The 57,671-nt window shown below is 40.7% G+C and carries 51 protein-coding genes, 4 tRNA genes, 1 pseudogene and 1 riboswitch (1 of these 57 running past the window's edge); of the genes and pseudogenes, 44 read left to right on the forward strand and 12 right to left on the reverse strand.

Annotation, left to right across the window (positions count from 1 at the left end; genetic code table 11):
- Positions 1-384: 384 nt before the first annotated feature.
- The 8 genes from ACFQWC_RS18460 to dnaA all read right to left on the reverse strand — a co-directional run bounded on the left by ACFQWC_RS18460 (position 385) and on the right by dnaA (position 10,758).
- The gene (locus ACFQWC_RS18460; RefSeq protein WP_299745614.1) at positions 385-1,467 is read right to left on the reverse strand and encodes an HD-GYP domain-containing protein; all 1,083 of its coding nucleotides are present in this window, start codon (positions 1,465-1,467) and stop codon (positions 385-387) included.
- Positions 1,468-1,602: 135 nt separating this feature from the next.
- Positions 1,603-4,146, reverse strand: a complete 2,544-nt coding sequence (gene gyrA, locus ACFQWC_RS18465; RefSeq protein WP_299745612.1) for a DNA gyrase subunit A — start codon at positions 4,144-4,146, stop codon at positions 1,603-1,605.
- Positions 4,147-4,254: 108 nt separating this feature from the next.
- Positions 4,255-6,180 carry a DNA topoisomerase (ATP-hydrolyzing) subunit B gene (gyrB, locus tag ACFQWC_RS18470; RefSeq protein ID WP_299745633.1) on the reverse strand — a complete coding sequence of 642 codons (1,926 nt, stop codon included), beginning with the start codon at positions 6,178-6,180 and terminating at the stop codon, positions 4,255-4,257.
- A gap of 48 nt (positions 6,181-6,228) precedes the next feature.
- The gene (gene remB, locus ACFQWC_RS18475) at positions 6,229-6,483 is read right to left on the reverse strand and encodes an extracellular matrix regulator RemB (RefSeq protein ID WP_113969423.1); all 255 of its coding nucleotides are present in this window, start codon (positions 6,481-6,483) and stop codon (positions 6,229-6,231) included.
- 9 nt (positions 6,484-6,492) lie between these two features.
- Positions 6,493-7,611 (reverse strand): DNA replication/repair protein RecF, encoded by a 1,119-nt coding sequence (recF, locus tag ACFQWC_RS18480; RefSeq protein WP_044340281.1) that lies wholly within the window; start codon positions 7,609-7,611, stop codon positions 6,493-6,495.
- Positions 7,612-7,628: 17 nt separating this feature from the next.
- Positions 7,629-7,847: a S4 domain-containing protein YaaA gene (gene yaaA, locus ACFQWC_RS18485; protein WP_044340280.1), complete on the reverse strand. Its 219-nt coding sequence runs from the start codon at positions 7,845-7,847 to the stop codon at positions 7,629-7,631.
- A 221-nt stretch (positions 7,848-8,068) separates the two neighbouring features.
- On the reverse strand, positions 8,069-9,205 hold the full coding sequence (dnaN, locus tag ACFQWC_RS18490) for a DNA polymerase III subunit beta (RefSeq protein ID WP_044340279.1): 1,137 nt from the start codon (positions 9,203-9,205) through the stop codon (positions 8,069-8,071).
- A gap of 206 nt (positions 9,206-9,411) precedes the next feature.
- Positions 9,412-10,758, reverse strand: coding sequence for a chromosomal replication initiator protein DnaA (gene dnaA / locus ACFQWC_RS18495; RefSeq protein ID WP_299745599.1), 1,347 nt, complete (start codon positions 10,756-10,758; stop codon positions 9,412-9,414).
- Positions 10,759-11,511: 753 nt separating this feature from the next.
- Here dnaA and rpmH point away from each other — a divergent pair.
- From rpmH to ACFQWC_RS18550, 11 genes are all read left to right on the forward strand, one after another.
- Entirely contained in the window at positions 11,512-11,646 is a 135-nt protein-coding gene (rpmH, locus tag ACFQWC_RS18500) for a 50S ribosomal protein L34 (RefSeq protein WP_034764748.1), read from the forward strand.
- Positions 11,647-11,812: 166 nt separating this feature from the next.
- Complete coding sequence (gene rnpA, locus ACFQWC_RS18505) at positions 11,813-12,187, forward strand: ribonuclease P protein component (protein ID WP_299745595.1); 375 nt, start codon at positions 11,813-11,815, stop codon at positions 12,185-12,187.
- 135 nt (positions 12,188-12,322) lie between these two features.
- Positions 12,323-13,111, forward strand: a complete 789-nt coding sequence (spoIIIJ, locus tag ACFQWC_RS18510) for a YidC family membrane integrase SpoIIIJ (protein WP_299745592.1) — start codon at positions 12,323-12,325, stop codon at positions 13,109-13,111.
- Positions 13,108-13,725, forward strand: a complete 618-nt coding sequence (jag, locus tag ACFQWC_RS18515; RefSeq protein WP_299745589.1) for an RNA-binding cell elongation regulator Jag/EloR — start codon at positions 13,108-13,110, stop codon at positions 13,723-13,725. Before spoIIIJ ends, jag begins: the two co-directional genes overlap by 4 nt.
- A 384-nt stretch (positions 13,726-14,109) precedes the next feature.
- Positions 14,110-15,495 carry a tRNA uridine-5-carboxymethylaminomethyl(34) synthesis GTPase MnmE gene (mnmE, locus tag ACFQWC_RS18520; protein WP_299745586.1) on the forward strand — a complete coding sequence of 462 codons (1,386 nt, stop codon included), beginning with the start codon at positions 14,110-14,112 and terminating at the stop codon, positions 15,493-15,495.
- Between the two features lie 59 nt (positions 15,496-15,554).
- Positions 15,555-17,447, forward strand: coding sequence for a tRNA uridine-5-carboxymethylaminomethyl(34) synthesis enzyme MnmG (mnmG, locus tag ACFQWC_RS18525; protein ID WP_299745584.1), 1,893 nt, complete (start codon positions 15,555-15,557; stop codon positions 17,445-17,447).
- A 21-nt stretch (positions 17,448-17,468) separates the two neighbouring features.
- Positions 17,469-18,185, forward strand: a complete 717-nt coding sequence (rsmG, locus tag ACFQWC_RS18530) for a 16S rRNA (guanine(527)-N(7))-methyltransferase RsmG (RefSeq protein ID WP_044340272.1) — start codon at positions 17,469-17,471, stop codon at positions 18,183-18,185.
- Positions 18,186-18,312: 127 nt separating this feature from the next.
- Positions 18,313-19,176 carry a nucleoid occlusion protein gene (noc, locus tag ACFQWC_RS18535; protein ID WP_299745575.1) on the forward strand — a complete coding sequence of 288 codons (864 nt, stop codon included), beginning with the start codon at positions 18,313-18,315 and terminating at the stop codon, positions 19,174-19,176.
- A 285-nt stretch (positions 19,177-19,461) separates the two neighbouring features.
- Positions 19,462-20,223 carry a ParA family protein gene (locus ACFQWC_RS18540; protein ID WP_044340270.1) on the forward strand — a complete coding sequence of 254 codons (762 nt, stop codon included), beginning with the start codon at positions 19,462-19,464 and terminating at the stop codon, positions 20,221-20,223.
- Complete coding sequence (locus ACFQWC_RS18545) at positions 20,216-21,055, forward strand: ParB/RepB/Spo0J family partition protein (protein ID WP_299745571.1); 840 nt, start codon at positions 20,216-20,218, stop codon at positions 21,053-21,055. The genes ACFQWC_RS18540 and ACFQWC_RS18545 overlap by 8 nt, the downstream gene beginning before the upstream one ends.
- Positions 21,056-21,172: 117 nt before the next feature.
- The gene (locus ACFQWC_RS18550) at positions 21,173-21,886 is read left to right on the forward strand and encodes a DUF554 domain-containing protein (RefSeq protein WP_299745568.1); all 714 of its coding nucleotides are present in this window, start codon (positions 21,173-21,175) and stop codon (positions 21,884-21,886) included.
- A gap of 56 nt (positions 21,887-21,942) precedes the next feature.
- Here ACFQWC_RS18550 and yyaC read toward each other — a convergent pair whose 3' ends face one another.
- Positions 21,943-22,563: a spore protease YyaC gene (yyaC, locus tag ACFQWC_RS18555; protein WP_299745565.1), complete on the reverse strand. Its 621-nt coding sequence runs from the start codon at positions 22,561-22,563 to the stop codon at positions 21,943-21,945.
- Positions 22,564-22,823: 260 nt separating this feature from the next.
- Here yyaC and ACFQWC_RS18560 point away from each other — a divergent pair, with 260 nt between their 5' ends.
- From ACFQWC_RS18560 to dnaB, 11 genes are all read left to right on the forward strand, one after another.
- Positions 22,824-23,762, forward strand: a complete 939-nt coding sequence (locus tag ACFQWC_RS18560; RefSeq protein ID WP_299745562.1) for a mechanosensitive ion channel family protein — start codon at positions 22,824-22,826, stop codon at positions 23,760-23,762.
- A 13-nt stretch (positions 23,763-23,775) separates the two neighbouring features.
- Positions 23,776-23,976 (forward strand): DUF951 domain-containing protein, encoded by a 201-nt coding sequence (locus tag ACFQWC_RS18565; RefSeq protein WP_044340265.1) that lies wholly within the window; start codon positions 23,776-23,778, stop codon positions 23,974-23,976.
- 804 nt (positions 23,977-24,780) lie between these two features.
- Positions 24,781-25,881: a redox-regulated ATPase YchF gene (gene ychF / locus ACFQWC_RS18570; RefSeq protein WP_299745556.1), complete on the forward strand. Its 1,101-nt coding sequence runs from the start codon at positions 24,781-24,783 to the stop codon at positions 25,879-25,881.
- A 285-nt stretch (positions 25,882-26,166) separates the two neighbouring features.
- Positions 26,167-26,454 (forward strand): 30S ribosomal protein S6, encoded by a 288-nt coding sequence (gene rpsF, locus ACFQWC_RS18575; RefSeq protein ID WP_034764776.1) that lies wholly within the window; start codon positions 26,167-26,169, stop codon positions 26,452-26,454.
- Between the two features lie 79 nt (positions 26,455-26,533).
- The gene (gene ssb / locus ACFQWC_RS18580) at positions 26,534-27,049 is read left to right on the forward strand and encodes a single-stranded DNA-binding protein (protein ID WP_034764778.1); all 516 of its coding nucleotides are present in this window, start codon (positions 26,534-26,536) and stop codon (positions 27,047-27,049) included.
- A gap of 41 nt (positions 27,050-27,090) precedes the next feature.
- The gene (rpsR, locus tag ACFQWC_RS18585; protein ID WP_034764780.1) at positions 27,091-27,327 is read left to right on the forward strand and encodes a 30S ribosomal protein S18; all 237 of its coding nucleotides are present in this window, start codon (positions 27,091-27,093) and stop codon (positions 27,325-27,327) included.
- A 231-nt stretch (positions 27,328-27,558) separates the two neighbouring features.
- On the forward strand, positions 27,559-29,622 hold the full coding sequence (locus ACFQWC_RS18590) for a methyl-accepting chemotaxis protein (protein WP_377108801.1): 2,064 nt from the start codon (positions 27,559-27,561) through the stop codon (positions 29,620-29,622).
- Positions 29,623-30,163: 541 nt separating this feature from the next.
- Positions 30,164-31,087, forward strand: a complete 924-nt coding sequence (locus tag ACFQWC_RS18595) for a YybS family protein (protein WP_299745543.1) — start codon at positions 30,164-30,166, stop codon at positions 31,085-31,087.
- Between the two features lie 26 nt (positions 31,088-31,113).
- On the forward strand, positions 31,114-33,087 hold the full coding sequence (locus tag ACFQWC_RS18600) for a DHH family phosphoesterase (RefSeq protein ID WP_299745540.1): 1,974 nt from the start codon (positions 31,114-31,116) through the stop codon (positions 33,085-33,087).
- On the forward strand, positions 33,084-33,530 hold the full coding sequence (gene rplI, locus ACFQWC_RS18605) for a 50S ribosomal protein L9 (protein ID WP_299745537.1): 447 nt from the start codon (positions 33,084-33,086) through the stop codon (positions 33,528-33,530). Before ACFQWC_RS18600 ends, rplI begins: the two co-directional genes overlap by 4 nt.
- A 232-nt stretch (positions 33,531-33,762) precedes the next feature.
- Entirely contained in the window at positions 33,763-35,115 is a 1,353-nt protein-coding gene (dnaB, locus tag ACFQWC_RS18610; protein ID WP_044340260.1) for a replicative DNA helicase, read from the forward strand.
- A 48-nt stretch (positions 35,116-35,163) separates the two neighbouring features.
- On the opposite strand, the gene ACFQWC_RS18615 is transcribed toward dnaB, so the two are convergent.
- Positions 35,164-36,888: an ABC transporter ATP-binding protein gene (locus tag ACFQWC_RS18615; RefSeq protein ID WP_299745524.1), complete on the reverse strand. Its 1,725-nt coding sequence runs from the start codon at positions 36,886-36,888 to the stop codon at positions 35,164-35,166.
- Between the two features lie 291 nt (positions 36,889-37,179).
- Here ACFQWC_RS18615 and ACFQWC_RS18620 point away from each other — a divergent pair, with 291 nt between their 5' ends.
- On the forward strand, positions 37,180-38,472 hold the full coding sequence (locus ACFQWC_RS18620) for an adenylosuccinate synthase (protein WP_299745520.1): 1,293 nt from the start codon (positions 37,180-37,182) through the stop codon (positions 38,470-38,472).
- A 42-nt stretch (positions 38,473-38,514) separates the two neighbouring features.
- Here ACFQWC_RS18620 and ACFQWC_RS18625 read toward each other — a convergent pair whose 3' ends face one another.
- Entirely contained in the window at positions 38,515-39,537 is a 1,023-nt protein-coding gene (locus tag ACFQWC_RS18625; protein WP_299745517.1) for a potassium channel family protein, read from the reverse strand.
- Between the two features lie 131 nt (positions 39,538-39,668).
- On the opposite strand from ACFQWC_RS18625, the gene ACFQWC_RS18630 reads away from it, so the two are divergent.
- From ACFQWC_RS18630 to ACFQWC_RS18725, 20 genes and pseudogenes are all read left to right on the forward strand, one after another.
- Entirely contained in the window at positions 39,669-40,133 is a 465-nt protein-coding gene (locus tag ACFQWC_RS18630; RefSeq protein ID WP_299745514.1) for a hypothetical protein, read from the forward strand.
- A complete protein-coding gene (locus ACFQWC_RS18635) occupies positions 40,130-40,438 on the forward strand; it encodes a hypothetical protein (protein WP_299745511.1) in 309 nt (102 codons plus the stop codon). Before ACFQWC_RS18630 ends, ACFQWC_RS18635 begins: the two co-directional genes overlap by 4 nt.
- Position 40,439: 1 nt before the next feature.
- The gene (locus ACFQWC_RS18640) at positions 40,440-41,681 is read left to right on the forward strand and encodes a glutathionylspermidine synthase family protein (protein WP_377108802.1); all 1,242 of its coding nucleotides are present in this window, start codon (positions 40,440-40,442) and stop codon (positions 41,679-41,681) included.
- Positions 41,682-41,696: 15 nt separating this feature from the next.
- Positions 41,697-42,110 carry a DUF350 domain-containing protein gene (locus ACFQWC_RS18645; protein ID WP_148970568.1) on the forward strand — a complete coding sequence of 138 codons (414 nt, stop codon included), beginning with the start codon at positions 41,697-41,699 and terminating at the stop codon, positions 42,108-42,110.
- A 295-nt stretch (positions 42,111-42,405) separates the two neighbouring features.
- Entirely contained in the window at positions 42,406-43,371 is a 966-nt protein-coding gene (locus ACFQWC_RS18650) for a nuclease-related domain-containing protein (RefSeq protein WP_377108803.1), read from the forward strand.
- Between the two features lie 176 nt (positions 43,372-43,547).
- Positions 43,548-43,623, forward strand: a tRNA-Lys gene (locus ACFQWC_RS18655).
- 12 nt (positions 43,624-43,635) lie between these two features.
- Positions 43,636-43,707: transfer RNA gene (locus ACFQWC_RS18660), tRNA-Glu, on the forward strand.
- A gap of 121 nt (positions 43,708-43,828) precedes the next feature.
- A tRNA-Asp gene (locus ACFQWC_RS18665) sits at positions 43,829-43,905 on the forward strand.
- A 29-nt stretch (positions 43,906-43,934) separates the two neighbouring features.
- Positions 43,935-44,007: transfer RNA gene (locus ACFQWC_RS18670), tRNA-Phe, on the forward strand.
- A gap of 352 nt (positions 44,008-44,359) precedes the next feature.
- Positions 44,360-45,838 (forward strand): peptidoglycan DD-metalloendopeptidase family protein, encoded by a 1,479-nt coding sequence (locus ACFQWC_RS18675; protein WP_377108804.1) that lies wholly within the window; start codon positions 44,360-44,362, stop codon positions 45,836-45,838.
- Between the two features lie 216 nt (positions 45,839-46,054).
- A complete protein-coding gene (gene yycF / locus ACFQWC_RS18680; RefSeq protein WP_299745494.1) occupies positions 46,055-46,762 on the forward strand; it encodes a response regulator YycF in 708 nt (235 codons plus the stop codon).
- Between the two features lie 6 nt (positions 46,763-46,768).
- Positions 46,769-48,592, forward strand: a complete 1,824-nt coding sequence (gene walK / locus ACFQWC_RS18685; protein ID WP_299745491.1) for a cell wall metabolism sensor histidine kinase WalK — start codon at positions 46,769-46,771, stop codon at positions 48,590-48,592.
- On the forward strand, positions 48,589-49,941 hold the full coding sequence (locus ACFQWC_RS18690; RefSeq protein WP_377108805.1) for a YycH family regulatory protein: 1,353 nt from the start codon (positions 48,589-48,591) through the stop codon (positions 49,939-49,941). The genes walK and ACFQWC_RS18690 overlap by 4 nt, the downstream gene beginning before the upstream one ends.
- On the forward strand, positions 49,928-50,737 hold the full coding sequence (locus ACFQWC_RS18695) for a two-component system regulatory protein YycI (protein WP_299745485.1): 810 nt from the start codon (positions 49,928-49,930) through the stop codon (positions 50,735-50,737). Before ACFQWC_RS18690 ends, ACFQWC_RS18695 begins: the two co-directional genes overlap by 14 nt.
- 5 nt (positions 50,738-50,742) lie before the next feature.
- Positions 50,743-51,537, forward strand: coding sequence for an MBL fold metallo-hydrolase (locus tag ACFQWC_RS18700; RefSeq protein WP_377108806.1), 795 nt, complete (start codon positions 50,743-50,745; stop codon positions 51,535-51,537).
- 232 nt (positions 51,538-51,769) lie between these two features.
- On the forward strand, positions 51,770-53,011 hold the full coding sequence (locus ACFQWC_RS18705) for a S1C family serine protease (RefSeq protein ID WP_341357215.1): 1,242 nt from the start codon (positions 51,770-51,772) through the stop codon (positions 53,009-53,011).
- 120 nt (positions 53,012-53,131) lie between these two features.
- Positions 53,132-53,290 (forward strand): CxxH/CxxC protein, encoded by a 159-nt coding sequence (locus ACFQWC_RS18710; protein WP_299745476.1) that lies wholly within the window; start codon positions 53,132-53,134, stop codon positions 53,288-53,290.
- A gap of 94 nt (positions 53,291-53,384) precedes the next feature.
- Positions 53,385-53,864 carry a 23S rRNA (pseudouridine(1915)-N(3))-methyltransferase RlmH gene (rlmH, locus tag ACFQWC_RS18715; protein ID WP_299745473.1) on the forward strand — a complete coding sequence of 160 codons (480 nt, stop codon included), beginning with the start codon at positions 53,385-53,387 and terminating at the stop codon, positions 53,862-53,864.
- A 157-nt stretch (positions 53,865-54,021) separates the two neighbouring features.
- Positions 54,022-54,104, forward strand: a riboswitch (glycine riboswitch).
- Positions 54,105-54,261: 157 nt separating this feature from the next.
- Positions 54,262-55,632, forward strand: coding sequence for an amino acid permease (locus ACFQWC_RS18720; RefSeq protein WP_377108807.1), 1,371 nt, complete (start codon positions 54,262-54,264; stop codon positions 55,630-55,632).
- A gap of 60 nt (positions 55,633-55,692) precedes the next feature.
- Positions 55,693-56,079 (forward strand): annotated as a pseudogene (locus ACFQWC_RS18725) (Gfo/Idh/MocA family protein); the annotation flags it as partial.
- Positions 56,080-56,179: 100 nt separating this feature from the next.
- Here ACFQWC_RS18725 and ACFQWC_RS18730 read toward each other — a convergent pair.
- On the reverse strand, positions 56,180-57,361 hold the full coding sequence (locus tag ACFQWC_RS18730) for an MFS transporter (protein WP_377108808.1): 1,182 nt from the start codon (positions 57,359-57,361) through the stop codon (positions 56,180-56,182).
- Between the two features lie 81 nt (positions 57,362-57,442).
- On the opposite strand from ACFQWC_RS18730, the gene yeiL reads away from it, so the two are divergent.
- Positions 57,443-57,671, forward strand: the start of a protein-coding gene (yeiL, locus tag ACFQWC_RS18735; protein ID WP_377108809.1) for a transcriptional regulator YeiL. Its footprint extends 443 nt past the window's final position; 229 of the gene's 672 nt are visible here — the first part of the coding sequence; its start codon is at positions 57,443-57,445; the stop codon falls past the right edge of the window.

Genomic DNA, 57,671 nt, shown 5'->3' on the forward strand with positions numbered 1-57,671 from the left:
CGTTCGTCCTGAGCCAGGATCAAACTCTCCGATAAAAGTTTGAATAGCTCTTTAAAAATAAATCTAGAATTAACGTTGACGTATTGTCTTGTTTTGTTCAGTTTTCAAGGTTCAATGTGTAAGTGCTCCGTTTGAAGCGACCTTTATAATATATCATTTATCGTTATTATCGTCAAGGTGTTTTTACTATTTTAGAAAAGTTTTTTCTGAAACAATTATGTAATGCCTTTCGGACAACAAATAATATTATACATACTATTGGACGTGTTTGCAAGAGGTAAATCCAAATAAATGAACCATAGGTTGGTTACTCAACCTATGGTTTACTTAATAGGCTCATTTAAGTGGTTTATAAACGATTGTATAATGACGCCCCCTAAATTTCTAAACAAAAACTTCTGATATATAAACCTCTTTTTGCTGAGACAGGTCTAAAAGATCTTCAGTTTTGTTTATTTTTACGATGGGCTTAGTATAAGCACCTGGCTTGGTGTACATCACTTCTCCGTACTGGCCGGTGGAGAGCCTTACTGAGGTACCCGTCCTCAGGTCTCCCAGTAGTTGAAGAAGACTATTGACGACTTTGATATCGAATTTACCGAATAAATCCTCACTGATCATATCCAGAACCTTAAAGACCGGCTGCTTACTTCTATATATTCTTTCTGATGACATGGCATGAAAAACATCGGCGATTCCAACAACCTGGGAGTAAAGATGAATACGGTTATTTTTCTCGGATGACGGGTAGCCTGTACCATCAAATCGTTCATGATGTTGGAAGATCGCCAGTTTTGTCTCCGTTTTTAACAATGGAGTGTCTTTAACCATTTTATATCCGTTGGCTGTATGGAGCTTCACTTCTTTAAATTCACCCTCTGTTAAAGGCTGTTCCTTTGTTAATATGTGTGGACTGACTTTGGCCATTCCACAGTCTGCCAGAATACCTGCTAAAGCCAACTGGTTCACCTGACCTGAATTTAAGCCTAACTTCTTACCCAGGAGCGCGCTTATGATACTCACCGATATGGCATGATGATAGAGATAATCTTTTTTTGTTGAATATTGATGGAGAGAATACACATATGTATGGTTACGTTCAGCCTTTTGAATAACCGGGAGTATTAATTCTCTCACTCTTGCAACATTTACAGCTGTGCCTGATTGCCAGTTCATGAATTCTTTCTTAAATTCCCTGATGGTCATCATATAGAGATCGAAGAAACCGAGTGGCTCATTGATTTCTTCCACCACTATCTCTTTATCAGTAGAGACTGGTGTTCTAAATGGATGTCCATCCGATTTTGTTTTCTCTATTATGAGTTCAGTAATATGAAACGCTTGAAGGATTTTCAAATGTTCTTCTTCAAGTACTGTATTCTTTGGAATAATAGGGGTCGCTGCCATTCCCATAACATCTTCTGCTACGATGCATCCTAATTGTATCTCTCCACGATGTACCTTCAACTATGAACACCTCACTTCTAACCTTTTTCTTCTAGTTTATTTTACCAAATTTAACAGGTTATAGTTATTATTCACAAAAAAAATAAGCCGTTTCCAGTATGAGAGCCTCATTACTGGAAACAGCTTACCCTTCATTTATTCTTCTGTATCATCACTTATGTCTTCAACATCTTCAGAAGATGTTTGGTCTTCGCTGTCCGGTTGTTTAATTCCCTCAGCAGTTTCAACTGGTACTTCCGTTTCTTCTTCATCTTCTTTTTCAACTTTGGCAACTGTTGAAACAAATTCGCTTTCTTGAAGACGGATCAGCTTGACTCCTTGAGTGTTACGACCTGTAGTGGAAATATCATTCACGTCCATACGGATAAGGACACCATGTGCTGTGATGATCATTAAGTCTTCTTCACCTGTAACAGCTTTAACAGAGACCAGCTCTCCGTTACGTTCCGTCACGTTGCATGTTTTTAATCCTTTACCTCCACGTGTTTGAACTCTATATTCACTGGCAGGAGTACGTTTACCGTAACCATTTACGGTTACAACTAACACATCACTCTTCTCTTCCAGGATTTCCATTCCAACAACAATGTCATCGTCACTTAGGTTAATCCCTTTTACCCCGGTAGCTGTTCTTCCCATTGAACGAACATCCGTTTCAGGGAAACGAATGAGCATACCTTTTTTCGTTCCGATGATCATATCTTTTTCACCATCAGTCAGTTTGACGGAAATGAGCTCATCATTTTCTCGAAGATTAATGGCGATCAGACCGTTCGTACGGATATTGGCGAAATCTGATACCGGCGTACGTTTTGAGATACCCTGCTTGGTTGTAAAGAATAAGTACCAGTCGTCCACGAATTCTTCCACTCGAATCATGGCGTTGATCCACTCATCTTTTTCTACCCCAAGGAGGTTGATGATCGGAAGTCCTTTAGCAGTACGGCTGAATTCAGGAATTTCATATCCTTTCGCGCGGTATGCTTTTCCTTTGTTTGTAAAGAATAGAATCGTATCATGGGTTGATGTTGTCAGTAGGTGTTCAACGAAGTCTTCATCATTGGTACCCATTCCCTGGATTCCTCTTCCCCCACGCTTTTGACTGCGATAGGTCGATACAGGCAGGCGCTTGATATATCCGTTATGAGTAAGGGATACGACAATGTTTTCTCTTGGAATTAAGTCTTCATCTTCGATATTCTCAATTCCACCCGCTACGATTTCTGATCTTCTTTCATCATTGAAGCGTTCTTTGATCTCAATAAGCTCTTCACGGATGATTTCAAGAACTTTTTCATCATCTGCCAGGATCGCTTTCAATTCTGCAATCTGCTTCACTAGTTCTTGATACTCGTCTTCAATTTTTTCCCGTTCTAATCCAGTTAAACGTTGAAGTCGCATATCCAGGATCGCTTGAGCCTGCTTGTCAGAAAGGGAGAAATTCTCCATCAATCCTTGTTTCGCAAGTTCTGTTGTTTGAGATCCGCGAATAAGGGCGATAATTTCATCAATATGATCTAAGGCGATTCGTAAGCCTTCTAAGATATGGGCCCTTGCTTCAGCTTTGCGCAATTCGAATTCCGTTCTACGACGAATGACCACGCGTTGATGCTGTAAGTAATGATATAGACACTCTTTTAAATTCAATACCTTAGGCTGCCCATCAACAAGTGCCAGAAGGTTAATACCGAAGCTTGTTTGAAGAGCCGTTTGCTTATATAGATTATTAAGCAAGACATTCGCATTCGCATCTTTTCTTACTTCAATTACGATACGCATACCATTACGGTCCGATTCATCACGTAAATCTGTGATGCCATCAATTTTCTTATCACGAACAAGATCGGCAATCTTCTCGATCAGTCTCGCTTTATTTACTTGATAAGGAATTTGATGAACGATAATCGTTTCTTTCCCGTTGCTTTTTTGTTCAATTTCCACACGGGCACGCATGGTGATGGAACCTTTACCTGTTTCATAGGCGCGACGGATCCCGCTTCTTCCTACAATTAATCCAGCAGTTGGGAAGTCAGGTCCGTAGATGAATTCCATCAGCTCTTGAATCGTAATGTCGGGATCTTTACTTAATGCAAGGATTCCATCGATGACCTCTCCAAGATTATGAGGTGGAATATTCGTTGCCATCCCTACAGCGATACCTGAAGAACCGTTCACTAACAGGTTAGGGAAACGGGCAGGTAATACTTCCGGCTCTCTCTCGGTACCATCATAGTTATCTTTATAATCAATTGTATCTTTATTAATATCACGAATGAGTTCCATAGAGATCTTGGACATACGTGCTTCTGTGTAACGCATGGCCGCAGCTGCGTCTCCATCAACAGAACCAAAGTTACCATGACCGTCTACAAGCATGTAGCGATAGTTGAAATCCTGTGCCATACGCACCATCGTGTCATAAACAGCAGAGTCACCATGGGGGTGATACTTACCGATTACTTCACCGACGATACGGGCTGATTTCTTGTATGCTTTATCTGCCGTCATTCCCAAGTCATTCATCGCATACAAAATACGACGATGTACAGGTTTCAGACCGTCACGGGCATCCGGTAGTGCACGGGAAACGATAACACTCATCGCATAATCCAGGAAAGACGAGCGCATTTCACTACTTATATTAATCTCTTTAACATTCGATCTCGGTGTTTCTGCCATAGTAAAAGGGACCTCCTTTTAAAGAAAGATTTATACCTTTCTCATTCTTTACCTTGTCCGCTATGTAAAAGACAGGATAGCACGCATGTCTATCCTGTTTATTTTATTTTAGATATCCAAATTCTTAACGTAAGCTGCGTTTTCTTCGATGAAGTTACGTCTCGGCTCAACTTTGTCACCCATCAGGATATCAAAGGTTTCGTCAGCCTCAATCGCATCTTGAAGACTTACTTGCAGCAGGGTTCTTGATTCCGGATCCATCGTCGTTTCCCAAAGCTGCTCAGGATTCATTTCTCCAAGACCCTTGTAACGCTGGATTCCAGGTTTAGGTGTCGGGGAGATTTCTGCAAGGATGCGATCCAGTTCTTTATCATTGTAGGCATACTCGATTTTCTTCCCTTGTTGAATTTTGTACAAAGGAGGTTGAGCGATGTAGATGTAGCCTGCTTCAATGATATTTCTCATGTAGCGATAGAAGAACGTTAATAATAGTGTACGAATATGTGCGCCATCAACGTCGGCATCGGTCATGATCACGATTTTATGGTATCTCGCTTTTGCCAGATTGAAGTCTTCGCCAATCCCTGTGCCTAGAGCGGTTATAATCGCACGGACCTCGTTATTTGAGAGGATCTTATCCAAACGTGCCTTTTCTACGTTGATGATTTTACCCCGCAAAGGAAGAATGGCTTGGAAATGACGATCACGGCCTTGTTTAGCAGATCCGCCGGCTGAGTCACCCTCAACCACGTAGATCTCACTGATGCTTGGGTCTTTGGAAGAACAGTCTGCTAATTTACCAGGTAAGCTGGAAATCTCCAGGGCACTCTTACGACGGGTAAGCTCCCTTGCTTTTTTCGCAGCCAGTCGGGCACGTGCAGCCATTAGTCCTTTTTCTACCACTTTTCGTGCGACAACCGGATTTTCAAGTAAGAACGTTTCTAAATGCTCTGAGAAAAGGGAATCCGTAATCGTTCTTGCTTCTGAGTTTCCGAGCTTTGTTTTTGTCTGACCTTCGAATTGAGGATCAGGATGTTTAATCGAGATAATGGCTGTTAATCCTTCACGAACATCTTCCCCTGAAAGATTCGCATCGCTCTCTTTAAACACGTTATTTTTTCGGGCATAGTCGTTAATGACCCTCGTTAAAGCCGTTTTAAATCCGGACTCATGGGTTCCACCTTCGTGAGTGTGGATATTATTGGCAAAGGAATAAAGATTACTTGCGAAACCGTCATTGTATTGAAGGGCGATTTCAACTGTAATTTCGTCTTTCTCGCCTTCGATGTAAATCGGCTCTTCATGGATGACTTCCTTCGAACGGTTAAGGTGCTCAACATAGGACTTGATTCCACCTTCATAATGGTAGTCCCTTCTTTTCCCTTCTCCGCGCTTATCTTCAATACTGATTTGGATCCCTCTGTTTAAGAAAGCCAGTTCGCGAATACGGTTTGCAAGTGTGTCATACTCGTATTCAGTCGTTTCAGTAAAGATTTCAGGATCTGGAGTGAAGTGAATGATCGTTCCCGTTTTATCCGTTTCCCCGATCACCTTAAGATCAAAGCTTGGAACACCTTTTTCGAATTTTTGATAATAGATGTTTCCATCACGATGAACATGAACTTCAAGTTCTGTAGAAAGGGCATTTACAACTGATGCCCCAACTCCGTGTAGACCTCCGGATACTTTATATCCTCCGCCGCCGAACTTACCACCGGCGTGAAGGACCGTCATGATTACCTCAACGGCAGGACGTCCCATTTTTTCGTGAATACCGACAGGGATACCACGTCCATTATCTGTAACAGTGATACTGTTATCCTCTTCGATGATGACTTCGATTTCATTACAGTAACCGGCTAACGCTTCATCGATACTGTTATCAACGATTTCCCACACCAAGTGATGCAGACCTCTTCCGCTTGTTGATCCAATATACATACCAGGTCTTTTCCTGACAGCCTCTAATCCTTCTAAAACCTGAATCTGATTTTCATCATAGGACTGACCTTGTTGAGCTTGTTTTTGTTCCATAGCCATACTGATTCACCTACACTTTCTAACCTTCAGGGCTTTATATTTCTATAATAAATTCTCATAGTTTGAGTATTTCTTTGATCGCTTCTTCAACGTGCTTGATGCCAGTGGTGAAAGATACAACTGATTAGACGTGATAACAAGAGATTTATATGAACCCTTTGCAAGATTACAAAGGTTTTTATCTTTCGTTTTTAAAAAGTGTTGTATTTCTTCTGAAAATTGAACGGTGTCTCGATCAATAATTGCAATGATTTCATCTGTACGTACCATGACATCTTCTCCAACATGTATGTACAAGGTAACACCTCATTTCAGTCTTTTCATTGATCCGGCTTCCACTTCAAAAGTAGTCGCTTCGTTTAAGGTTTGATGATCAATTCCATCCACGTTTGTCGTCGTGACAAAGGTTTGGACTTTTCCCTGGATGGTATTCAATAAATGTGACTGTCGATAATCATCTAATTCTGACAAGACATCATCAAGAAGTAAGATGGGATATTCTTTAATTTCAGAATGAATCAGCTCAATTTCTGCAAGCTTCACAGATAGGGCTGTTGTCCGCTGCTGCCCCTGAGATCCGAATGTTTGAACATCCCGTCCATTCACAATAAATTGAAGATCATCCCGATGTGGGCCGACCAGGGTCACACCGCGATCAATTTCCCGCTCTCGGATACCATCAAATTTCTGCTCATATATATCTACCATTTTTGACCATTCTTGATTATCTGATACATCCAAAGACGGTTTATATACGATTTCTAAGGTTTCTAAGTTCCTTGAAATCCCGGAATGGATCGGTTTTGCCCAACTTTCTAATAGCTGAACGAACTCAAAGCGCTTCTTCGTAATTTTTACAGCCATCTCTATGAACTGTTCCGTCAAGACATCCAGCATGGTCTGGTCTTTTTGTTTTCTCGTTTGCAATTGTTTCAGATAATGGTTCCGTTGCTGTAATATTTTTTGATAAAGGCTGATATCATGTAAATAAACAGGAGAAACCTGACCGATTTCCATATCAATAAAACGACGCCTTACTTGAGGGCTCCCTTTTACTAAATGGAGATCTTCAGGCGCGAACATGACAACATTCATATTGCCGACATATTGACTTAGTTTAGATTGTTCAAGGTGATTACTTTTCGCTTTTTTTCCTTTTTTTGACAGGACAAGCTCCAATGGTAACGCGCCATTATATTTCTGAATCCTACCTTTTATTTTAGCATATTCCTCGTCCCAACGGATTAAATCTTTATCATTTGAAGTCCGGTGGGATTTAGCCATAGCCAGTACATAGATAGACTCCATAATATTGGTCTTCCCTTGAGCATTCTCTCCAAGAATTACGTTCACCTTATTTTCGAAACTCACGTCGATTGATTCGTAATTTCGATAGTTTCTTAATTCTAATTGTTCAATGTACATGGAAATAACACCCTTTATTATTCTCCAGCAACCACAAATACTCCTACTTCCGGAATTTCAATTGTGTCACCAATTGTGAGTTTTCTGCCTCTTCTTTGGTCTTGTTCGCCATTTATGTATACTTCATATTCACTTAAGAACCACTTCGCCATCCCGCCGGACTGAATTACTTCAGCAAGCTTCAGGAATTGTCCCAATGTGATGATTTCTGTTTCAATGGTGATCTCTTTCGCCACTAAAATCACTACTTTCCGTATAAAGTCTCTAATATCTTATTTTACTCTAAATGGAGTTAAGTCACAACTAACGAAAAATCAGCAAGGACTCGCAGAGCAATTTGTCCTTGTTATCATTGGATTTTTCATTGAATAGACGAGAGGAATTCCTTCAATTACCAGATGAAGTGTAGAAAAAGAGCCAATACCTCATGTGAAAGGCATCGGCTCTTGTCTATTCATTAGTACGTTCTAACTGGAAGAATCAACTGAAGGATCGAATCATCATGAAGTGGTTTCAGTACGAACGGTCTCATGGCTCCAGTGAAGTTTACATAAATTTCGGTTCCTTCAATGGCCTTTAACGCATCCATCATATATTTAGCACTAAAGGAGATCTTCAGTTCTTCTCCTTCAATGGACTGGCTTTGCACCTGTTCGATTACTTTCCCGATCTCTGGTGTGTTAGACGAAATCTCAATCATGCCGCCATCCAGAGTTGAAAGTTTCACTACGTTGTTTCTTCCTTCTCTGGCAAGTAATGACGCACGGTCTATCGCTTGTAAAAATTCTTTCGTATTCAGCGTTAGTTCTGTTTTTGTATCTGAAGGAATCAATCGACTTGTGTCAGGGTAATTCCCTTCTAATAATCTTGAGAAGAATAATAAGTGCTTCGCTTTGAATAGCACTTGGTTTTCAGTGATCACGATTTCCACAGGCTCTTCAGTATCATCAAGGATTTTATTCAGCTCGTTTAAGCTTTTCCCTGGAATCACAATATTGTATGAAGCATCATGATTTGTTTCAATTGGCGCTTTTCTCATCGCAAGTCTGTGACTATCTGTTGCAATACAGCTTAGTTCCCCGTTTTCAATCTGACAGTTTACACCTGTCAAGATGGGGCGTGTTTCTGAGGTGGACACTGCAAATACGGTCTGTCTGATCATCGTTTTTAGAAGATCGGTTGAAACTTTAATTCCGTTTCCTTCTTCAATCTGAGGAAGATGTGGGTACTCTTCCGGATCTAAACCGTTTAAATTAAATTCCGCCTGCCCCGAACGAATAACCGTTTGGAAATGATTTTGAACTTCAATTTCCACTGTATCTTTAGGTAATTTCTTAACGATTTCACTAAAGAACTTAGCTTGAAGAACAATTCCTCCAGTTTCCATGATCTCTACAATTTCTGAACCTTCTTCCTCATTCGGAATAAAAGATTCAATTGAAATATCTGAATCACTACCTGTTAATGTTACGCCATCTTCAGTAGCAATGATTTTTATTCCTGTAAGAATGGGAATGGTTGTTCTTGACGTTACTGCTTTCATGACATCTTGGACGCTTTGAACAAGATAGTCCCTTTGAATAACAAATTTCATGATTTATTCCTCCAATTTGCAAATAATTTTATGGACTGAATCATATACTAATAATTTATTTAAAAAATAGTAATAGAAGTAGTAGGGCCTGTTGATATGTGGATAAGTGTGTGGATTCAACGTAAACACAGCCTATCCACATGTGGACAGACTGTGTGCTAGTTTGTCTTAGTTATTCACATTATCCAGTTTTTTTGTGTGTAAGATTAACTCTTCAAAGACTCACGAATTTCTTTCAGTTGCTGCTGAAGAAGAGCATCTGCTCCGAGTAATGTACTGATCTTCTCATGAGCATGAATGACAGTCGTGTGATCCCGACCGCCGAACTCTTCACCGATCTTTGGAAGTGAAGAATCCGTCATTTCCCTGGATAGATACATAGCGATCTGTCGGGGAAACGCAATGGACTTTGTTCGTTTCTTGGCCTTAAAGTCTTCCAGCTTCACATTGAAGTGCTCTCCAACGACACGTTGAATTTCCTGGATGGTGATAACCCGCGGTTTTGAGCTCGGAATGATATCTTTCAAAGCTTCAGCTGCCAGATCAGCGTTAATATCTTTATTTATAAGAGAAGAGTACGCAACAACCCGGATTAAAGCGCCCTCTAACTCACGAATGTTTGAATCGATTTGATTAGCTATATAAAGCATGGCTTCATTTGGAATGTCCAATCCTTCAGCCTTTGCTTTTTTTCGTAAAATCGCAATTCTCGTCTCGAGATCTGGCGGTGTTATGTCTGTAATAAGACCCCATTCGAATCGAGAGCGAAGTCTGTCTTCGAGTGTCGGAATTTCTTTCGGTGGCCGATCACTGGAAATGACAATCTGCTTGCTTTCTTCATGTAAGGTATTAAAAGTATGGAAAAATTCCTCTTGTGTTTGTTCTTTTCCTGCTAAAAATTGAATGTCATCTATTAATAAAACATCAACGCTGCGGTACTTATTGCGGAAATCGACTGCTTTATTGTCTCGAATGGAGTTAATGAATTCGTTCGTGAATTTCTCAGAGGATAGATAAACCACTTTAGCAGCAGGATTATGCTCCAGTACATAATGTCCGATCGCATGCATTAAGTGAGTTTTACCCAGTCCCACTCCACCATAAATAAACAAGGGATTATAGGCTTTTGCAGGTGCTTCAGCCACAGCTAAAGAAGCAGCATGGGCGAAACGGTTGCCCGAACCGATGACAAAGGTGTCGAATGTATATTTAGCGTTCAGCATATTTTGATTGATATCCTGCTGATCATCGTCTTTCATCGATTTCTTTGGCGGTAATTGAATATCAAACTCTTCCGGCTCCTGGTTTTGAGGAATGATGAATTTCACGACCAATTCTTCGCCCGTTATATCATACAAAACCCCGGAGATTAATTGAGAGTAGCGTCCTTCTAACCAATCCCGCGCAAATTCATTTGGAGCTGTAATGACAAGAGTGTCCCCTTGTATGGAATGTGCCTTAGTCGACTTTAACCAAGTGTCAAAGCTCGGTTTGCTTATCTTTTTTTCGATGCTTTCTAAGGCTTTGCTCCAAAGATCCCCGATATTCTCCAATCCTGATCCCTCCTTTTCTCAGTTTGTATAACTTCTGTACAACAATTATGTGCTATAACATCCGTTAACTCTCGATATCTAATAAAAATACAATGCGATGAATGTGGAAAATATATATAATAAGGAAAGAAAATGGTTTTTCGACAATATCCACCACTTGTGGACAACGTTTTACAAACCCTCTGAATAAGTTACCCACATGATATCCACAAATTGTGGATAACCCGATTTCGTAAATAGAGTTATTAAGAGTGAAAACACAATAATCATATCAAAATATCCTAGGGGGTGCAATGCTTTTTAAATTCTATCCACAACCTGGGGACCTTGTGGAATTGTTTTGTCCACAAGCTATGAACTTGTGAAAAAGTTGTCAATATGTGTTGTGGATAATTTAAAACGGTGTCGAATCCTATCCACAGGCAGGTTGAATAGAGAAATTGAAGATGATTTGTAGAAGGAGAAAGATCTAGAAGAAATTTCGTTATTTGAAAAAAGAGATGTTTTATTTTAAATAAAAACTGCAGGCTAAGTAAGTTGATTGGAGCGGAAATCAACCAGTACTCGCTTGTTGGAAACTATCAGCTAAGATTAACGATGATTACTAATGACTTACTTCAGAAAATCTATTAATGCAAGAACAGAAGCAAAAAGAAAAATAATATGAGTGTTGACTTTTTATGGGTACCGTCTTTATAATAGTGAGGAATGTCTTTAACTTTTATAAAGATATCCTTCAGGGAGGTGTCATAGATGAAAAGAACGTTTCAACCAAATAATCGCAAAAGAAAAAAGAACCACGGTTTCCGTGCACGTATGAGCTCTAAAAACGGACGCAATGTTTTAGCTCGTCGTCGTAGCAAAGGAAGAAAAGTATTATCTGCTTAGACCACTGAACTGACTCAGTGGTCTTTTTTTTCCTTTATATCCAAGGGGAAAGACGATTTGGCTCGTTCTTATAGAGAATAAAGAGAAAAATCACTTATAATTTCAAATGAATGAGCCAATAATGTCGAGGATACATCAAGACAAAAATGAAAATTAGGTGTGGTCAATGCGGAAAGATCAGAGAGTGAAGAAAAATAAAGAGTTCCAGGAGATATTTAAAAAAGGAACATCCTTTGCAAATCGGCAATTCGTTTTATATCTATTGAAGAAAGAAGAGCCTCAACCGTTTCGAATCGGGATCTCGGTAAGTAAGAAAATCGGGAACGCAGTTTGTCGAAACCAAATAAAGCGATATGTCAGGCAGGCTTTCTTAGAGTTACAAGAAGACGTACAAGATCAGTACGATTATTTAATCATCGCCAGAAAACCGGCGGCCGAAATGAATTTTCATGAGGTGAAGGGCAGCCTCACCCATGTGCTAAAAAGAGGAAAAGTGTTGAAAAGATCCTCTAATGGCAAACATGATAGAAAGAAGTCATAACATTTTACGATATTGACAGGTTTCGTCATCACAATCCTATGAAAAGATGTTACAATACGAGAGATTGTACTTTTTAAGTACGGGAGACCTGTTTTACATTTTACTTGAAAGATATTAGTTGGGAGGAAAATAAGGGTGAAAAAGAGAATTATAGCCCTGATGGGAATCATTGGGCTAATGGCTATACTATCAGGTTGTACGGAATACAATCAGCCTATCACACCTGAGAGTAGCGGAATATGGAATGAATACATTGTCTATCCTTTATCACAATTAATTACTATGGTAGCTGAGTTCATGAGCGGTTCTTATGGACTGGCCATTGTCATTGTTACATTGATTATTCGTTTAGCGATTCTGCCATTAATGATTAAACAAACGAAAAATTCAAAAGCCATGCAGGCTTTACAACCAGAAATGAAAAAGCTGCGTGAAAAATATAGCTCTAAAGATGCACAGACACAACAAAAACTTCAACAAGAAACGATGGCTTTATTCCAAAGTCATGGGGTAAATCCGCTGGCGGGTTGTTTCCCATTAATTGTTCAGATGCCGATTTTAATTGGGTTCTACCATGCGATCGTAAGAACAGAAGAAATTAAAGCTCATAATTTCTTGTGGTTCGATCTGGGTAACCCGGATCCTTACTATATTTTACCTTTAGTTGCAGGTGTTACGACGTTTATCCAACAGAAATTAATGATGGCGGGTACAGCGAATCAAAATCCGCAAATGGCGATGATGCTCTATATCATGCCAGTCATGATCATCATTTTTGCGATTAACTTCCCTGCAGCTCTATCCCTTTACTGGGTAGTTGGAAATCTATTTATGATCGTTCAAACGTACTTTATTAAAGGACCTGAAATTAAAGAAGCGCAAACCGCTAAAGCTGGTGGGAATTCGGGAGGAAAGAAAAAGTGAGAGAAGTAGAAGCGACTGGTCAAACGGTGGAAGAAGCCATTGAATCAGCCTTGTCTCAACTGAATATCACCCAAGAAGAAGCAGAAATTGACGTCATTGATCAAGGTAAAAAAAGTTTGTTCGGATTGTTTGGAGGAAGACCGGCAGTCGTTCAAGTCAAAAAAGCGATTGATCCGGTAAATGAAGCGAAAGATTTTCTTTTGTCTGTTGCACATGAAATGGGAGTTAATGCTACCATTGATGTGAAAAGAGATGGAAGAGATGTGGAGTTCAACATATCCGGTGAAAAAATGGCTCTCTTAATAGGAAAAAGAGGACAAACGTTGAATGCTCTTCAACATTTAACTCAACTAATTGCAAATAGGGTTTCCGATCAGTTCATCACCATCCTTTTAGATGCAGAGAACTATCGAGAAAGACGTAAGCAAACGTTAACAAACCTGGCTGAACGTTTAGCAGAGAAAGCGTTGCGCACAAATCGTTCAGTTTCATTAGAACCTATGCCTTCCTATGAACGAAAAGTGATCCATACAGCATTAGTCGATTCGACGACTGTTGATACACACTCAGAAGGTAGAGAACCAAATCGCTATATAGTGATTGCTCCAAAATAATAAAAGACGATTCCTTTCGGGGGATCGTTTTTTTTTTTGCTCATTTCGAAAACTTTATTGCTTTTTTACAGAGAAATGAGTCGTTTATTTCTCCTGCAGGACACTTCCTATGCAAGCTAACCCCTTTAATGTTCTTCCCCCGTTGTCGCGTCACAACTCTGTGGATTCTTATTTTCATCCCGGTTTATTGTTATTCACATGTGGATAAGTTAAAATAATAGAGATGAAGTATTGGATATGTGGATAACATTATTTGGTGGTTATTAGTTGGTTTCCTTTCTTTAGTATTAAATAGGATTGTGATATTCTAATAATTTGGGGAAACTTTGCTCAATACTAAAATTTTTTATATAAATAGACTCAGTTATAAGAGAGGTGAATACGATGGAGTTTGATACAATCGCCGCAATTTCCACTCCAATGGGAGAAGGAGCCATTGCTATTGTGCGTTTAAGCGGTGATCAAGCCTTCGATATCGGTGATAAGATCTTTAAGGGAATGAAGGGAAGCTCGATGAATGAATTTGCTTCGCATACCATTCATTATGGACATATTATCGATCCGGACACAGAGCAAGTGGTGGAAGAAGTCATGGTTTCTGTGATGAGAGGTCCCAAGACATTTACCCGTGAAGATATTATAGAAATCAACTGCCACGGGGGACTCGTGTCGGTTAATAAAGTATTGCAGCTCGTATTGAAAAATGGGGCCCGCCTTGCAGAGCCGGGTGAATTTACAAAACGGGCATTCTTGAACGGAAGAATCGACCTTTCCCAGGCAGAAGCGGTCATGGATCTGATACGGGCAAAAACCGATCGGGCGATGAATGTGGCACTGAATCAAATGGAAGGCCGACTTTCCAATTTGATTCGAAAGCTTCGTCAGGAAATTCTTGAAACACTGGCCCATGTAGAAGTGAATATCGATTATCCGGAATACGATGATGTGGAAGAAATGACGCATAATGTACTGTTGGAGAAATCGAAGCATGTCCGGGATGAAATTGACCGTCTTGTACGAACATCAGAACAGGGGAAAATTCTTAGAGAAGGTCTTTCCACCGTTATTATTGGCCGACCAAATGTAGGAAAGTCATCTTTATTAAACAGCCTTGTTCATGAAAACAAGGCGATCGTAACCGATATCCCTGGAACAACACGGGATGTGATTGAAGAATACGTGAATGTACGCGGTGTTCCGTTACGTCTGGTCGATACGGCCGGGATTCGTGAAACAGAGGACATTGTCGAGCGAATCGGTGTGGAACGTTCACGACAAGTATTGAAAGAAGCGGATTTAATTTTACTTGTGCTCAACTATGCGGATGAATTAACTCCTGAGGATGAACAGCTTTTCGAAGCGGTTAGAGGAATGGACGTTATTGTCATCGTGAACAAAACGGATCTGCCTCAGAAAATTGATATAGATAAAGTAAGAAAACTAGCGGAAAATCATCAGCTAGTCACAACGGCTTTACTTGAAGAGCAAGGAATCGATGAGCTGGAAGAAGCGATTTCATCTTTATTCTTTGCAGGGTCCATTGAAGCGGGGGATATGACGTATGTGTCCAATAGCCGTCATATTGCTTTACTCAATCAAGCATCCCTTGCGATTAATGAAGCAATCGATAGCGTAGAAATGGGAACTCCCATCGATATCGCTCAAATAGACTTAACCAGAACGTGGGAGCTTTTAGGTGAAATCATTGGAGATAGCGTTCATGAAAGTTTGATTGACCAGCTGTTTTCACAATTCTGCTTAGGGAAATAAACATTATTAAAAGGTGGACGCATACCAGTTGCGATCCTACAAGGAGGAAAAATAAAACCATGCAATATGACGCAGGGCAATATGATGTCATTGTCATTGGTGCTGGCCATGCCGGAGTAGAAGCAGGACTTGCTTCCGCCCGTATGGGAGCTAAAACGTTAATGGTCACCATTAACTTAGATATGGTCGCCTTTATGCCATGTAATCCATCCGTTGGTGGTCCGGCAAAAGGGATCGTTGTAAGAGAGATTGACGCTCTGGGTGGAGAAATGGGGCGTAATATAGATAAAACACATATTCAGATGAGAATGTTGAACACAGGAAAAGGACCAGCTGTCCGGGCATTACGAGCTCAGGCCGATAAATTCCTTTATCAACATGAAATGAAACGCACAATCGAAAATGAACCGAACATGACCTTGATGCAAGGAATGGTCGAGGAATTAATCGTAGAAGATGGTGAATGTAAAGGTGTTGTTACGATGACGGGTGCCGCCTACCGTGCGAAAACTGTCGTCATTACTACGGGTACATTCCTCCGCGGAGAAATTATTTTAGGAGATCTGAAATATTCAAGCGGACCTAATAATCAGCAGCCTTCTATTAGATTGTCTGATCACTTACATGAATTGGGCTTCGACACCGTTCGTTTTAAAACAGGAACGCCACCACGAGTGAATAGTTCGACTATCGATTATTCGAAAACAGAAATTCAACCGGGTGATGATGTTCCGCGTGCGTTCAGCTATGAAACGACGAAATATATCACTGATCAACTTCCATGTTGGCTCACATATACGAACGAACAGACTCATCAATTGATTGACGACAATCTCCATCGTTCTCCAATGTACTCTGGGATGATCAAAGGAACCGGACCACGTTACTGTCCTTCCATTGAAGATAAAGTCGTCCGTTTCCATGATAAACCGCGTCATCAGATTTTCTTGGAGCCGGAAGGAAGAAACACACAAGAAGTGTATGTTCAAGGATTATCAACGAGCTTACCTGAAGACGTACAGCAAAAGATTCTTCAAACCATCCCGGGTCTTGAGGAAGTACAAATGATGCGTGCCGGGTATGCCATCGAGTATGATTCCATCGTGCCTACACAATTATGGCCGACCCTTGAAACGAAAAAAATTAAAAATCTTTATACAGCGGGACAAATCAATGGAACGTCCGGATATGAAGAAGCAGCTGGACAAGGTTTGATGGCGGGGATCAATGCTGCGTGCCGTGCCCTGGATAAAGAAGAAGTCATCTTAAGCCGCTCTGATGCTTATATCGGGGTTCTCATTGATGACCTCGTGACCAAAGGTACCAACGAACCTTATCGTCTATTGACTTCCCGTGCTGAATATCGCCTGTTGCTGCGTCATGACAATGCCGATCTTCGTCTTACGGATATCGGTCATAAAATAGGATTGATTTCCGATGACCGATACGAACGGTTTACAGCTAAAAAAGAAGCGATCTTTTCAGAGAAAAAACGCCTGGAAGGAATCCGCATCAAGCCTACTGACGAAACACAGGCCGTTATCCGTGAATCGGGCGGCAGTGAGCTGAAAGACGGCATATTAGCAGCGGATCTTCTGAAGCGCCCTGAAATGAACTATAGTCATATTAAATCACTCGTTCCAAGTGAAATCGAGCTTGATCCCGACGTAGAGGAACAAGTGGAAATTCAAGTGAAATACGAGGGCTATATTGAAAAATCTCTTCAACAGGTCGATAAAATGAAGAAGATGGAAAATAAACGAATTCCTGAGAACATTGATTACAGTGCGATCAGCGGTTTAGCTTCTGAAGCGAGACAGAAATTAATCGAGGTTCAGCCCCTTTCTCTGGCACAGGCTTCCCGGATTTCAGGAGTGAATCCTGCAGACATCTCTATTTTACTCGTCTATATCGAGCAAGGGAAAATTGCAAAAGTATCCGGTGATCAATAGAGGTAAAGGAAGGATAATTTCATGAATGTAAATGAATTTCAATCAATGCTTGAGGAGAAGGGGATCCCCCTTTCTTCTCAGCAATTAAATCAGTTTGAGCGCTATTATGAATTGTTGGTTGAATGGAATGAAAAAATGAACCTGACGGCCATCACGGAAAAGGAAGATGTGTATTTAAAGCATTTTTACGATTCGATCAGCGCAGCTTTTTATGTTGATTTCTCGCAGGTGACAACCCTTTGTGATGTTGGGGCAGGAGCTGGTTTTCCGAGTATCCCTCTTAAAATATGCTTCCCGCACTTACATATCTCAATTGTTGATTCCTTGAACAAGCGGATTACGTTCTTAAACCATTTGTCAGATGAGTTAGGGCTTGAAAACACGAATTTCTATCATGATCGTGCTGAGACCTTCGGTAAAAACAAGGCTCATCGTGAAAAGTATGATATGGTTACAGCAAGGGCCGTAGCCAGAATGTCTGTTTTAAGTGAATTATGTTTGCCTCTTGTTAAAAAGGGCGGTTTCTTTGTAGCCATGAAGGCTTCAAACGTAAATGAGGAGCTATCCAATGCAAAGAAAGCAATCGGCATGCTGGGCGGACAAACCGATAAAATGTATTCATTCATTCTTCCGGAAGAGGAAAGTGAACGTAATATCGTGAAGATCGACAAAGTGAAGGAAACGCCTAACAAATATCCCAGAAAACCTGGGACACCAAATAAATTACCGTTAGAATAGTATGAACAGTTCTCCTGCCTTCATGGTAACACTGAACCTGAGCTTGGATGATCTAAAGCATAGGCAGGAACTCGTCATATTTTAGAGAATATTATTAAAGGGAGTTTCTTAAAGGTGGTGTAGGAAGATGAAGCATCCTTTCTCTCGTTTTTTTGGCCTAGGTGAAAAGGAGCAAGATGTTGAATCTGAAGAATCAAATGTAGTGGAAGAAGATCGAGATGAAGTGAAAAAGATACCCGTCTCACAAATCATCCCTAATCGCTTTCAACCACGAACTGTGTTTAATGATGAAAAGATAGAAGAGTTATCCAGAACGATTCACACTCATGGTATTATCCAGCCGATTGTGGTTAGACAATACGATGATGAACAGTTTGAAATCATTGCAGGTGAACGTCGATATAGAGCCGTTCAAAAGCTTGGCTGGGAAACTGTACCGGCAATTGTAAAGAATCTTAATGATACAGAAACAGCATCTGTTGCATTAATTGAAAATTTACAAAGAGAAGAGCTCTCTCCTATAGAAGAAGCAATCGCTTATGGAAAACTGTTGGAGTTACATGATCTGACTCAAGAAGCCCTTGCTCAACGCTTAGGAAAAGGACAATCGACTGTGGCGAACAAGCTTCGTCTCCTAAAGCTTCCAGAAGAAATTCAATCAGCCTTATTAGATAAAAAGATTACAGAACGTCATGCCAGGGCTTTAATCCCATTGAAGAATTATGAAAAGCAGATCCAGCTTCTTCAAGAAATCATTGAAAAAAGCTTAAATGTCAAACAAACCGAAGACCGGGTTGTGAAAATGCAAGAAGGAACGACTCAAAAGCCAAAACCTAAACGTAAAGCTTTCAGTAAGGACATGAGAATTGCTGTGAATACGATTCGTCAATCTCTTTCCATGGTATCAGACAGCGGAATCAATCTGGACTCTGAAGAAGAAGAACATGAGGAATTCTATCAGTTCACTATTCGTATTCCTAAAAAAAAATAGATTCGTAGTCTAAAAGTGAGAAACATATCGGATTGGTTTCTCACTTTTTTGTTTGGTTCTTTTTGCAAAGTGTTCATAAATATGTAATCTTCCAGAGTCTAGTTCTGTCGATTCAGAGCAAATACTGTCGTTTCGTGAACTATGGACTATTCACGTTTTCCTATTTTTAGAAACACTGTACTTTTTGAAAAATTGACAGACAATTAACGAGGAATTTTGATAGAATAGAAGAATACTGTGAAAAAATTTAGTCAATCTTAGGAAGTCAAAAGGTAGGTGACAACCTTGGGCAGAATAGTAGCCGTTACAAACCAAAAAGGTGGAGTGGGAAAGACCACAACATCCGTCAATTTGGGGGCTTGTTTAGCTTATATAGGGAAAAAGGTTTTACTGGTGGATATAGATCCTCAAGGAAACGGCACTAGTGGTGTCGGTGTTGAAAAAGGGGATGTCCAGCAATGTATATACGATGTGCTGGTGGATGATGTAGATGTCAGAGAAACCATTAAACAATCAAAAGTAGAGAATCTATCCATTGTACCTGCAACCATTTCATTGGCTGGAGCAGAAATTGAACTTGTTCCAACCATCTCCCGTGAAGTGCGTTTAAAGAAAGCGTTAGAGAAAGTGAAAGACGAATTTGATTATATTATCATTGATTGTCCTCCTTCATTAGGACTATTAACAATCAATGCTTTAACAGCCTCTGATGCCGTCATTATCCCGGTACAGTGCGAGTATTACGCTCTGGAAGGATTAAGTCAGCTATTAAGTACAGTTCGTTTAGTGCAGAAGCACCTGAATCATGATCTCATGATTGATGGTGTGTTGTTAACGATGCTGGATGCAAGAACCAATCTGGGGATCCAGGTGATTGAAGAAGTGAAAAAATATTTTCAAGATAAAGTGTATCGCACAATTATTCCACGTAACGTTCGTTTAAGTGAAGCGCCCAGTCATGGTGAACCGATTATCATCTATGATGCTAAATCCAGGGGAGCAGAAGTTTATTTAGAACTAGCAAAGGAAGTGGTGGCGAATGGCTAAAGGTTTAGGAAAGGGCATCAATGCTCTCTTTACCAATATCCAAACAACTCAAAATGAAGAGTCCGTACAAGAAGTGAGTCTGAAAGAAATTCGGCCGAATCCATATCAGCCACGAAAAATCTTTGAGCCACAAGCAATAGAAGAATTAAAAGATTCGATCTTAGAACACGGTATCCTCCAACCGATCATTGTGCGTAAAACAATCAAAGGGTATGAAATTGTCGTAGGGGAACGTCGTTATCGTGCAGCAAAAGCGGCTAAATTAGAATCGGTTCCTGTCGTGGTCCGGGAATTGAATGATCAACAAATGATGGAGCTGGCCGTTTTAGAAAACCTTCAACGGGAAGATCTGACACCGATCGAAGAAGGTGCAGCTTATCAAATGCTCATGGATAAGTTAAAACTTACTCAAGAGGAATTAGCTAAGAGATTGGGAAAGAGCAGACCTCATATTGCCAATCATATTCGCTTGCTGTCCCTCCCTGCCCCTATCCAAGAACTAATTTCAGAAGGTAAGTTAACGATGGGCCACGGTCGTGCACTCCTTGGGTTGAAAAATAAGAAGAATCTATCAACGGTTGTGAATCGTATCCTTAAAGAATCATTAAACGTTCGCCAATTAGAAAAAATCATTCAAGAGCTGAATGAGAATGTTCCACGTGAAACAAAAAAGACAGAACGTAAAGATGTCTTTATTCAGGAGCAGGAATCCCTTCTACGCGAACGCTTCGGTACAACGGTCACAATTAAACAATCAAAGAAAAAAGGGAAAATCGAATTGGAATTTTTCTCGAAAGAAGATCTGGATCGTATCTTAGAGTTATTGCAGTAAAATGAATGTGAAAGGGACTGACTTAAATGGTGTTTCACGTACCATTTAAGCCAGTCCTCTTCCATATGGTACATAGAAAATACTATTCTTCGGGAAATAATCATAAGGGGAAACGTCATGGTACTTTTAGGAACGTTAGTAAATGGAATATGTATTATCATCGGTACTCTCCTTGGTAAAGTCCTTCACCGCATACCAGAAGATATGAAGGGAACCGTCATGAAGGCGATTGGTTTAGCCGTAATCGTCCTGGGATTACAGATGGGGTTGAAAAGTGAAAACTTCCTCATTGTCATCATCAGCTTGGCTCTCGGTGCTGCCTGGGGAGAATGGATGAATCTGGAGGACAAGCTTAACTCATTGGGAAACTGGTTGGAAAAGAAGCTTGGCAGTAATAAAGAAACATCCATATCTCAAGGGTTTGTTACAGCTACCCTGATTTTTGTCATTGGTGCAATGGCCGTCATTGGTGCATTGGATAGCGGTATCAGGGGAGATCATGACGTGCTTTTGACGAAGTCGATCATTGATGGTTTTACGTCTCTGATCCTCACGACGACATTAGGGATCGGTGTGATGTTTTCTGCAATTCCAGTCGTCCTTTATCAAGGATTCATTGCTTTGTTTGCGACTCAGATTCATCAGTGGGTACCTCAGGAACTGATGGACGCCTATATTGTTGAAATGACATCGGCAGGCGGCATTATGATCTTCGCTATTGGATTGAATCTTATTGGAGTCACGAAAATCAGAGTCGCGAATTTACTTCCCGGCATCATTGTGGTGGGGATGGTCGTTGGGATCATACATGCTTACCAGCTTTATATGTAAAGGGCGAAAATAAAGAAGGGAGATGACTCAGAACGTGTCTGTATCATCTCCCTTCTTTATTGCTGCAATTCTTCCCGCCATTTTTCAATACTGACGGCATTTCTGCGTTCCACGGAATGACCTGCTAACACAATGGCTTCAGCAATGGTCTTAGCCATTTTCATAACAAGGTTTAAACGTGTATTTTGTAAAACGAAAAACTCCATGAATCCACTGACATTTACGATTCCTGTCAGGTGAATTTCACCTACTTCAGGCAGCTCTTTATTAACACCCGCTCCAGGCTTTAAAGGTCCTTCGCTTAATTGGATGGCCCCTACGCTTTTTAACCGTCCAAGGCACGCATCCACACCGATGATAAATGGATTTATATGCTCAGAGGCTATTTGACTCAGTTTCTCTTCCAGGTTCACAGCATGAATCGGATCATCCAACGTACCATAAACATGGAAAGGCTTAACGTTTTGTTCTTCTATTAATGACCCAACTAAAGGACCTAACGAGTCCCCCGTTGAACGATCAGTGCCGATACATACAAACACAATGGGTCTTGTACGATAGTAAGTGGGAAGCAACGACGACAATTGAACGGAAAGATCCTGTGCCGCACGTTCTTCCTGATGAAGGACTCTAAAGGGTTCAGGTTTTCGTTCAAATAGTCCTTTTTTTAGATTCATCGCTTCCACTCCTTTTGGTATGTGTAAGAGGTATATTTTCCGGGGTTCAACTTTATCGGGCCTAACCACCAGAATCATAATTTCTAAGTATTATCAGTATACGGACGATTTCTTTTTTTCATACATAAGATGGATGGTTTTTTCATAAAATAAAAATTTTCTAGAAACTATTTTAATATGAGGTTATATCTACACAAGGAGAGGGAAACTTGATAAAATAAGGAATACTTCTTATTGAATGATAAGTGGAGGTTCGATATATGTCTGGAACTAAAACAGAAGTCGAAGAAACAGTCGATAAAATTAAAGAAAATGAAGCTGTAAATAAACTCATAGATAATGAGTTATGGATTTCTCTCGGTTCTGGTGCAATAAAGATTGCAGCCATTATGGTAATTACCTATATTGCTTTAAGGTTGGGAAGGTCAGCGATTCGAAACGTGTTTAAGGTTCGGTCACGCTCACCACTTAAATTCACCGAACGCCGTGAAGCCACTCTATTAAAGCTACTGGAGAATGTATTGACCTATGTGATTTATTTCATCAGTCTGATGACGATCTTGTCGACTCTTGAAATCGATGTGAAAGGACTCATCGCTGGTGCAGGAATCGTCGGTCTGGCCGTCGGTTTCGGTGCACAAAATCTGGTTCGTGATATCATCACCGGTTTCTTTATTATCTTTGAAGATCAATTTTCAGTTGGTGACTATGTCCGTATTGGTTCTGCAGAAGGAACTGTTGAAGAAATCGGCCTTCGTACGACAAAAATCAAAAGCTGGACCGGGGAATTGCACATCTTCCCCAATGGTAATATAACGGAAGTAACGAACTTCTCCATTCACAACAGCATTGCTGTTGTGGATGTCAGTATTGCGTATGAAGAAAATATAGAAGAAGCGGAGAAAGTGATGCAGGAACTACTCCTGACTCTACCTCAAAAATACGAAGATCTTGTTAATCCACCGGAGTTGTTAGGTGTTCAAACTCTTGGAGCTTCAGATGTTGTCGTGCGAATCGTTGCTGAAACGGTTCCAATGAGACATTGGTATATGGCGAGAATGATTCGTAAAGAGGTCAAATTATGCCTGGATGAGCATGGTATTGAAATTCCATTCCCTCGCATGGTGATGTATTCACGTCACGATCAGGATGACATCCAACCTCGTGAAGAAAAACAAAGAAAACTTGAAAGCGAATGAGGAGGAAAAGCCAGTGGAGCCAAAAACATTCACTCTAAATGACATTGTAGAAATGAAAAAACCTCATCCTTGTGGTACAAATCGCTGGAAAGTGATCCGGATGGGAATGGATATCCGCATAAAATGTGTAGGATGCGGTCACAGTGTCATGATCCCCAGAAAAGATTTTGCGAAAAAAATGAAAAAAGTCATCAGTAGCGGCACAGAAGAATAAGTATTCTTTTTTTACCCATAATCCTTTTGACCTAATCCAGCCTATATTCAAATTAGCCGGCTCAAGAGCATTCCATCGTTTTTTTACGATGGAATGCTCTTTTTATATCGCTCTTTTCGCAAAAATTGTTTACTTTTTAACATAAGTTCTGCCACGAACGGGGTCTCGGCACGTCCGTACTTCCACAAGAGTCTACGCAGTTCCCCTCACCATCTTCACGAGAGTTTTCGTGACAGAGCTACAAGGTGTCCCAAAACAAACTAACTAGAAAAAAGAATTCTTTTATCAAATGGAAAGAGGTTGTTGGCTTTTATTGATTTCTATTAAGGATACATGCTTAGAAAGTTGATTCTCGCTGCAGGATGCTCGACTCCTGCGGGAATAGCTGGACAGTCCGAAAAGCGGAGGCGGCTTGCTCAGCCCCGACAAGCATAAGATGAATGGGCCGGGAAGGCGTACTTTGCCTTCATGGACCATTTAGCTTATGACCTCGAGGGGCTAGCCGCTGGAGCTGGACCGGTGAGACCCCGGAGGCTCACCGCGAGCCCCGCGGAAAGCGAGCATCCTGGAGCGGAAATCAACTATTACTTTCTTCTCTACAATAGCAACAAACTTCATGAAAAGAGTCTTTTATATATTCAGGTTGTGAGTATATATACAGCCCTTTAACTAAAAGAACACCAGAAGCTTCACTTGTCTTTTCCCTCTATTATCTCTATAATTGTGAAAGGTTCGACCGTTTACTTGTTTTTCGATCTTACAGGATATTTTAAATAGATAAGAATATAATGAGGAGTGACAAAGATGGCTTTAACAGCTGGTATTGTTGGATTACCAAACGTAGGTAAGTCAACTCTTTTTAACGCAATTACAAAAGCAGGTGCAGAATCTGCCAACTATCCTTTCTGTACAATTGATCCTAACGTGGGAATCGTAGAGGTTCCCGATCACCGTTTAGATAAATTAACAGAGCTTGTAGAACCGAAGAAGACAGTTCCTACTGCCTTTGAATTCACGGATATTGCCGGGATTGTAAAAGGAGCGAGTAAAGGAGAAGGGTTAGGAAATAAATTCTTATCTCACATTCGCCAAGTAGATGCGATTTGTCAGGTTGTACGTTGTTTTGCGGATGATAATATTACCCACGTTTCCGGGAAAGTCGATCCGATTGCCGATATTGAAGTCATCAACCTGGAGTTAATCTTAGCTGACCTTGAAACGGTAGATAAGCGTCTTGCAAGAGTTCAGAAAATGGCGAAGCAAAAAGACAAAGAAGCAGTATTTGAGCATGACATCCTTGTAAAAATCAAAGATGCCCTCGAAGCTGAGCAACCGGCTCGTACAGTTGAGTTCTCAGATGAGCAAATGAAGCTTGTAAAACAGCTTCACCTTCTGACTTCAAAGCCTGTTCTTTATGTAGCAAACGTAAGTGAAGATGAAATTGCCGATCCTTCTGACAACGAATATGTTCAGAAAGTACGTGAATTTGCGAAAGAAGATAACGCAGAAGTGATCGTGGTTTGTGCAAAGATCGAATCTGAAATCGCCGAGCTTGATGATGAAGAAAAGGCGATGTTCCTACAAGAATTAGGAATTGAAGAGTCTGGTTTAGATCAGCTTATCCGTGCAACTTATTCTCTATTGGGACTGGCTACTTACTTCACAGCCGGCGTTCAAGAGGTTCGTGCCTGGACTTTCCGTGAAGGAATGAAAGCTCCTCAATGTGCCGGTGTCATCCACACCGACTTCGAAAGAGGATTCATCCGCGCTGAAACGGTATCTTATGATGATTTAGTTGCTGCCGGAACAATGGGTGCTGCCCGTGAAGCAGGAAAAGTCCGCCTCGAAGGTAAAGAATACCTCGTAAAAGACGGAGATATTATTCACTTCCGTTTTAATGTGTAAGTTTATCTGAAAATTTCTTTTGTAATGTCACTATTGTAGCCAAAATAGTGTTGACAGTTGATTGGAGTCGAGTGCTTGGAGCGGAAATCAACCAGCACTCACTATTCTATTAGCAATAAAATTTACTCGAAAAAAGACTAGAATCCAAATTCTAGTCTTTTTTTTACGTCTTATTGCAATAATAGAAGTCTTATGCTATAATTTTATTTCGTGAGTAATGAACGCATTGCTCCTTGTTCTTTCATAAAGAAAGGACCGCATAGACCACGAGGAGGTGACATTCAGATGAGAAAGTACGAAGTTATGTACATTGTCCGCCCAAACATTGACGACGAGTCAAAGAAAGCAGTAGTTGAGCGTTTCGATAACGTTTTAACAACTAACGGCGCGGAAATCATCGAGTCAAAAGATTGGGGTAAACGTCGTTTAGCGTATGAAATCAACGATTTTCGTGATGGTTTCTATCAACTAGTTAAGATGAGCGCTACTTCTGATGCAGTTAACGAATTCGATCGTTTAGCTAAAATCAGCGATGATATTATCCGTCATATCGTTGTTAAAGAAGAAGAATAATCCGTACGTTTTTTAAGATATACACTTCTATCATCTGTTTCACGTGAAACAGTAAACTAGAAGGAAGGGGTTGATTCTGATGATGAACCGAGTTGTATTAGTAGGGCGTTTAACCAAAGACCCTGAATTAAAATATACTCCAAGTGGAGTGGCTGTAGCTTCGTTTACACTGGCTGTCAATCGTAGTTTTACGAATCAATCAGGAGAACGGGAAGCAGATTTTATTAACTGTGTTGTATGGCGTCGCCCTGCAGAGAATGTAGCAAACTTTCTTAAAAAAGGCAGCTTAGCTGGCGTTGACGGTCGTATTCAAACACGTAATTTCGAAGGACAGGATGGACGTCGTGTGTTTATGACGGAAGTTGTAGCAGAAAGCGTTCAGTTCTTAGAACCGCGTAGTGCGAATCAAGGCGATCGTGGAGGAAGTCCGGGCTATTCGGGTGGAGGTCAACGTGACCAAGGAAATCCGTATAGTCAGAATCAGAATCAACAACGCAACAACAATAATAACAACAACTATACACGTGTAGATGAGGATCCATTTGCAAATGACGGTCAGCCGATCGACATTTCCGATGATGATCTGCCATTCTAAACGAACGATAATAAATCCAATCAAGATAGGAGGCGAAACAAATGGCAGGAGGACGTAGAGGTGGACGTAGACGTCGTAAGGTGTGCTACTTCACAGCAAACGGAATTACACATATCGATTTCAAAGATGTAGATCTTCTTAAGAAATTCGTATCTGAACGTGGAAAGATTCTTCCACGTCGTGTAACTGGAACGAACGCTAAGTACCAACGTAAGTTGACTCGTGCGATCAAACGCGCTCGTACAATGGCATTACTTCCATACGTTACTGGTGAATAATATCATCGGCTAAAGCAGCAGAGACTTGTCTCTGCTGCTTTTTTATTTGTTTTTGAATAAAGCCCTATATAAAGGAACGATAACACTCCCTCTTCTTTCTAGTATCCACCACTACTAAACACCCTCTTTTTGTTTCCCTTAATTCCCCTATCACTATAAAGAAATGGTGAAAAATGTCGATGAATAAGAGTATGTATAGATAGTTTTTTGGTAGTAAGAGGGGGAATTCATGTGAAAAAGAAAAAGACAAAGAAAAAAGTAGAGCATAAGAAGAATTTTCTTCTATCCTCTATTCGAATGAAGCTTATCGTGATCATATCCATTTTATTTATGGTTTCGTTAGCCGTTATCATTGCAATCACAAGCTTGCAGACAAGGGTGAAAACAGAGGAAGAGGTCATTCGTCAGACTCAAGGGATTGTAGGGGAACTAAATAATTCAGTTCAACTCTTCCTTGGACAATACGAAAAGAGCATTGATCAATATTCTATCTCGAATTCATTAAAAGATTATGCCAAAGTACAATTGCAAACAGAAACTGAAGTAGATAATACAGAGCTATATGCGAATATCCTCCAATCTGATTTTGATAATTATTTAAGTTTATATGATGAAGCAACTTCCATCTACTTTGCATCGCCCAATAAGAAACTGAAAATCGTCCCATCTGTATCCTTACCGAGCGACTTTGATCCGACGAGCAGGGAATGGTATAAAGATGCTGAAGAAGCAAGGGCTGGCGTCGTTTGGAGCGAACCATATATAGACACGGCAACGGAAGAATACATCATAACGGCCTCAAGGGCGATCATATCCGAAAATAAAGTGGTCGGTGTAATGGGTGTCGATATTAAGCTGTCGAAACTTACCGAACGGGTCTCCAAAATGGATATCGGTTATAATGGCTATCCATTTTTAATCGGTCTTGATGGAACAGCCATCGTCCACCCAACAAAGCGCGGCGAGGATTTGTCCACATTACCTTTCATCAGCAAAATGTTAAAATCAGAAAAAGAATCGGACACCCTCCGTTATGACCTGGAAGGCGATAAAAAAGTATTAGTGTACAGTACGGTACCGAAGACGAGTTGGAAAGTGGGATCCGCTTATAATATGGAGGATCTCATTCAATCATCGAAAGACATTGAACGCTTACTTCTGATTACGGCTCTTATTACACTGGTCATCATGCTGGTGTTGGTTGTCATCGTAGCCAATATGATGACGAAACCGATTAAAGAGTTGCAAAAAACGGTAACCAACGTTTCGTCCGGTGATTTATCGCTTCAATCAACGATTAACAGCAAAGATGAAACAGGATTACTGGCATCAGATTTAAATAGGATGATCGTGAATATGAAAGACACAATAAAAGTCGTTCAGGAATCGATTTATAATGTACGGGAATCTGCGGAAGGGTTAAGTGCAGTTTCTGAGGAAACAAATGCCTCAAGTGAAGAAATGGCAAGGGCCGTAACTGAAATCGCCAGCGGAGCTTCCCAGTCAGCAGCTGACTCTGATCGTGCGCATCTTCAAACAGAGCAGTTAGGGACAAGGATTGATGATGTTTATGAAAAATCAAAAGCCATGTCTGTACTTGCAGGTAAAGCAGATGTCATGAACCAATCTGGGCTGAATCAGGTAAAAGAATTAGAAAATGCCTACCACTCTTCCAGTGAATACATCACTTCAATGGAAAAAGTCATCCTTAGCCTTGAAGCGAAAGTGAAGACGATTGAATCCGTTATGGGAACAATCACGGAAATATCTTCCCAAACGAACCTGCTTGCACTCAACGCAAGCATCGAAGCGGCTAGAGCCGGAGAGCACGGCAAAGGATTCGCAGTAGTAGCCGAAGAGGTACGCAAGCTTGCAGACCAATCCGTAAAAGCAACGGAAGAGGTTAAACGCACGATCGTTGAAATTCAACAAGGATCTCATCAAGCAGTGGACGAAATGGTGAAAACGAAAGAAACATTCGAGGTGCAAAAAGAAGTGATTCAAAAAACGAATCATGTATTCAACGAAACCTCACAATTAATGAAATCCATGCAGCTAGAGATTGAGAATATGTATAAGGAAGTGGGTCAAATCAATCTTGAAAAGGATGAAGTGGTCAACGTGATCCAAATGATGGCCGCAACAGCCGAAGAAACAGCCGCTTCCTGCGAGGAAATGAGTGCTTCGACAGAGGAGCAGGTAAGGGCTGTCCAATCCGTTACAGAAGCTGCTGAACGCTTAACAGACTTAAGCCAACAGCTTCAGTCTTCGATCGAACGGTTTAAAATTTCATAATATTCATTAGAGGGTGGTCCGGATACATTGCCATTCTTTATCTACTGCGTATACTCCTTTTTAAAGTGAGTGCATACTAGAGTAGATGAAGAAGAGAAGCATGTTGAAGGGCTCCCTCTTTTTTATGAAAATGAAGTAACTCTAACAGTAATAGTTATTGATATTCACAATTTGGCACAAGTTTTGGTGAAAGTGGCACAAGTTTAGTGGGAAGTGGCACAATAAACTCAAAAAATGGCACAAGTTTGGTTAAAAGTGGCACAACAATGTTAAATGGTGGACGTTAAAGTATGCTTGTCGCCTCTTCCCAAGCCGCCTCCGCTTTAGGTGTCATCCAGCTACGGCGGCTAGCCCCTCGAGGTCATAAGCCAGTCTTGCCCAAAAGGCAAAAAGAGCCTTTAGTGCAAGCTCGTCTTATGCTTGTCGGGGCTTCCCAAGCCGCCTCCGCTTTTGTTGTGAGTCATTAAGATGAAATCTATCTTCAAAATTGATATGATAGTGCTATTGCATGTTTTTGAATTTATCGTAAGGAGCGTTTTAATTGAAAAATCCCCGCGTTTTAACGGAAGGTGCGCTTATGCTCGCCATCTTTACTGTTTTACTGTTGTTGGCTTTATATGTTCCACTAATAGGAACGCTGGCCTTTTTCGTATTGCCACTCCCTCTTATTCTGTTTAGTTCTAAGTATTCGTTACTGAATTCTTTTTACGTATTGATCGTGTCGTTAGGATTATCCTTCTTGTTTGGAGGACTCATTGCGCTGCCTGTTGCCTTTATGGTAGCGACGACAGGGGTCGTGATTGGCTGGTGTGTTAAAGCAAAAGTAGATAAAATGAGGCTATTTATGGCATCGAGTCTCACACTTGTCATCAATATTGTGATTGGTTTTGTTTTTTCAATCCTATTCTTCGATGTTAATATTATAGAAGATAGCTTAGTGGAATCTAAGGCTGCCTATTATCAATTATTTGAGCAGCTTGGTCAGGAACCGGATAAGAAGCTGATAGAAAGTCTGGAAAGCTCGATTGACCTAATACAGACGCTGATGCCTACCTTGTTCTTGGGGATTGCCGTCGTATTGGCACTGTTGTTTATGCTGATCAATTTCCCCATCATGAAGCGCTTAGGGAGAGATGTGCCGGTATTCAAACCATTTAGAGAATGGAAGCTTCCTAAGAGTATTCTTTGGTATTATTTAATTACCCTGGTGCTTTCCATGATTCTGCAGCCGGAGAAAGGAACCTATGCCTATACGGCCCTTCTTAATGTTCTGTACGTATTGCAAACATTGATGGCGGTTCAAGGCCTGTCATTCCTCTATTTCTTCGCTCATTTAAAAGGATGGTCAAAAGGTATTTTGGTATTAATTACAATCATTTCACTTCCACTTCTTTATCTCGTGCGAATTTTAGGTATAATTGACTTAGGATTTGATCTAAGACAACGCCTACAACGTAAGTCATAGAAATTTAAGGTCCAGGAGCTGAAATCATGCCATCTTATTTTAATAAGCGAATGATCCGCTACCCATTGTACGGTCTTGCTATATTAACAGCTCTATTGTTAGTATCGGTTTCCTTTTACCAATGGATCATTTCGTTAATAGGGTTGATTGTCTTTGGAATTGTGTATTTTCTCGCATTCTATTTTGAGAGAAGATCGCACGAAGAAACAGAGGAGTATATCTCCACTCTATCCTATCGTGTAAAGCGTGTAGGAGAAGAGGCGTTAATGGAGATGCCCATTGGGATCATGCTGATCAATGATGAATATTACATAGAATGGACAAATCCTTTTCTAGCCTCATGTTTCAATGAAGACTCAGTCGTTGGAAGATCCTTATACGATGTGGCAGAGTCCCTTGTCCCATTAATCAAACAAGAAGTAGATTCAGAAATTGTAACGATTAATGAGAGAAAGTATCATGTCGTATTGAAGCTAAAAGAAAAACTACTTTATTTCTTTGATGTCACGGAACAAAAAGAAATAGAAAAACAATATCATGATGAACGTACGAATATCGGAATCATCTTTTTAGATAACTATGATGAATTAACGCAAGGGATGGACGACCAAACGAGAAGCAGCTTAAATAGTTTAGTGACGTCCATTCTGAATAAGTGGGCAAAGGAATATGGCGTGTTCTTGAAGCGGGTTTCTTCTGAGAGGTTCATAGCCGTCATTAATGAGAAGATCCTTCAAGTATTGGAGAAGGAAAAGTTCGGGATATTGGATGATGTCCGTGATACCACGTCTAAGCAAAATGTCCCCCTGACTTTAAGCATTGGAGTGGGGACTGGGGTCTCTTCTCTGCCTGAACTGGGTACCCTGGCTCAATCAAGCCTGGATCTGGCGTTAGGTCGTGGTGGAGATCAGGTGGCCATCAAGCAAACAAATGGGAAGGTTAAATTTTATGGTGGAAAAACCAATCCAATGGAAAAACGTACGCGGGTACGTGCAAGAGTCATCTCCCACGCCCTTAAGGAAATTATGATCGAAAGCGATAAGGTCATCATTATGGGACATAAACATCCCGATATGGATGCCATCGGGGCGGCAATCGGGATCCGGAAAGTGGCTCAAATGAATCAACGTGAAGGATACGTAGTCTTAAACTTTAATGAAATCGATAATGGAGTGAAACGATTGATGAAGGAGATCAAAGCTAATTCCGATCTTCATTCCCGATTCATCACTCCAGAGGAAGCGCTTGAAATGGCTACTGAGGATACGTTGCTTGTGGTCGTCGATACACACAAACCTTCCCTGGTCATTGAAGAAAGACTTTTAAATAAAATGGATAAAGTCGTGGTCATCGATCATCATCGACGTGGCGAAGACTTTATAAAAAATCCATTACTTGTTTATATGGAACCATATGCTTCTTCTACAGCTGAGCTTGTAACGGAGCTATTGGAATATCAGCCTAAACATGAAAAAATTACGATGCTTGAAGCCACTTCCCTCTTGGCAGGAATTATTGTCGATACGAAGAGCTTCACGCTTCGAACGGGATCGAGAACATTTGATGCCGCTTCCTATTTAAGGGCACAAGGGGCTGACACCGTGTTAGTCCAAAAGTTCCTGAAAGAGGATGTCGAGACCTATATTAAACGTTCAAGGTTAATTGAATCGGTTAAATTTTTCCGTGAAGGCGTCGCGATTGCGAAAGCAGAGGATGATGTCATCTATGATCCCGTCCTGATTGCACAGGCAGCGGATACGTTATTGACCATGGATGAAGTGATTGCTTCCTTCGTCATCTCCAAGCGGGATCCGGAAACAATCGGGATCAGTGCCCGTTCATTAGGTGACGTGAACGTACAAATCATTATGGAAAACTTAAACGGTGGAGGTCATTTAACGAACGCCGCTACTCAAATAAAACAAGTATCTGTACTGGAAGCCGAGGAACAGCTGAAGGAAGCATTAAGTGATTATTTTGAAGGGAGAAAAGAGATATGAAAGTAATTTTCTTAAAAGACGTTAAAGGTAAAGGAAAAAAAGGAGAAGTGAAAAACGTAGCAGATGGCTATGCACATAACTTCTTATTAAAAAAAGGCTTGGCCGTTGAAGCGACAAATGCAAACATGGGTCAGCTTGAGGGTCAAAAGAAGAAAGAAAAGCAACTGGCTCAAGAAGAATTAGAAGAAGCCAAAAAATTAAAAGCGACGTTGGAAGAAATCACGGTTGAAATGAAAGCGAAATCCGGTGAAGGCGGTCGTTTATTCGGTTCCATCACGAGCAAGCAAATTGCCGATGCACTAAAAAAGTCACATGACATCAAAATCGATAAACGTAAAATTGAAATGAACGATGCCATCCGTTCCCTGGGCTATACGAATGTCCCTGTGAAGCTGCATACGGACGTTTCAGCAACCTTAAAGGTACACGTAACGGAAGAATAAGAATTTTTTCAAAGAAAATATACGAAATTTGGTAACTTCATTTTGAGAAAAACATGTTAAAATGAATATAGCTTGATAACAAATGTGATCTGGATACTATCCCGATCACATTTTTTCGGTAGGACTAAATTCTTATATTTTCATATATAGTAAGGTATTGACTTTGACGCAGGCAGCAGATGCCTATTGGCCTCTGTTGCCCCTTCGCAGTTGAATTGGAGGTTATGCATAGATGAATGAAGTGTTCCAGGATCGGGTTCCACCTCAGAACATTGAGGCTGAACAAGCAGTATTAGGTGCGATTTTCTTAGAGCCCAGCGCATTGACGACCACATCAGAAATATTGATTCCAGAAGATTTTTATCGTCATTCTCATCAAAAAATATACAATGTCATGCTGAATTTGGGAGACGGGGGAAAAGCCGTTGACTTAATTACGGTGACAGAAGAACTGGCAGCAGCGAAAGAGCTTGAAGATGTAGGCGGAGTCGCTTATTTAAGTGAGCTTGCAGCCTCTGTTCCCACGGCTGCCAATATCGAGTATTACGCAAAGATTGTGGAAGAAAAATCATTATTAAGAAGGTTGATCCGTACAGCGACGGATATCGCTTCTGACGGCTATGCCCGCGAGGATGAAGTCGACAGCCTCCTCAGTGAAGCGGAAAAAAACATCATGGAAGTAGCCCAGCGGAAGAACGCAGGTGCCTTTCATAATATTAAAGATGTACTTGTGCGGACTTATGACAATATCGAAACCTTAACGAATCGCAAGGGTGACGTAACAGGGATTTCCACGGGGTTTGCCGACCTAGACCATATGACGGCTGGTTTCCAGCGAAATGACTTGATCATTGTTGGAGCCAGACCTTCCATGGGTAAAACAGCCTTCGCCCTGAATATCGCTCAAAACGTGGCAGTAAAGGCGAAAGAAAACGTAGCCATATTCTCCCTGGAGATGGGAGCCGAGCAGCTCGTTATGCGTATGCTGTGTGCAGAAGGCAATATTAATGCCCAAAATCTCCGTACAGGTGATTTAACCGACGAAGACTGGAGAAAGCTTACGATGGCGATGGGAAGCCTCTCAAATGCCGGGATTTACATCGATGATACGCCTGGTATTAAAGTGGGGGAAATCCGTTCCAAATGCCGACGCCTCGCTCAGGAGCATGGTCTTGGAATGATCCTCATCGACTACTTGCAGCTCATTCAGGGTAGCGGCCGTTCAGGAGAAAACCGTCAGCAGGAGGTATCTGAAATCTCCCGTTCCCTAAAAGGACTGGCTCGTGAGCTTCAAGTACCGGTCATCGCTTTATCCCAGCTCTCCCGTGGTGTGGAGCAGCGTCAAGATAAGCGTCCGATGATGTCTGATATTCGTGAATCAGGAAGTATCGAGCAGGATGCGGATATCGTAGCCTTCTTATACCGTGAAGATTACTATGACAAAGAAGCGGAAAACAAAAACATCATCGAAATCATCATTGCCAAGCAACGTAACGGTCCGGTTGGAAACGTGTCCCTTGCGTTTGTGAAGGAATACAATAAATTCGTGAATCTGGAGCGGCGATTTGACGACGCCCCGGCTTAATAGAAAAAATCCAAGCCCTGCTGGTGCAGGTGCTTGGATTTTTTGTTGTTATAGGATCGTTGCATGCTGATGAGCATGAAGTCTTGTGAATATCCCGTCTTCCCTTGAAAGGAGCTCTTCATGAGTACCATCTTCAGCGATGCCGTTTTCGGTGACGACGAGAATGCGGTCCGCTTTACGGATTGTCGCCAAACGATGGGCAATGACAAGGGTGGTACGGTCTTTTGCCAGTTCATTTAAAGCCTCTTGGATGATCGCTTCTGTTTCAGTATCCAAGGCGGAAGTGGCTTCATCCAGAATTAAAATTCTAGGGTTTTTAAGGAACATGCGGGCGATGGACAAGCGCTGCTTTTGACCTCCGGATAGCTTCAGACCTCTTTCCCCGATTTGTGTATCAAATCCATCTGGGAGTGAGGCAATGAGATCCGTCAGATGAGCACGTCTCGTCGCTTCTTCTATTTCCTTCTGGGTGGCATCAAGCTTACCATAGGCGATGTTTTCCCGAAGAGTTCCCGTAAATAAGAAAACATCCTGCTGAACGATTCCAATTTGAGCACGCAGGGATTCCTTCGTCATCTCCCTGATATCGATGCCATCAATGGTGACGGCTCCTTTTTCTATATCATAGAAACGTGGAATCAGTGAGCAAATTGTTGTTTTTCCGGCACCTGAAGGACCGACAAAAGCCACGGTCTGCCCAGATTGAATGGTAAAGGATAAATCCCTTAGAATAGGGCGGTCCGGCTCATAACCAAAGGTCACCCCATCAAAAGCAATATCCCCCCGTAAAGCAGGCACTTCGATTGCATGTGGACGATTTTCAATATCCGGCTCCATATCCATGAGCTCAGTGAACCGCTTGAAACCGGCCATACCCTTCGGATACAGCTCAAGGAGTGCGGAAATTTTGTCGATTGGTTTAAAGAGGACATTGATATAAAGAATAAAGGCAACGAGTTCTCCATAAGAAAGCACGCCGGAAAAACTTAACCAGGCTCCGTATACTAGAATGATCAAGGTCATCAAGCGAGTGGTAATGTAGATACCGGATAAATTCACGCTCATCACGTTATAGGCTTTCAGTTTGGACGTGCGGAAGAATTGATTATTTTCATTGAAACGTTCCATTTCATATGATTCGTTCGTAAAAGACTGAACCACTCTCGCCCCGGAAACACTGTCTTCAACGCGACTGTTTACATCGGCTATATTTCCGTACATTTTCGTCCAGGCTGCGTTCATTTTAATGTTCGAATACGAAATTAACCAAACAAGAAATGGAACAATAATAATAGCAACCAGGGCAAGCTCCATATTTATTGTGAGCATGATCCAAAACGCACCAATGAAAGTCATGACCGCGATGAACAGATCTTCAGGTCCGTGATGGGCAAGTTCCCCTATGTCCATCAGATCGTTTGTCACACGACTCATGATATGACCTGTTTTCGTATTATCAAAGAAGCGAAAGGATTGCCTTTGGACATGGTGAAACAATTCCCGTCTCATATCCGTTTCGATATTGATCCCAAGCTTATGTCCCCAATAGTTCACGACGAATTGCATACTCGAACTGAGTAGATACAGGACAAGCAGGCCGGCAGAAACGGCCAATATAGTACTCCAGTTTCCCTCAGGCAATAGGGAGTCAATAAACCACGATACAGCCATCGGAAATCCTAATTCTAAAAGTCCGACCAACACGGCACAGGCAAAATCAATGTAAAAAAGCCGCCGGTGAGGCCGGTAATAGCTAAAGAAACGTCTAATCATGAAATCGTCACCTCGGTATTCAATTGTATATAAAATTCAAAATGCTTATTATAGATTAGCAAAAGTTTCTAATATGCGCTATCAAAACCTGATGATACTCCCTCAATTTTTTATTTATCTTAAGATTCTTAAAGTAGTGGATTATCCAAGCGTAAAGTATACATTTATACGAACATAAATATAATTACCTATATAAACGTTCGTGTTTTCATTGACTTTCTTTTTTAGTGTTGATAAAATGAGTTTGTTTGATAAAAGAGGGAATACTAATTCCCGTCGGAGGTGCTTAATATGTCTTCAGTAGTAGTAGTAGGTACGCAATGGGGAGACGAAGGAAAAGGAAAGATCACTGACTTCCTTTCTGAACATGCAGAAGTTATCGCGCGTTACCAAGGTGGGAACAACGCGGGTCATACGATTAAGTTTGACGGAGAAACATATAAATTACACTTAATTCCATCAGGTATTTTCTATAACGAAAAAACATCCGTAATCGGAAATGGGATGGTTGTCGATCCTAAAGCACTTGTGAAAGAGTTAAAATATCTTCACGATCGCGATGTGAAAACAGACAACCTGCGAATCAGCAACCGTGCACATGTGATTCTTCCATACCACTTAAAGCTTGATGAAATCGATGAAGAACGTAAAGGTGCCAATAAAATCGGTACAACAAAAAAAGGAATCGGACCTGCTTATATGGATAAAGCCGCACGTGTCGGTATCCGTATCGCAGATCTTCTGGATCGTCAATCTTTCGAAGAAAAGCTTGCTCGTAACCTGGAAGAGAAAAACCGCCTTTTTGAAAAATTTTATGAAACAGAAGGCTTCAACATTGAAGATATTCTGGACGAGTACTATGAGTACGGTCAACAAATTAAGCACTATGTTGTGGACACATCCGTTGTATTGAACGATGCCATCGATAACGGTCGCCGCGTATTATTTGAAGGAGCTCAAGGGGTTATGCTTGATATCGATCAAGGTACATATCCATTTGTTACTTCTTCTAACCCGGTAGCTGGTGGAGTAACAATCGGTTCTGGAGTAGGCCCGACAAAAATCAACCATGTAGTCGGGGTTTCAAAGGCATACACAACCCGTGTTGGGGACGGACCTTTCCCTACGGAACTTACGAACGAAATCGGAGATAAAATCCGTGAAGTAGGACGTGAGTACGGAACGACGACTGGCCGCCCTCGCCGTGTCGGCTGGTTCGACAGCGTTGTTGTACGTCATGCCCGTCGTGTTAGCGGGTTAACAGATCTTTCTCTAAATTCCATTGATGTATTAACTGGAATCGAGAAATTAAAAATCTGTGTAGCTTATAAATACAAAGGTGAAGTCATGGAAGAATTTCCTGCTAACCTGAACATTCTAGCTGAATGTGAACCAGTGTATGAAGAGCTTCCAGGATGGACAGAAGACATTACAGAATGTAAAACGTTAACAGATCTGCCAGAGAATGCCCGTCACTACTTAGAGCGCGTATCTCAATTAACGGGTATCCCTCTTTCCATCTTCTCAGTTGGACCGGATCGCTCTCAAACAAATGTAGTTCGCAGCGTGTGGAGCCCGAATTAATCAATAAAGAAAACTCTCAGCCATTTAGGGGCTGAGAGTTTTTTATTGATTTAATTGTTCGTACACTCTGTCATGGCATACGACATAAAGAACGTCATCAGCATGCAGCTCACGGTTCATGGCATCAGTGAAATCCATATTATCATTCACAGCGAGCAGGATAGCTCCCTTTTCAAGCAGCTCCTCAGAAGCCTCCTTGATGGTTTTCCAATTCTCTTTTACTCTAAACTCGTGAATATTATTACCGTATCGTTTACTAAGTAACTGCCTGAATAAATTGGTCGTTCCTGGATGAAGTGTTGCTTTTGCCATCAATAGGGAAACAGAATCATTGGATAAAATAAAATCCTCAACGGCAATATGCTGGAATTTAGGAATATGGCGATCTTCAGACACTTCCACAATTGTGTGGACTTCTTTCTGATGAGTCTTCGATAAACCTTCAACGGCAGACGCAATCAATAATGTTTTTCCATCGGTAAGCGAAGGGTCTTCAATCTTTGAATCCGAGAATATCGCCACACGTTTTGCCTCGAAGATATTGGCTTTCAGTAATACATTCTCATCGGAAGGATCACCTTGTATGAAATGTACCTGCTCATGCTCAATGGGCGTTACAGGAAGCATATCAATGAGAACAATCTCAGCATCTGGCACATGAGCAAGGATTTCCTCAATGGCTCTCTCCGTTTTCTTCGACCAATTGATGTAGATATAATGATCTTCATATGTATACACTAACTTTCCCTCCCTCTTGAATTTCTGAAATGTTGTAATGGAATCAACGGTTTTACTGATCAACACCCCAATAATCCCGATTCCAAAGATAAACAGGAAGATTCCCAATAAACGTCCTCCCACCGAAACGGGAAAATAATCTCCGTATCCGACAGTGGTCAAGGTCGTCATCGTCCACCAGAACCCATCAAAAAGCGATGGAAATGTTTTTGGCTCCAAAAAATGACTGCCAAAGGTTCCCAACAGGATAATAATCAGGGATAATAGAAGAATGAAACCGAAGTCCATCTTCGTAATCTGTTTCCAAAGCCTTTGAAATATAATCATACATACCCTCCTTACGAAAAAAATCATAGTTCAATAATACCAATGAATCCCTGGGAAATGAAACCTTTTCCTCAGTGGTTCGTATATTTATAGGAATCATATCCTTCCAATCAGGAGGCTGGTGTCGACAAATGAAACAACCTGTACTGGAATACCGTTTACGAAAAGGCAACGAAACGTATGAAGCGATCTATCATTACCCTGATATCGAATTAGAACAAATCCTGGCAAGAAGGGAATGCGAATTCTTTGTAAAAGAAGGTGTGACGTATCGTCAGCTTTCTTCAGCGATTGAAGGGAATCGATTTATACTATATGTAGAAATATATGAAGAAGAACCTGTTACGGATCCCCTGTTTCCACCTGAAGGATTAATACTGGAGATTCGCGAACTGAATCCACGAAGCAACCACCCTATTTTAAAAATTGAACACCATGATTATCATCTCGATATTCTAAGTGTGATCGGTTCTGTTTACTATTATATTGACGGGGCGGAATGGGAACGTGATTCTGCTGAAATCGATGAGGATCGCTATGTGTATATTTTATATGTAAAAGCAACGGGCTATAAGCTAGAGGAGGAAAGCCAATGAACAAAACGAAGAAAATGATGGCCGGGGTAGTCGCGTCCGTAATGGCGATATCAGCAACCGGCTGTGGAAATCAGGACCTTCCACCTGAACCGACGGATGTTGACTGTGACGACTGGGATTGGGATGACGAAAGCGGCACGTATTATTGCGATGATGACCGTTCCCCTCACTTTGGCTACTTTTGGTTTGCTGGCAGGATGTTCAAAAACAAATCCAGTCTAAAAAACTATTCAAGCTATAAATCGTACTCTAAGAGCTACAAATCAGGTATCGGAAGCGGCTCTAAAGGCGGATTCGGAGGATAATATGACAGCCTCTCACCGTGAAAAAAGAAACTCTTTCTATGAGCGTATTCCTGAATTTTGGCATGATTTGTATGACATGGAGTACTCATTATTGGATATTAAGATGGAATCACGTGACACGATTTCAGCGATACATGAAGCATCCCGAAGAGTGTACAGTATTTATCAAAAAAGTGCGGATCTACTTCGTGAGTTGGAAGATCATACCCTTCTGGAGCTAGGTTTTCCAGAGGAATCCCTGTCCTATATAAGGTTTAAGTCCATTCCTCAAGAGTGTATTGTTGGCCGATTTGATTTCGTTGTAAGCGGAGAGGAAATCAAGCTATTAGAATTCAATAGCGACACCCCCACCTTTATCAAGGAGCTTTATCATGTGAATGAAAAGGTTTGTCAGTATTTCGGGTGTTCAAATCCTAATGAGGGATTCGAGACGGGATTAGCGAAAGAGCTAAAGCGGGCACTCTTATCATCCTGGAAGTCTTTGCAACGGGAAGGCGAACCTAAGATCGTCTTCACCTCTCACCAGGATCACGAAGAGGATCACCTGACAACAAAATATCTACAAAAGCTTTCAGGTGTGCCGTCTGAATATGTGAGCCTGGATCAGCTGCAAATTCGAGAAAGTGGCCTTTATACTCCTCAAGGGGAGCGGATCGATGTATTGTACCGGCCGACGTATCCTATCGAACATCTCATTGATGATAAGGACCCTCTTACAGAAGAGCAAGTGGGCTTGGACCTGATGCAAATGGTAATGGAAAAAAAGCTTGCCATCTTGAATCCCCCCTCCGCATTTTTACTTCAATCTAAAGGAGTTCAAGCACTTATATGGGGTCTTCATGAAGCATCTAGTTCCTTCTATACAGATGAGGAACATCAATGGATCGAACAATACTTTCTTCCAACCTACTTAGATGCTGATCATTTCGAGAAGAATGGGATCACCTACGTTCAAAAGCCTGCATTTGGCCGAGAAGGAGATACGGTCAAAATCATGGAAGCGACAGGAAAGATCCTTTTAGAAGATAAAAAAGAAACTTATAAGCAGACCCTGCCAGTGTTCCAACAATTTATCCCTCTGCCTGTTACTGCGATTAAGACGGATGAAGGAATGAAGGATGCAAGCTTGATGGTCGGCAGTTTCATTATTAATGGTACGGCCGGTGCAATCGGAATACGGGCTGGTAACGCCATCACCGATAACGAATCATACTTTCTGCCTGTAGGGTTACAGGAGAAATAAAAAGGAGAGAAACTCATGCAAATCATAACAAGTGAAGCATTACTCAGCTTTTTAGCTCACGTCGGAACGGGCCTGGGACTAATGATCCTCGGAATCACCGTTTTCGCCTTTACCACCAAATTCTCTGAAGCTACCTTAATCAGGGAGGGAAACATTGCCGTTGCCCTCAAACTATGGGGAAAAGCCATCGGACTCGCCATCGTCATCTACACCGTCTGGGCTAACAGCCTGAATCTGCTTGACGCCTTTATCTGGGGACTCATCGGGATCGCGACTCAAGTCATCGCATACTGGATCATTGAGTACGTTCTGACACCTAAGACGAATTTAGCGAAGAAAGTGGAAGAAGGCAATATTGCCATCGGATTCAGCCTATTCTCAGCTGCGATTGTAGTGGGATTGGTTGTGGCTGCAAGTTTGACTTATTAAGGGTTGATATGGAGGTCTGCTGTTGGAGCGCTTTTGTTGGTGCTCTGGTGGTGGGTCTTTTTTAATAGTAGACTCTAGGTATTTTCGGCGTAAATGCATTTTTGAAAATAAATTTACAGTTTTGAAAATAAGAGTAAGGTTTTTGAAAATAAAATTCTATTTTTGAAAATAAAAGGTCAAGTTTTGAAAATAAACCTCTCTCACATCACTTTATTGCTAAGATATCATCAGAAAAAAGCAGGATTTCTTTAATAAAAGTAGAAAATAAATAAAAAATCAGTATTGGAGTGATGAAATGATCAGTAAAGAACGTCCTTTTCCGATTAAAATTCAAAAGTTGCAGGTCCTGCTCTTACGTATCCTTGAGACCCATTCTAAAACAAACTTTATTAAAGAAAACCTCTCAAAAAGTCTTGCCGGTTATAATGGTGAGAAATCAATCGACTATTATTTAAGCCTTCTCCCCGACAAATCCTTTTATATTCTTCATGATTTACGCCTCTTACTAAACGGTCTTTATTTCCAGATTGATACGTTACTATTAACAAAAAGCTTTGCACTCATTTTAGAAGTGAAAAATTTAGCCGGGTCGATAGACTTTGATTCAATCTTTAATCAAATGATTCAGAAGAAGAACGGTGTTGAATTCGCATTGCCTGATCCTATTATTCAAATTGGCAGACAAGAATCTCAATTTAGATCATGGTTACATGAGCATCATTTCCCTCCAATCCCTATTCGTACACTCATCGTTATCAGTAACCCACAAACAATTATTCGTTCACATGATAAGAATGTAAGTCAAAAAGTCATCCACGCGGCTTTGCTTCCCCAAAAAATTTCTCAAATCTATAATGAATCTCAAAATAATATTTTACTAGATAAAGATATTAGAAGGATGATTAAGCTTATTAAAAAATTTGATACCCCGCTGAATCCCTCGGTACTAAATCAATATAATATATCCAGGCAAGAAATAATAAATGGAGTGTTTTGTGAAATTTGTAGTTATCTTCCCTTAGATAGAGTGCATGGATACTGGTTCTGTCCTAAATGTAAAACAAAATCGAAATTAGCTCATCTTAAGTCACTCGAGCATTATAATCTTCTTTTTGGAGAAGAAATTACCGGACAGCAACTGAAAAGTTTTTTAAGGATTTCTTCACCCGCTCTTGCAACAAGAATATTAAACTCCGTATGTATAGGGTATCGTGGAAAAGGAAAAGGACGAGTCCACACTTTGCCATCTAAGCAAAAGTAGCTTTGAGAAATTACTTCCTATCGGGCATTTCCCCAAAATTATTCCCTAAGAAATAATTTTCGACAATAAATCCAAAAAAACTATTGCCCTCGACATTCATACTATGATAATATTAATTTCGTTGTCACGAAAGCGGCTTTGATCAAGCTTGCTAAACGTGTTTATATATATACTTAGAGCCATTAGCTCAGTTGGTAGAGCATCTGACTTTTAATCAGAGGGTCGAAGGTTCGAATCCTTCATGGCTCACCATTTTTTTTACATGGCCCATTGGTCAAGCGGTTAAGACACCGCCCTTTCACGGCGGTAACACGGGTTCGAATCCCGTATGGGTCATTTTTATTTTCTCGAAGTGAGAATTGATAGTTTAAGTGATGTAACTTCATGAAAATATTATGCTAGCAAGTTTATTGCTGAAGTAAATATTGATAGCGATTTTGCTAACACAAAAAACTCTGGTCCGGTAGTTCAGTTGGTTAGAATGCCTGCCTGTCACGCAGGAGGTCGCGGGTTCGAGTCCCGTCCGGACCGCCATTTACATATTTAGATTCTTAAAACAATATGGCTCAGTAGCTCAGTTGGTAGAGCAATGGACTGAAAATCCATGTGTCGGCGGTTCGATTCCGTCCTGAGCCATCTTACAAAAAGTACTGCGACGACTTTGACTCTCGTAGTACTTTTTTATTTGCGCTTGTAACATGAATGTAACAAGAAACCACGAATTTCATCTAATTTCTACCAAGATTGTTTCAACGGCTAATCCACCTTTAGACCCATGCAATTCCCACTGCAATGCTAAAAATACGAAAAAACGCTTACATCGTCCTCTAATTAATTATACAGTTTTATTACAATCCTGATTCCATGTCCCGGATTTCGTCGAATTATGGTAAATTAGTAAAGTACGAATTTTATAGAATTTTACTAAATTAGGCTTAATGAACTACCGTAACTGGGATTTTTGCTTTAGTTTATAGGAGGCAAGTCAATGAGTTTTGGAGAGAAGTTATCACCCATTTTAGAAAAACTTAATATTCGACATAGATCTAATCAATTTGTAAAAAAAGTAGGGATTACCACGCTCGCTCTTTCTACTTTGACATTTTCATCGGCGGCAGCGAATACAGGATCCGATGAAGATCTGCAAACGATCTATCATGTATACATGGGTAGTGAGTATGTAGGAGCTGTTACAAGCCAGGAAGAAGTAGAATCCGTCTTGGATGAGAAGCTGGCTGAAGCGAAGAAAGAGTACACTGAATATCAGGTGGATTTTAATGAAGAAGTAACGTACATACCTGAGAATGTGTTTACAGCTACGAAAACAAACAATCAAAAGGTTATTGAAAGTCTAAATGAATCTGTATCAGTTGAAGCAAATGCTTTTGCTGTAGTTGTGAACAATAAACCGGTTGCTTATGTAAAAGACGAAAAGGCTGCTGAAGAAGCGTTAAAGTCATTTAAGCTCAACTATGTTTCTGAAGATGAGCTAAACGAATTGGAAACGCGAAAAAATGATTCTTCATCTACTCCTTTACCCGCTTTAAAGGAAAATGAAACACGTTTATTAGAAGTTTCTTTTAAAGAAGAGGTAGAGATGAAGAAGACGCAAGTGGAGCCGGAAGAAATGATGTCTTCTGAGGAAGCAGCAGATCTTCTTAAGAAGGGTACGTTAGAAGAAAAGAAATATAAGGTTCAAGAAGGTGATGCTCTTGGTACGATTGCAGAAGAGCATCAGTTAACTACTGGGAAATTGCTGGAGTTAAACTCAGAGTTAAAAGAAGACGATGCCCTGAAAATTGGTTCAGAGCTAAACGTAACTGTATATGAGCCACTTGTTCATGTTCTTGTTAAGAAAGAAGCAAACAAGATCGAAAAGATTGCCTATGAGAAAGAAGTAGTTGAAGACTCTTCTATGAATAAAGGCGATACGAAAGTGAAGCAGGAAGGTCAAGATGGTGAAAAATCCGTTACGTTTGAAACGTCAGAAGTGAACGGTTCTCAAATCGAGAAAAATGTAAAAGAAGAAAAGAAACTAAAAGATCCAGTGAAATACATTGTCATTAAAGGAACAAAAGCAACTCCGTCCAGGGGATCAGGAAACTTTGCATGGCCGACAAATGGCGGCTACATCTCCTCTAAGCAAGGACCAAGATGGGGTAAAGTTCATAAAGGGATCGACATTGCGCGACCAGATAATCCTACAATCAAATCCGTAGATAACGGAAGAGTCGTTTCTGCCGGTTGGGACGATGGCGGTTATGGAAATAAAGTTGTGATTGATCATGGAAATGGATATAAAACGATTTATGCTCATTTAGATTCCATTTCAGTCTCTGCCGGTCAAACGGTGGAAAGAGGCCAAAAAATCGGTATCATGGGTACAACTGGTGAATCTACAGGGGTTCACCTGCATATCGAAGTTTACAAAAATGGATCACTTATTAATCCATTGGATGTTTTGTAATTTTATATAGGTAATCAAGCATGGGACTGACACAATCATTTTATTTGTCAGTCCCCTTTGTTATATTTAGATTGTAGTCAAAAAGAAATGAAATAAAGGTTATGATAGAGTAAAAGATGAATTAATATGGAGATAGTGATAAATTTAAAGGAAGAATCCTATACTAATCACAACTTTTTATGATAAATTACTTTTTTCTAAAGGAGATCAATTGATATGGAAAAGAAAATATTAGTCGTTGACGATGAGAAACCGATTGCAGATATACTACAGTTTAATTTGAAAAAAGAAGGCTATGAAGTACATTGCGCGTACGATGGAGATGAAGCGGTAAAGATGGCGGAAGAAATTAGGCCGGATCTGGTCCTTCTTGATATTATGCTTCCCAATCGTGACGGAATGGAAGTTTGCCGTGAAATCAGGAAGAAGTATGAAATGCCTATTATCATGCTGACAGCGAAAGACTCAGAAATTGACAAGGTATTGGGATTAGAACTTGGAGCCGATGATTACGTGACGAAACCGTTTAGTACACGTGAGCTCATCGCCCGGGTAAAAGCGAATTTGCGACGTCATCAGCAGGGTGCGCAGCAAAACGTTGAGGATGAGAACAATGAAATTACCGTTGGTTCTTTAACCATTCATCCTGATGCGTATGTTGTTTCTAAAAGAGGGGAAACGATTGAGCTGACACATCGTGAGTTTGAACTTCTTCATTATTTAGCGAAGCATATTGGACAAGTGATGACCCGAGAACATTTGCTTCAAACTGTTTGGGGTTATGATTACTACGGAGATGTACGTACAGTTGATGTTACCGTCAGACGTCTCCGCGAGAAAATAGAAGACAACCCAAGTCACCCTACCTGGATCGTAACTCGTAGAGGAGTCGGTTATTACTTACGAAATCCTGAACAGGAGTAATTTGTAATGAAGAAAGTTGGTTTAACTCGTTCAATCCATCTTAAATTTGTTTTGATTTATGTTCTGCTCATACTTCTCGCCATGCAAATCATTGGCGTATATTTTGTTAGAGCCCTTGAAGAAAAACTTGTCGATAATTTCCAGACGTCTATTAAAAATAGAGTGGAATTATTAGAGTATACAATTCGTGAAGAAATAGTAAAGAAACGCAGTGAAGATGATCCCACACTCGAAGAGGACATCGGGAGAGTATTAGATGATAGCAAAACGTCGGATATTTCCGAAATTCGAGTGATTAATAATAGAAACAAAATTATTGGCACCTCTGATCCCAATAACCAGAGTTTAGTCGGTCAGGTCAGCGGAGAAAAAGAGGTTAAAAGAGCACTCGCTGTGGGCTTAGGTCATGAGGATATCTATCTTGATGATCAGACGAAAGATCGTATCTGGGTGTATGCAGCACCAATCACTTCAAATGAAGAAGTCATTGGTGCTATTTATCTTGTCGGTGAAATAGAATCGGTTTATGACCAAATGAGTGAGATCAATAAGATTTTTACGAATGGTACATTAATTGCTTTAGTCATAACAGCAGTATTGGGAGTGTTATTGGCTCAAACCGTAACGAGACCGATATCTGATATGAGGAAACAAGCACTCGCAATGGCAAAAGGAAACTTTTCCAGGAAAGTAAAGGTCTACGGTTACGATGAAATAGGTCAGCTTGCGATTACATTCAATAATTTGACAAAACGCCTTCAAGAAGCCCAAGCAACGACGGAGGGCGAGCGAAGAAAGCTTTCATCTGTACTTTCTTATATGACGGATGGTGTCATTGCGACAGATCGAAAAGGCAGGGTCATTCTGATTAATGATCCTGCAGCGGATATGCTGAATGTTTCACGTGAAACAGTCGTTTCTCAACCCATTGTATCCTTATTGGGATTGGATGAGGAATACACGTTTGATGATCTATCCAATGAACAGGATTCGATCATTTTAGATTACAGTACGAAAGAAAAACCTTATATTCTAAGGGCGAATTTCTCTATCATTCAAAAAGAGACCGGGTTTGTGAACGGTCTTATAACGGTATTACATGATATTACGGAGCAGGAGAAAATTGATTTAGAGAGACGGGAATTTGTGGCAAATGTTTCCCACGAACTTCGCACGCCGCTTACAACGATGAGAAGCTACTTAGAGGCATTGGCTGAAGGGGCATGGCAAGATGAAAACATCGCACCTCAATTCCTTGATGTTACTCAGAATGAGACGGAGAGAATGATCCGTTTAGTAAACGATCTTCTTCAATTATCAAAAATGGATAGTAAGGACTATCGTTTTAATAAAGATTGGGTTGATTTCATCCTCTTTTTCCATAAAATCATTGATCGATTTGAAATGACAAAGAATGTGAATGTGACCTTTAACCGTTACTTACCAGACAAAGCCATGTTTGTGGAAGTGGATCAGGATAAAATCACTCAGGTTTTGGATAACATCATTTCGAACGCTTTGAAATATTCACCTGAGGGTGGAACCATTACATTCAAGGTGCAAGAAAAGGACGGATATATTGAAATCAGTATTTCAGACCAGGGATTAGGGATTCCGAAAGAAAATCTGGAGAAAATCTTTGAACGTTTCTATCGTGTCGATAAAGCCAGAACAAGACAAATGGGTGGCACAGGACTTGGCCTTGCCATAGCAAAAGAAATGATTTCAGCACATGGTGGTGACGTATGGGCGACGAGCATTGAAGGAAAAGGAACTACCATTACATTCACTCTCCCATATGATTCCACTCAAGAGGATGATTGGTCATGAATTATGAAAAAATCAAATCGATAATTCTAACGCTGCTCGTATGCATAAGTATATTCCTTACCTTCAATCTTTGGACGTATCAACCAGGCTACGATACGATTAATAGCGATGAAGCGTACGATGTGTCTGTGGGAGACAAGATACCCGAGAATGAGCTTAACAGCGTTTTAATTAAACCATTTAAACTTTTCTATCATTCAGGAAATAAGACAGTTGGTACTTCAAATGAAACCGAAATCAATAAGGTTATTGAACAATTAAGAGGCTGGACTCTATTCGATCTGAAAGATCTTTCAAGAGAGTATAATATGTCAGAGATCAAATCTGTTATACACGGTGAGAAAAAGATCGAAATTGTTTTCCCGGACAATGTTCCACTCTCGATTTATAGTCAAGTGTTAAAATTAGAGGAGAAAAGTACACTGAATGGTTCCTTTAACCGTATCATTATCGATTTAAATAATAATGGTTCAGATACAGGTTCCGTGTATTTTGTTTTATATGAAGAAGGAGAAAAGAAATTTTATGAAAGCCGGGTAGACCGTGCCAGTTTAGAAGATTTCGAAAAAAGCTTTGTTCAAAAAGCCGTTTATAATTTTGATGAATATATGGAGCAGCCATTAAATAATGAAAAAACGATTTTTCTGCCCAAAAATCCTGAGGATTATATAAGCTATAGATATTATTCAGACCTAGATTCCCCAGAAGAGTATGTACAGGCACTGTTTAGCGATCCCAATAGTGTAGATAAGGGATTTACCGAGCAGGGAGAAAAATATACAAATGTGTATAGTATATTAAAAACGAATAAAGAACATAACACGTTGTCTTATGTGAATCCATCTGAAGAAAAAAATGGAGGATCATCTGCCACGGAGCTGCTTCAAAAAAGTATGGAGTTTGTCAATGACCATGGTGGCTGGACCGAAGACTATCAATATTTCTCGATGAGCCCTCTTGAGAATAAAATCGTATACCGGCTGTTTATGGAAAGCTATCCTGTTTTTAATGAAAATGGGATGGCTGAAATTTCTCAAATCATGGGTCAGGAGTCGATTAACGAGTACAATCGTCCATACTTTAAATTAGATATTAATCTGCTTCCTGATAGAATAGAAGAGGTTAGATTGCCAGCAGGATCCACCGTTTTATATCTTCTGGCAAAGGATGATACGATCAACCTTGAGTACCTAGAAGATGTCATTGTCGGATATAAGATGACAAGGGATTCGAATGAATCAAATAGAAAATTCCTTGTATTTGAACCTTCCTGGTATTATAAATACGATGGTAATTGGTTACGCCTACCTTTGGAAGATGAGGAGGGCCTTGGAATTGGACTGGAGTAAAACGAAGAGCATTTTCATTATTGTCTTTCTTATTTTGGATATCTTTTTGATGTCGCTGTTCATTAACAAAGTTTCTGAGAGCAATCCCGAAACGTTGAGCCAAGTATCCTTTGAAGAACAATTAAAGACTGATAATATTGATTACCCAAAAAGTCTATCAAAGGATCCGATAAAAGAAGCCTATATTAGTGCAAAAACAAAAACGTTTTCAGAGAAGGAAATCGAAAAGTTAAAAAATCAAGATGTCAGTGTCGTCACGGATAATACAATTCATTCAACCTTAGAGGAACCATTTCCCATAAGTGAAAAGTTTTCACCTGATGAATTAAACGATTTTATGAAAAATCAGGTCGTTAACGGTGAAAAGTACAGCTTCTGGAAATATAATAAAGATGAACAAACGATCATTTACTATCAGACGTATAAAGACAGGCAGATTTTTAACAACTCAAATGGTAAAGTGATTCTTAGTCTAAATAAAGAAAGTGAAATCGTCTCTTACAAACAAACACTGCTTGAAAATTTAGAAGAATTAAGCGGCAAAAAGAAAAGCCTGCTTACTTCTCTCCAAGCTCTTCAGGTTTTGTGGACCAACCATAAGATAAGCTCGGGTAGTAAGATCAAAACACCTGAACTGGGATATTACACTTTTTTATCACGCGAAGAATCCCAAGTCCTGGCACCAACCTGGCATTTTGTCGTTGAATCAGGTGACAAAAAAGAAGACCTATTTATTAATGCAGTTGAAGGACAGATTTTCGAAGTCACCAAACCAGAAAAAGAAACATTGGAGTGAGAGATATGACCATGCATTTTAGTGTGCTTGCCAGTGGCAGTACAGGGAATGCGATATTTGTAGAGACGGAAGAGCATTCTTTCCTTGTCGATGCAGGTTTGAGCGGGAAGCAGATGGAAGGGTTGTTCAGTCGGATAGACAGAAAGATAGAAGATTTATCGGGTATTCTCGTTACCCACGAGCATAGTGATCATATTAAGGGAATCGGTGTACTTGCGAGGAAGTACAAGCTTCCGATCTATGCCAATGAAAAGACCTGGAGTGCCATGGACGGATTGGTAGGGAATATAGATACGGAACAGAAGTTTTCGTTTGATATGGAGACAGCCAAACACTTTGGAGGATTGAGCATTGAGTCCTTCGGGGTTTCACATGATGCGGCAGAGCCAATGTTCTATATTTTCCACCAGGGAGAGAAAAAGCTTGTCCTGGTAACGGACACGGGATATGTAAGTGATCGGATGAAAGGAATCATTTCCAATGCCGATGCGTATGTATTTGAAAGTAATCATGATGTGGGGATGCTCCGAATGTGCCGGTATCCTTGGAATATAAAGCGTAGAATTCTGAGTGATTATGGCCATGTATCCAATGAGGATGCGGCCATTGCCATGAGTGAAGTGATGGGTGATAGAACCAAAGGAATTTATTTAGCCCATCTCAGTCTCGATAATAATATGAAAGATCTAGCAAGGATGAGTGTCACCCAGACACTCGAGTCAAAAGGAATAGTAGTGGGAGAACAAATTGATTTATTTGATACGGACCCTAAAGTACCAACACCTTTAGTTGCGATTTAAACCGATTCAAATGTTTATGATTTTTCTTTTGAAGGTATGAAAAAGGTGAGGGCTGCTGTCTTCACCTTTTTTTGTCTTCTAAGCAAGACACCTCCACTTTAGGGTTTACATATCTATCAACTTTATGGAATTACTTTCATTTTTTTCATCATTTTTTAATTTAATCTGACTATAATCATGCTTGTAAAGATAAAATAACAAAAGGAATAGAACGTAGAAAGGATGAAGTTAGATGGGATATTATGATTCAGATCATAATTCTGAAAGCCGGAGCAGGCAAAAGGGCAATCGGGGAGGAATGTTCCTTGCCGGGTTATTGGGAGTTGTACTTGGAGCAATCTTGGTCATTGTGGCGATTCCTCAGTTAACCAACTTTGATATCTTACCCTATTCAATTCAACCCGACGAAGACCTGAAAGAAACGGATGAAGCTTATCATAATGGAACCACTCAAAATGTTTCCGTCGATGTCACAACGGATGTGACGAAAGCCGTTGAGAAAGCTGGCGATTCTGTTGTAGGAATTACGAACATCCAATCTCAAAGCTTCTGGGGACAGGGGGAAGGACAAACCCAGGATCAACAAGCAGGGACAGGATCCGGGGTAATGTATAAAAAAGAGGGTAATAAGGTTTATATCGTAACCAATAATCATGTTGTAGAAGGCGCAGATCAGCTTGAGGTGACGCTTGCGGACGGCACAAAGGTACCGGCTGAAATGCGTGGTGCGGATATTTGGACAGACCTGGCTGTAATCGAAATCGATGGCAGCCAAATCAAGAAAGACGATATTGCTGAGTTTGGAAATTCAGATAAGCTGAAAGCGGGAGAGCCAGTTATTGCGATTGGTAACCCACTGGGACTGCAATTTTCAGGTTCTGTTACACAGGGGGTTGTTTCGGGTGTTGAGAGAACGATTCCGGTCGATATTAACCAGGATGGGATGGAAGATTGGAATGCAGAGGTTCTGCAAACTGATGCAGCCATCAACCCGGGTAACAGTGGTGGAGCGTTAATCAATATTTCCGGCCAGCTGATCGGAATCAACTCCATGAAAATTGCACAGAGTGCGGTAGAAGGAATCGGACTTGCCATCCCGATTAACTATGCTCAGCCAATTATTGAAGATCTTGAGCAGTACGGTGAGGTCAAGCGTCCTGCAATGGGTGTGACACTGGAGGATGTGAATAAGATTTCTGCCTATCACCAGCAGGAAACATTGAAGCTTCCGAAAGAAATCAACTATGGTGTTATGATTAGACAAACCGTTCCCAATTCTCCAGCTGCCCAGGCCGGATTACAAGAGCTCGATGTGATTACGGAGCTTGACGGAGAGAAAATTGAAAATGTCATTGAGTTAAGAAAGCATCTATATAACAAAAAAGACGTAAATGATCAGATGAAGGTTACGTTCTATCGAAACGGTGAAAAGAAAGAAGTAACCATGAAACTTACTGACGAATCCAGGTTATAGAATGTGGATAAGCGAAAAGCAGGAAGGCAAAGCGCCCTTTCCTGCTTTTTCTTTACATGATATGATAATTGTGGATAAGTATATAGAGTATATTTTGAGTTAAGTATAGGAGGAAAAAACATGATTTACTGCTGCTTAGAGCATGTAGAATTAGCTATGGATATTGTCGTGGATGAACATGAGGTAGCCCCTCAACTAACAGAGCTTCCTGAAAATGAAAAGTTATCCACAACCTGTGAATATTGTGGGAATAACGCAATATATATAGTGGCGAACTAATATTCCCATACGATATGTGGATTGGATTTGTGGATATGTGGATAAAGTCTGTGGATAACGTGTTTGTAAATTGTTTGTAAAGCGAGTGTGGATAGTGAATATCACCATTGTAACGGTCGGGAAATTAAAAGAGAAGTATTTAAAGCAAGGAATAGGTGAATATGTAAAGCGCTTAGGTGCTTATGCAAAGATAGAAATAGTGGAGCTTGCCGACGAAAAAGCCCCGGAAGTATTGAGTGAATCTGAAATAGAGCAAGTGAAGAATAAAGAAGGCGAACGGATCTTAGCTAAGATCTCTCCTGATCATCATGTCATTGCCCTGGCCATCCAAGGGAAAATGCGTTCATCGGAAGAACTTGCCGATAATCTGGACAAGCTTGCTACTTACGGGAAAAGCAAAGTTGCGTTTGTCATTGGTGGTTCATTAGGTTTGAGTGATGATGTAATCAAGAGATCAAATGAAACCCTCTCGTTTTCCAAAATGACCTTTCCCCATCAGCTGATGCGACTGATCCTGGTGGAGCAGATTTATCGGGCGTTTCGCATTAATCGGGGTGAACCGTACCATAAATAAAAAATCATCGAATAAATTCATCTACAGGAAATGGATGTCTTCCCTATTGACAAAACACCTAACTCCTACTAGAATAATCAACTATTCGAGAGAATAATAATAACCAAACAGTTTAATTACGTAGAAAGCTATGATTGCTATGGATAATACTATAGCAGGAGCAGCTTCTGGAGAGACCGCGAGAGTTTTTTGCGGCGCCGAAGGGTTCATAATCTCAGGCAAAAGGACAGAAGAGTATCGGATATTTATTTTGGTGTGCCCGTAATGATTGTTGCTGGCATACAAAATCGTATTTGTTATTCTTATGACCATGAGATTGGAGCGCATCCAGTCTCTTTTTTTGTATTCATTTATTGCTCGATGTATCACATTGGAAGGCTGTAAGGAGGAGTTAAGGTTGGAACAACGAAAATTAAAGAGGGATTTATCGAATCGCCATGTTCAGCTGATTGCCATTGGCGGTACGATTGGTACGGGGTTATTTTTAGGTTCTGGTAAAGCGATACAGCTTGCAGGTCCCTCGATCATCTTTGCTTATTTAATCGTGGGTATTGCCCTGTTTTTTGTGATGAGAGCGCTTGGAGAGTTGCTGTTGTCCAATGCGGGTTATCAGTCGTTAACGGATATTGCGGAAGAGTATCTTGGAGCCTGGGCGTCCTTTGTAACGGGCTGGACCTATTGGTTCTGCTGGATCATGACGGCCATGGCCGATGTGATTGCTGTTGGTGTATACGTGAACTATTGGTTCCATATCCCGCAGTGGATACCGGCACTCATCTGCGTAATCATTTTATTGGGGCTCAACCTATTGACGGTGAAACTCTTTGGGGAATTGGAGTATTGGTTTGCTTTAATCAAGGTCATGACGATTCTTGCGTTGATCGGTGTCGGTGTTGTGCTGCTGGTGATGGGATTCAAGACGGATGCAGGGGCGGTTACAGTTACGAATCTGTGGGAACATGGAAGTTTTTTCCCGAACGGAATTTCAGGGTTTTTACTTTCATTCCAAATGGTCATCTTTGCCTATGTCGGTGTGGAATTAGTAGCCGTATCGGCAGCAGAAACATCTGATCCACATAAAAATATCCCATCGGCCATCAATAAAATTCCTTTGAGGATTTTATTTTTCTACGTCGGCGCGCTGATTGTGCTCTTATGTATTAACCCATGGACGGGTCTAAATGCTTCAGAAAGTCCGTTTGTTAAAACATTCAGCTTAATCGGAATTCCCCTGGCTGCCGGAATCATCAATTTTGTGGTGCTGACATCAGCGGCTTCTGCCTGCAACAGCGGCATGTTCTCCACGAGCCGGATTCTATATAATTTAAGCCATCATAACCAAGGGCCGTCTCAGTTTGCAAAACTGAATAAAAATCATGTACCAAGTAATGGGTTATTCATCTCCACACTGGTCATATCCGCAGGAGCCCTGTTAAGCAAACTGTTACCAGAGCAAGCCTTTGGGATCGTGACAACCATCAGTGCGATTTGCTTCATATGGGTCTGGGGTGTGATTCTGATCAGCCATATAAAGTATAAGAAAACACGTCCGCAATTACAATTGAAATCAACATTCAAAGCACCACTTACACCTTTTGTGAATTACGTCGTGCTCACAATGTTTGCTGTGATCCTGGTGATTATGCTGTTTTCTGAGGCTACTCGTCCAGCCTTATTATTGACTCCCCTTTGGTTCATTCTTTTATTTATCTTATATGGGATGAAGAGAAAAAAGGAAAAATATCAAGGGTTGATGCATCAATCGTAGTCAAATTCAGAAAAATCAGGTATGAAGGATACTAACGAATCCAATAGGAGGAACTTAACTATGATCTACAAAAAGGTCCGGTGGGGAATCATCGGCTGCAAAGAGGTAACGGAAAAGAAAAGCGGCCCTGCTTTTCAAATGGTTGAAAACTCGGAACTAATTGCAGTTATGCGGAGAACGGGTGAGCTGGCAAGGGATTATGCAGAGAGACATCGTGTCCCGAAGTGGTATGATGACGCGGATGCATTGATTAACGACCCTGAGGTGGATGCGGTTTATATAGATACGCCGCCGGACTCACATGAGGAATATACGCTGAAGGCAGCCGCAGCGGGGAAACCTGTCTATGTGGAGAAGCCGATGGCACGTAACGCAAAGGAATGCAATGAAATGGCGGCTGCCTGCAAAGAAGCTGAGGTTCCTCTATATGTGGCATACTACCGCCGTGGATCTTTAGTGTCAGCGTAGCAAGTCTCTCCAACAAAGAAAAGAAGAAGTTTATCCATATTGAAATAAACTTCTTCTTTTCTTTAAACGTACGAATGTATTAACGTGTATCAGCAGACAATAAAACGTTCTTTTCCACTTCCAATTTCCGATACACAAGGGCAATGAACATCGCCGGCAAGCTGCAAGCAAGCATTCCGATGAATGCGTATCTTGGCTCAATTTCATATAAAAACCCTCCGAATATCGTAAACACCGCTGTGCTCCAGCTAAGTGCAAAGGCTGAATACATGCCTTGAGCCTTTGGGATGAGTGTATGCGGAACGTTTGTTGTTAAGTATTTCATAAAAGCATAGTGCCCCATAGCAAACGAAAATGCATGCAGCGTCTGTGCAATACAAAACACCATAACGTTTGGAAACGAAAACACTAAAACCCACCGCAGAGAAGAGCCGGCTGCAGCTAGCGCCAATAAGGTTCCAGGTGAGAATCGATTAAAGCGTTTGTCGGCCATTGAAAAAAAGATAATTTCTGCAATGACGGCAATGTTAATAATGACACCGATGAGATAGATGGGTGCATGAATTTCTTGTAAAAAGATGTAGCCATAGTTGTAATAAGTAGCGTGGGCTGCTTGAAGTAGCACAACAATAATAAGGACAACCAAGAAATGTTTCGTCTGGAATAAATCAAAGATATAGACCTTTATGGATTGGTTTACTTGCGGTTTCTTCGATAAAATCTCTGGGGCACTCGTTAAGCTAAGAGCGACAAAGCAGCTGGTTCCAAGCAATAGTGCCCAAAAAATAACGTTATCACCAAACATTCCTGTAAAAACCGTTAACAGTATTCCTACCGAGACAAATCCGATAGATCCCCACTGTCGGCTTTTCCCATAGTGCTTCAATTGCTTACTTTGCACAAGAACGCCGGCAACGCTGTCTAAAGCCGGCATTAAGGTCGGGTAAAAGATGTGTAGTATAACGGTTACGATTAGTAAGGCGGGGAATGAGTCAGCCGGAATATAGCAAAGAATCGCGATCAATGTACCGATTCCAGCTATGTTTAAGAGTGTTTTATTACTGACCCTATCTAATACATATGGAAAAGCAAAAAGTGTGGAAAGACCCCTCGCCACCAAACCGATACTCATGATAAAACTGGCTTCTGAAACCGAAATGCCTTTCGTTTGTATCATCCAGCCTGACCAATAAGGCAGAAAGATTCCCCAGGTCAGAAAAAAACTAAAAAAATGTGTGCTCATCCAACGTTGTGTATTCATTTGTATCCTCCTTATCAATCGCATGATATCATGAGAATAAAGAAGATTAATATGAGATATCTCATAATTTCGAGGTGGAAGATGGAAATTTATAAAGGTGAGAAAAAGCGGTTATATTTAGAAAATCTCTCAATCGCTCAACGATTTTCTTTTCATATTGAAGAATTTATTGAAGTGCGGGAGTATAAGCGGGGTGAATGGATCATTCAAGAAGGAAAGAGACCTGATTACTTATATTATGTGACAGAAGGAAAGGCAAAAATATACGTCACGCATCAAAATGGAAAAGTATCGCTCATTAACTTTATCA

It is taken from the genome of Rossellomorea sp. GCM10028870, from assembly GCF_042666755.1.
GTDB lineage: Bacteria > Bacillota > Bacilli > Bacillales > Bacillaceae_B > Rossellomorea.

Excerpts from the sequence above, each read along its gene's own strand:
- ACFQWC_RS18615 (WP_299745524.1), bottom strand. The coding sequence starts at position 36,888 with ATGATTAGACGTTTCTTTAGCTATTACCGGCCTCACCGGCGGCTTTTT.
- dnaN (WP_044340279.1), bottom strand. The coding sequence starts at position 9,205 with ATGAAATTTGTTATTCAAAGGGACTATCTTGTTCAAAGCGTCCAAGAT.
- ssb (WP_034764778.1), top strand. The coding sequence starts at position 26,534 with ATGATGAACCGAGTTGTATTAGTAGGGCGTTTAACCAAAGACCCTGAA.
- recF (WP_044340281.1), bottom strand. The coding sequence starts at position 7,611 with ATGTACATTGAACAATTAGAATTAAGAAACTATCGAAATTACGAATCA.
- ychF (WP_299745556.1), top strand. The coding sequence starts at position 24,781 with ATGGCTTTAACAGCTGGTATTGTTGGATTACCAAACGTAGGTAAGTCA.
- yyaC (WP_299745565.1), bottom strand. The coding sequence starts at position 22,563 with ATGAATCTAAAAAAAGGACTATTTGAACGAAAACCTGAACCCTTTAGA.
- ACFQWC_RS18630 (WP_299745514.1), top strand. The coding sequence starts at position 39,669 with ATGAAACAACCTGTACTGGAATACCGTTTACGAAAAGGCAACGAAACG.
- mnmE (WP_299745586.1), top strand. The coding sequence starts at position 14,110 with ATGGAGTTTGATACAATCGCCGCAATTTCCACTCCAATGGGAGAAGGA.
- ACFQWC_RS18690 (WP_377108805.1), top strand. The coding sequence starts at position 48,589 with ATGAATTATGAAAAAATCAAATCGATAATTCTAACGCTGCTCGTATGC.
- ACFQWC_RS18545 (WP_299745571.1), top strand. The coding sequence starts at position 20,216 with ATGGCTAAAGGTTTAGGAAAGGGCATCAATGCTCTCTTTACCAATATC.
- ACFQWC_RS18675 (WP_377108804.1), top strand. The coding sequence starts at position 44,360 with ATGAGTTTTGGAGAGAAGTTATCACCCATTTTAGAAAAACTTAATATT.
- rpsF (WP_034764776.1), top strand. The coding sequence starts at position 26,167 with ATGAGAAAGTACGAAGTTATGTACATTGTCCGCCCAAACATTGACGAC.
- rplI (WP_299745537.1), top strand. The coding sequence starts at position 33,084 with ATGAAAGTAATTTTCTTAAAAGACGTTAAAGGTAAAGGAAAAAAAGGA.
- gyrA (WP_299745612.1), bottom strand. The coding sequence starts at position 4,146 with ATGGCAGAAACACCGAGATCGAATGTTAAAGAGATTAATATAAGTAGT.
- mnmG (WP_299745584.1), top strand. The coding sequence starts at position 15,555 with ATGCAATATGACGCAGGGCAATATGATGTCATTGTCATTGGTGCTGGC.
- ACFQWC_RS18730 (WP_377108808.1), bottom strand. The coding sequence starts at position 57,361 with ATGAATACACAACGTTGGATGAGCACACATTTTTTTAGTTTTTTTCTG.
- walK (WP_299745491.1), top strand. The coding sequence starts at position 46,769 with ATGAAGAAAGTTGGTTTAACTCGTTCAATCCATCTTAAATTTGTTTTG.
- noc (WP_299745575.1), top strand. The coding sequence starts at position 18,313 with ATGAAGCATCCTTTCTCTCGTTTTTTTGGCCTAGGTGAAAAGGAGCAA.
- ACFQWC_RS18600 (WP_299745540.1), top strand. The coding sequence starts at position 31,114 with ATGCCATCTTATTTTAATAAGCGAATGATCCGCTACCCATTGTACGGT.
- rnpA (WP_299745595.1), top strand. The coding sequence starts at position 11,813 with ATGCGGAAAGATCAGAGAGTGAAGAAAAATAAAGAGTTCCAGGAGATA.
- ACFQWC_RS18625 (WP_299745517.1), bottom strand. The coding sequence starts at position 39,537 with ATGATTATATTTCAAAGGCTTTGGAAACAGATTACGAAGATGGACTTC.
- ACFQWC_RS18645 (WP_148970568.1), top strand. The coding sequence starts at position 41,697 with ATGCAAATCATAACAAGTGAAGCATTACTCAGCTTTTTAGCTCACGTC.
- ACFQWC_RS18700 (WP_377108806.1), top strand. The coding sequence starts at position 50,743 with ATGACCATGCATTTTAGTGTGCTTGCCAGTGGCAGTACAGGGAATGCG.
- ACFQWC_RS18620 (WP_299745520.1), top strand. The coding sequence starts at position 37,180 with ATGTCTTCAGTAGTAGTAGTAGGTACGCAATGGGGAGACGAAGGAAAA.
- rsmG (WP_044340272.1), top strand. The coding sequence starts at position 17,469 with ATGAATGTAAATGAATTTCAATCAATGCTTGAGGAGAAGGGGATCCCC.
- ACFQWC_RS18635 (WP_299745511.1), top strand. The coding sequence starts at position 40,130 with ATGAACAAAACGAAGAAAATGATGGCCGGGGTAGTCGCGTCCGTAATG.
- ACFQWC_RS18705 (WP_341357215.1), top strand. The coding sequence starts at position 51,770 with ATGGGATATTATGATTCAGATCATAATTCTGAAAGCCGGAGCAGGCAA.
- dnaB (WP_044340260.1), top strand. The coding sequence starts at position 33,763 with ATGAATGAAGTGTTCCAGGATCGGGTTCCACCTCAGAACATTGAGGCT.
- gyrB (WP_299745633.1), bottom strand. The coding sequence starts at position 6,180 with ATGGAACAAAAACAAGCTCAACAAGGTCAGTCCTATGATGAAAATCAG.
- ACFQWC_RS18550 (WP_299745568.1), top strand. The coding sequence starts at position 21,173 with ATGGTACTTTTAGGAACGTTAGTAAATGGAATATGTATTATCATCGGT.
- ACFQWC_RS18640 (WP_377108802.1), top strand. The coding sequence starts at position 40,440 with ATGACAGCCTCTCACCGTGAAAAAAGAAACTCTTTCTATGAGCGTATT.
- ACFQWC_RS18650 (WP_377108803.1), top strand. The coding sequence starts at position 42,406 with ATGATCAGTAAAGAACGTCCTTTTCCGATTAAAATTCAAAAGTTGCAG.
- yycF (WP_299745494.1), top strand. The coding sequence starts at position 46,055 with ATGGAAAAGAAAATATTAGTCGTTGACGATGAGAAACCGATTGCAGAT.
- ACFQWC_RS18710 (WP_299745476.1), top strand. The coding sequence starts at position 53,132 with ATGATTTACTGCTGCTTAGAGCATGTAGAATTAGCTATGGATATTGTC.
- rpsR (WP_034764780.1), top strand. The coding sequence starts at position 27,091 with ATGGCAGGAGGACGTAGAGGTGGACGTAGACGTCGTAAGGTGTGCTAC.
- ACFQWC_RS18560 (WP_299745562.1), top strand. The coding sequence starts at position 22,824 with ATGTCTGGAACTAAAACAGAAGTCGAAGAAACAGTCGATAAAATTAAA.
- rpmH (WP_034764748.1), top strand. The coding sequence starts at position 11,512 with ATGAAAAGAACGTTTCAACCAAATAATCGCAAAAGAAAAAAGAACCAC.